A 45216-nucleotide genomic window follows, 5' to 3' on the forward strand; every position below is an offset into this window, starting at 1 on the left:
TCAATCACCCGCGAGATGCGCTCCACACTGGCAAGTGCGCGCGTGAGCAGCAAAAACACATTGGAGATCATCATGAGCGAGTTCATGATCAGCAGCACATAGCTCATAAAGCCCGTAAGCGAGCCCACGCCCAGCTCGCCGGCAAGGATCATGCGGCCACCGATCCACAGGATGGAAAGCGCGGCAACGTACATCGACAGTTGAAACACCGGTAGGTTGAGCACGGCGTTGCCAAAGGTCTTTGTGGCGGTGTGCGCAAGCTCGGTATTGACGGCGTCGAACTTGGCCTGCTCGTGCTCGGCTCGCACGTAGGCCTTGACGGCACGCACGGCGGTGAGGTCTTCCTGCACCACGCCGTTGAGGTGGTCCATCGAAGTCTGGAGCTGACGGTAGAGCGGACTCACGCGCCAGGTGATAACGCCGAGCACGATCGCCAGCACGGGCAGGATGACCGCAAAGACCGTGGCCAGCGGGCGCGACAGTATCAGCGCATAGATAAGGCCGACGATGAGGGTCATGGGGCCGCGCACCATGGGGCGAAAGCCGTTGCCGACGGCGTTTTGGATAACGGTGATATCGGTGGTCATGCGCGTGACGAGCGAGCTGGCGTCGTAGTTGTCCAAGTTGCCAAAAGCGAGCGCCTGGATCTTGTGATACTCGGCCTCGCGCAGGTTAGCACCCAGGCCCGAAGCCACACGGGCGGACGTGCGGGCGTACCCCAGCCCCAGTACCAGCGACAACGCGGCGCACACCAACATGTACGCACCCTGCAGCAGCATATAGCTCACATCGCCGGCGGGAACGCCAACGTCGATGATGTTGGCCATGATGACCGGGATAAACAGCTCGAGCGCGGTCTCGACCGAGACGAACATCACGCCGAGTATGGCATCGCGACGGTATGCCCCCAAGTAGGAAAACAGTATTTTGAGATTGCGCACGCAGGTTCATCCCCCATCAAACGTTGTTCGCAAACGCACGTATTATTGCGCGCCGAGCGATGGTGTCAAGTGCTCCGAAATCGATTTCTACAAGGCTGGCGCAGGCGCTAAGCCTACACGGCGCGCGACCGTATTCAAATGGAAATGATTGAAGGCGCGATTTTTCGCCCCACCGGCAACATAGACCTTGACTCTACAATCGTTGTAGGGTTTTCACTACACTGGTACGTAAACAAACCAAGCCAGAAAGTGCCCGCCCATGGAACACGACCTCACACGCGGCAATGTCCTCAAGACCATCGCGGTCTTCGCCCTGCCCTATATGCTCTCGTACTTTTTGCAGATGCTCTACGGCATGGCAGACCTGTATTTTATCGGACAGTTTAGCGGCGCCGCCGGCATCACCGCCGTGGGCAACGGCGCGCAGACGCTCTATATCATTACCGTGACGCTCGTGGGCCTGGCCATGGGAACGACCGTCATCGTCGGCCACGCCGTGGGTTCGCGCCGCTTCGATCGCGCCGAGGCCGCCATCGGCAACACCATCACGCTCTTTATGGGTGTCTCGGTAGTACTGGCCGCGTTCTTGCTCGCGCTGTGCCCGCAGATCGTGGCACTCATCGGCACGCCGGCCGAAGCCGTCGAGGGCACTGCCGCCTACCTGCTCATCTGCTTTATCGGCATTCCGTGCATCGCTGCGTACAACATCCTTTCGGCCATCTTTCGCGGCCTGGGCGATTCGCGCTCACCCATGTACGTGATCGGCGTGGCGTGCATCATCAACATCGCGCTCGACTTTCTGTTTATTGGCCATATGGGGCTCGGCCCCGTGGGCGCGGCGCTCGGCACGGTGATCGCACAGACGGCAAGCGTTGCCCTCGCACTCGTGTGGCTCAAGAGTCGCCGCACGCATATCCACCTCAAACGCAGCGACCTGCGCCCCCAGCCCGAGGTGCTCGGCAGCATCCTTAAAATCGGCGTACCCGTGGCCGTGCAGGACGGCTGCATTCAGATAGCGTTTATGTTCATCACCGTTATTGCCAACCACCGCGGCCTGGTCGACGCCGCCGCCGTGGGCCTGGTCGAGAAAATGATAAGCTTTTTGTTCATCGTGCCGAGTTCCATGGGCGCCACCGTCAGCGCGCTCACAGCGCAAAACGCCGGCGCGGGCAAGGGCGACCGCGCACGTCAGGTGCTCAAAGACGCCATGACCATCTCGGTGGTGTACGGCTGTCTGATCACGGCGCTCATGTGGCTGGTGGCACCGGCGTTTCTCGGCTTTTTTGCCAAGGACGCCGCAGTGGTCGCGGCCGGTACCGGTTATATCCACAGCTACATCTTCGACGCGATCTTTGCCGGTATCCACATTTGCTTTAGCGGCTTTTTCGCCGCGTACGGCAAGAGTTACATCGGCTTTGCGCATAACGTGCTGGCCGTGGCACTCATTCGCGTGCCGGGCGCGTGGCTGCTGTCGAACGCCTATTCCGACACGCTGTTTCCCATGGGTATCGCCTCGCCGTGCGGGTCAATTCTATCTGCAGTCATTTGCATGGTGGCGTTTACGGTGCTCAACCGCCGCGGCACTTTTGACAAGCTCGTGGCGTAGCGGGGCGACGCGATCCCTGGCGCCCCTCCCCTGCTTTTTTCCGAAAGGAGCGGTCCTGTGACCGACGCACACGCTGAACATACCGACGGCCTGCTCCGCATTGGCGAGGTGGCACGCCTGTTTAACCTGAGTGTGGGCACGCTGCGCCATTACGAGCAGATAGGGCTGCTGGAGCCGGCGCGCATCGATCCGGTGAGTGGGTACCGCTACTACGGATCACGGCAGCTCTCCACCCTCAACACCATCAGTCACCTGCGTGTTCTCGACTTGCCGTTGGCACAAATCCGTGAGTTTGTGACCACACGTGATGTGGACCTCATGCAGCGGCAACTGGCCCAGCAGCAGGAGCTCATCGCGCGCAAGCGCCGCGAGCTCGAACGCGTGTCGTGCAAGATCGATAGCCGACTTGCCCTGCTGCACGATGCGTTGAACACCGAGCTTGATGCTATTTGCGCAATCGATGCGCCCGAGCTTCGTTGCGCCGTATTGCGCGAACGCGTCAACCCTACCGATGCCTATGCGCTGGAGTGGCAGATTCGTCAGCTGCAGAAAGGCCAGCACGAGACGTTTGTTTTTCTGGGCAACCTGGGCGTCGGGATCGCACCCGAGCGCCTTGCCGCCGGCGACTTTGATGGCTACGACGAGGTCTTTTTGCTGTTGGATGACACGGACGACTACCTGGGGGACCTCGAAGTTCGGCCCGCCGCACGCTGCCTGACCGTAAGCTTCCGCGGCACGCATGGGCAAGCGGCTTCACGTTACGAGCAGTTGCTCGGCTATATGCGTGAGCACGACCTGACACCCACCGGTCCCTCGCGCGAGATCTCCCTCATTGACGACATCATCAGCGACGATCCGGCGACCTACGTGACGCAGATCACGGTGCCGGTTGCCCCTGCAAAGTAAGAACCGCCCGGAAAGCGTTATGCTCTCCGGGCGGTTCTTATTAATCGCTATCCAGCAACTCGAATCGATTTCTAGACATCACCAATGCGGCATAATCTTGGCTTTGGTGAAAAACATGGGCAATCACAACATCCTCGTTATCGTAGTAATAAAGCATTACATAAGAATTAACGAGGCAAGCATGGTAACCGAGCACTGCAAGCTCAGGTAATTTCGATAAGCCGTAGTCAACTACGCCACTTTGAAGAAGCTGAAGCTGACTACGGTATTTATCCAGAAAGCGCCGGGCAGTAAAAACACCATGCCCCAATAGATAATCAACGATATCGTCAACCTCTTGTTCCGCTGTAGGCAGAATCTTGACGTTATAGGCCATATTTTGCCTCAAGGTCATCGAGAGCCTCAAAGGCATCACGCGCCGTGCCGGCAGCACGCTCCCGCTCGGCAACAGCTATGCGAGCCATCAGGCGAGCCTTAGCTTGTTCCTGAACCATGAGGTCGTAGTCTTCAGATCGAAGTACAACAAATTTGCTATAGCCGTTTTTTGTAACAGTCACTGGACCCGTAGTAGTTTCAACGAGCTCCGAGAACTTTGCGGTGTCCCGCATATCTTTAATTGGAACGCAAACGGGCATGGCACACTCCTAACATAATTGTGTACACAATTATGTTACACCAAAACGACCCCGCTATAGCCCCAAAGCATCTTCACTGACAATCTGGATGTCATCGCCCTTGGACTGAAGCTCCAGGGCCTTCTTTACCTTACTTCCGTAGTTTTTTGTAGTCCAAGCATCGCTGCCTTCATCACCAACAACTACGTAGTCACATTTCTTTGATACGCCACTCAGTACCTGACCACCGTTCCGCAAAATAAACTGCTTAATACACTCTTTTGAACCGTGATAGAAAGTACCGGAAAGGCAGAATTTCTTTCCTTCAATTTGAACCTGTCGATGCGACACGCCGTCAGAGCAGGGATTAATTATCCCCTGTAACAAACCAACCAATTGATCGGATTCATGCTCATCTATGTCACCATCCGCCAAAGCGGCGGCTAGAAGCGAACAAACCTTGTCGAGCAAAGGGTCACCTTGCAACTTATCGTGCTCTTCGACATACGACAGTGCCGACATTGCCTCCAAGGCATCAACCCTGTCATTGGCGACAATCATTTCGCACAAATTTAGAAAATCGCAGTAATCGGCAGTCTTTTCCGACTTCGCTCTCTGCGCCGAACCGCGGGGAGCCCCTTCATTTGAGCGTCGTCCGCAACCGGTACAAAGGCTATACGGTGCAAACATGGGGACATGCCCCTCGTCTTCCATAATCAGTGAATGGAAAATGCGCCTGCAAGCATCCGCATCGTCCAAGGCTCGATGATGGCTCCCCATCTCAAGATTTAAGCATCGGCAAACCGTTGGAAGCTTATAGTCTGGGTATTCTGGATGCCACTGCTTGGCAAGCTCTTTAGTGCAGGCGTAATTCCACTTGGGTCTGTCAAGCTCATAGGCATCAAACAGCTTCCACAGAACCGCCAAGTCAAATGAAGCGTTGTGGGCAACCAGAGCGGCTCCGTCAAACAGGCTTTTCAATGAGCGTGACCATATTTGCGGAAATGTAGGAGCACCGACAACATCGGCATGGGAAATGCCCGTTAGCCTCATGTTAATTTCTGAAAACGGCTCCTCAGGATCAACCAAATAGGAGTCCTCTGCAAGGACGGTACCGTTGCAGTCACATCGAATCAACCCAATTGAGCTAATTCGATCATTGTGTCCATTTGGAGTTTCGACATCCAAAAACAGCACGTCTGCCGCCATGACAGCCTCCCTATATCGCAGGCACTTCGCCTGTTTCGATTATTTCCTCAAGTTGATCTTCGTCCAATACAGGCACACCAAGTGCTTGGGCTTTAGTGAGCTTTGAGCCCGCATTCGCCCCCGCAACTACATAGGAGGTTTTCTTCGAAACCGACCCCGTCACCTTGGCCCCCAAAAGTTTCAGCGCATCCCCAGCCTCGGAACGAGAACGCTTCTCAAGGGCCCCCGTTAGGACAAAGGTCATATCCTTCAACGGCTGCGAGGAGGCAAGTTCACTGGATATGCCCATTTGTCCCGACTTAGACTGCATTTCACTCATTAAATTTTCCTCAAGCGAAAAGCCGCATAAACGTAACCTCTCGAGCACATCAAGATTGTCCTTAACTGACAAGAATCCGCGGACGCTCCTTGCAATCTCCGGGCCAACGCCTTCAATATTTGCCATATCCTCATCAGTCGCGAGAATAAGCGCATCGATGGTCAAATACCGGCGCGCGAGCAACTCGGCGACACTTTTGCCAACAAGTCTGATTCCCAATGCAAATAGCACGCGAGACAGAGGCAACGTCTTCGATTTATTAAGCTCGCTAATTACCTTACTGGCAATCTTATTGCCGACCAAAATAGGGTCGCCAGCAGTGCAGGCAACCTGTTCAGTTTTATAGCGTTTATAGCTTCCGTCTTTCTCTAGCCTTGGAGAACCGTTTTTATCGTATTGAATGTCTCCTTTTTTATGACCTTTTTGAGTGATGGCGTACACGCGGCCCGTGTCCAGCCCGGCGATATCGTCGACCGTGAGCTGGTAGAAGTCCGCGACGTCGTGAATCAGCCCGGCGGCGATCATCTTGTCGACAATCTCGTCGCCCAGGCCGTCGACGTCCATGCAGCCGCGGCTCACCCAGTGGAGCAGGCGCTCCTTGAGCTGCGCGGGGCAGTCGATGGACACGCAGCGGTAAGCGACCTCGCCATCCTCGTGGACCACGGGGCTGCCGCACACGGGGCAGACCTCGGGCATGTGCCAGTCGACCGAATCGGCCGGGCGCTTGTCGAGCACCGGGCCCACGACCTCGGGAATTACGTCGCCTGCCTTGTGCACGATAATGGTGTCGCCCTCGCGCACGTTTTTGCGATGGATCTCGTCGATGTTGTGCAGCGTGGCGCGCGCGATGGTGGAGCCGGCAACCGTCACCGGGTCGAACTCGGCGACCGGCGTGAGCACACCGGTGCGGCCCACCTGGATGCGAATCTCGCGCAGGACAGTCTGCTTTTCCTCGGGCGGGAACTTAAAGGCAATGGCCCAGCGCGGCGCGCGGGCGGTAAAGCCCAGGTCGAGCTGCTGCTGAAAGCTGTCGACCTTTACGACCACGCCGTCGATGTCGTAGTCCAGGTCGCCGCGGTGCTCGAGCGCCTGGGCGCAGAACTCGTGAACCTCGGTGGGCGTGGCGCAACGGGCAACGTTGGGGTTGACGCTAAAGCCGGCGCTACGCAGCCAGTCGAGGAACTCGCGCTGGCTGTGGACGTGCAGAGGATCGGTATCGGCGATGGCATAGATAAAGGTGGCAAGGTCGCGGCGCGCCGTGACCTTGGGGTCCTTTTGGCGCAGGCTGCCGGCGGCGGCGTTGCGCGGGTTGGCGAAGGGGTCGCGCCCCTCGGCATCGGCCTCGTCGTTCAGGCGCACAAAGCTGCCCTTGGGCATATAGACCTCGCCGCGCACCTCAATGGTGCGCTCGCGGTCGGCGCCCATGTGGGCGAGCGCCGCCTCGGACAGGTGCATGGGCACATCCTTGATGGTGCGCACGTTGAGCGACACGTCCTCGCCCGTGGTGCCATCTCCGCGTGTGGCCGCACGCACGAAGGTGCCGTTTTGGTAGGTAAGGGCCACGCCCAGGCCGTCGATCTTGAGCTCGCAGGTATAGGTGACGCTACCGGCGCCGAGCGCATCCTCGGTGCGTTGGAGCCATGCGTCGAGCTCATCCAGATCCATGGCATCGTCCATGGAATACATGCGTGCCATGTGCGTGACCGGCGTAAACTGTTCGCTCACGTAGCCGCCCACGCGCTGGGTATAGCTGTCGGGCGTCACCAGATCGGGATAGGCCGCCTCGATCTCCTGCAGCTCAACGAGCATTTTGTCGAAGGCGGCATCCGTGATCTCGGGTGCATCGAGCATGTAATAGCGATAGGCGTGGTAATCGAGCTCGTGGCGCAGCTCGGCCGCGCGTGCCGCCGCCTTGGCGCGGGCATCGGTCGGTGCAGCGGCATCCGCGCTCGCGGGCGTTTCGGTATCGATGTCCACGCCGTCACCAAACAGGCTCGATTGCTCCATAGCGGCACTCCTTCGCTCGATTTCAAACGGGTACTAGAGTACCACCGGTCACCATGGCGCCGAATAACCCTTTCGAACCGCACCGAATCGGCAGCCGGCGGGCCGGGGTGGATCGCGCGATCAAACCATGACCTTGTCGTTTCTAAATGATCCGTTTTCCTCCGTCCCCAACGGATCAATAAGAAAAGAGGGGCTGTCCCGCGTTGATGGGACAGCCCCTCTGGCTTCGATATGTGCGATACGGCTCGTTAGTAACCCTGGCCGTAGCCCTGGCCCTGGCCCTGCTGGCCTAGCAGCTCCTCCAGGTACTGGCGCAGCTGCTCGTCGGTAATACCGCCGTTGCCGGTGTCGGTCGAACTGTCGTCCTGCTGCTGGTTCTGCAGCTCCTCATCGGAGCCCAGCTCGACGGTGACCTTCTTCTCTTCCTTGCCGCGCATGAGCGTGATCTCGACCTTCTCACCCACCTCGTGGCTGCGCAGTGCGATGATCAGGCCATCGGCGCTCGTAATCTCGTCGTCGCCCAGCTTGGTGATGACGTCGCCCTCCTGAATGCCGGCCTTGGCGGCAGGACCATCCTCAACGACGCTCGCCACATACGCGCCGCTATCGGTGCTCAGCTTGTTGGTGCGGGCGTTGAGCGCATTGACGCTCGAAAGCGTAGCGCCCATGTACGGATGCACCGGTGTCTTGCCGTCGATAATCTGGTCGGCGATGTTCTTGGCGTAGTTGACCGGAATGGCAAAGCCCACGCCCGAGCTGGAGCCCGAGTAGCTCTCGATGAGCGAGTTGATGCCCACGAGCTCGCCGTTGTCGTTGACGAGCGCGCCGCCGGAGTTGCCCGGGTTGATGGCGGCATCGGTCTGGATCATATTGGCGTAGATGGTGTTGCCGCTGGTGGAGCTCATGGCCGTGGAACGATAGAGCGCCGAGACGATGCCCGTGGAGACAGACTGCTCGTTGCCGAACGGCGAGCCGATCGCCATGACCCACTCGCCCACGTTGAGCTTGGAGGAATCACCGATCTCGATCGGCGTGAGCTTGGAGGCGTCGGCGTCCTTGAGCTTGATGACGGCAAGGTCGCTCGAGGCATCGTTGCCCACGAACTCGGCCTCGTAGGTGGTGCCGTCGTCCATGGTCACCACGTACTGGTCATAGCCATCGACCACATGGTTGTTGGTGAGGATGTGGCCCTCGGTATCGAGCACTACGCCCGAACCGACGCTGCCCGAGCCGTCCGACTCGTCGGCAGACTGCGAAAGCGAGCCATTCTGGCTGCCGCTCGAAGTGGCGGTGATGGAAACGACGGAGGGCAGGGCCTTGGCAGAGACGGCCTCGGCCAGCGTGGTGTCCTCGGAGTCGATCGTGATCTTTTGCGTCGATGAACCCGAAGCGCCCGCCGTCACGGCGTTCCTGCCGCCGCCGATATCGAGCGTGCCGCTCATAATGAGTGCGATGACCAGCAGGGCTCCGCAGGCGCAGCCGGCGAGCGCCGTAATAAAGATCGGCAGCTTTTTGGTTTTGGTCTTGACCACCGTGTGCTTGTTTACAACCTGCTGGCTGCCCAGCGGCTTGCCAGTCTGTGTGTCGTAGGCCTGCACATAGGGAATGTTGCTGCCGGCAGGCGTCGACTCCACCTGCACACGCGGCTGCTGCTGGGTCTCGCCAGCGTTGCCCGCATCCTGGGGACGCTGGGAATCGTTCTCGCTCATGGCTGCGATCCTTTCGTCTAATAACCAAAGGCCCGCCAAACATGTGGCGGGCCATCATTGTTCACGTTGAGTTGTACCCCAAGCTGGGCAGTCCCGAGCACTAGATGCCAAGATTTCAGCTTTGCTTAAGTAATGACATGCTTATAAGCCAATTCGTTTTATGCCGTCATGTCTATTCGATATAACAGTCGATAGCAAAACTATATGTTGAATCGTTAATAAAGTCCGTAATCGTCGCACCCATGCCTGATCCGCACGTCCACTTATCTTTCTCCGCGTCGTATGGCGTTGGCCCCCACCCCGTTTCATATGATGCTTCGCTTTCCGTGAAGTTATTCATCACGTATTTATCCTTCTGCATGAGCGCGTACCAAGCGTTTGCATACATCACAAGCGGATCGGTTTGGACTATCGAGTACTTTCCGGAACGAATCTCAATTTCTGTTTTATCGTTATAATAAGCGACTGTGAGCTCAATCTTGGCAAGCAGCGGCAACGTTTCATCTGATTCCCTCTGGATTGTTATGACATCACCGGCCATAGCGTCGGCAGACACAGTTTTGCTCTCTGGCGTGAAAATAGTCTCTCTGCTTCTTGTTCGCGTTTTTTCATTGCCATTTTAATCTCTGACCACCGTGTCGACCACGAGCGTCAATCGCTTCTGAGCGTCCGGCAACTCCACGGCTTCTGCCATCCCGGCTCGCATCAAAATAGGAGCCCCCGCCATCAGACCTAAGAACTGCTTTCTATCAATCATTCTTCATTCCCCTTGTCTACTTGATTTGACTTTCTCAGCTGAATGGGGATACAGAACAGTCCCGTCAAGTTCCTTATCTTCCACAAAAACTAGAATCCATTTATCACCTGCTTTCAACCCTGAGACATATCCGGAACTTGACTTACGGCGCATATCGATTCTCTTACGGCAACCACTTGGCATAAGCGCCTCAAATTGCCCGTTATGAACATCCGACAGCGTCTGTACTTCAACTGAAATATGTTCGTCATCTTTTCCACCAACGACCGAGGGGCTCGGTTGATAGGCCGCGACAACCAATATCCCAAGAAATGCGCAAAGAAGCCCCAGCGTTTTACGTATGCGCTTTCTATCATCTTCGCCGTCACTCTCCACAATACGTCCCCTCATGCGATATATAAATCGTTGTGTCATATGGAAGAAAACGCAGCTGATTAAACCAACCGTCCCAGACAACAAGCATATATTTCTTATCATTTGAATATGTATTATGCATAGCCACATATCCCGCAACAGCCATCGCATGAGCGTCATGGCTTGACCTGAGAGTCCCAGAAAAAATACTGAGATTTCCAGAATCTGCAGTTGCCCTGAAAGAATCCCAAGATGGATACCAAGCAAATGATGTCTCAAGCCTTTTCCCGCGCCTAGCACAGAACTCCTTAATAGCCGGGGCAGCATTTGGAGATGGAGTCCTTCCTTGGGTAAAGTAAAGGCCCGTAGCTTGATCGAATGACTTATTTGGATCGCCGGATGTTCCCGATAACTGCCAAAGCTCATGATATAAGTCTGGCAATTTGAGCCGGTTTAGCGTTACATAATGGCTGCTTACCGCAAACATTGCAGACACATCGCAAGCATAGGTCCCCGTTTCTTTAATAACCTCTGATTGTGTAGGCGTTATCATCCCTGAAATTGTTTTACTTGCGTCAATGACATATCCTTGCTTATACAGGTCTTTGGGCGATACGAAAACATCCTCGAACCTGCCTGGAGATCCGCTGCGGCTATTTCCCACAGAAGACACCGCTGTTGACCGGCATCCCTTCTCATCTAAAACAACGTTATTATCCAGATCTGCAATACCAAAAGACAGCTCGTCAAATTTCAAAGCAACGATGTCATCTTGGGATGCGAGAAGAGCTATTTCATCGCTTGTATTCTCAATGGGCATAGGGGCGTTCGGAGCCAAGCAGTATTCGCTGATCCACCAAGATCGCTCTGAATCAAATACGACGTAGCCATAGTTAACGTCATCCCGCTTCGCACGAACGATATACCCGATTGATTCCCCATCGGAATTCACCATTTTTACTGGGTCACAAGCGGTCACCGGCTCATCCGATACATCATCAAAGAAAGCCTGCGCTTGCTCCACAGCTATTTGCGGTGTGACACGGACCAAGTCGTCGTCTCCAAAAACCAACCTTGGAGACATCAGGGCGGCAAGCAACACTATGAATCCGACAATCACCTTTCTCGAATAACGCATTTCTTCCTCCATCCGTGTAGTAGGGAGATACGGTAACTAAATGATATTCGCTAGATAGTGTTATACGTTTGATATTGTTTTTACTGACACACTTTTAATCGGTGAAAGGTCTTCTTTTCGCCCTAAACGAGAAAAGGGTACTGGAGAAATCTCCGGTACCCTCACATTGCCCTCTATTTACTTGCTAGTCCTTAAACAGATAGCCCACGCCGCGGACGGTGGTAATGTGCGCCGCGATCTGCGGGCCCACCTTGGAGCGGATGCGTCGGATGTGCACGTCGACGGTGCGCGTGCCGCCGCAGTACTCAAAGCCCCACACGCGGTGCAGCAGCACCTCGCGGCTGTAGGCACGGTTGGGATGCGTCGCCAAAAAGCTCAGCAGCGAGTACTCCATCAGCGTCAGGTCGATGGGCTCGTTATCGAGCGTCACCTGGTAGGTGGCCAGGTTGATCTCGAGGTTATCGATGTTGAGCACATCGTCGGCGGTGACGGTCTCCTCCTCGCCCATCAGGCGCTGCGCACGAGCCTTGAGCTCGTTGGGCGTCGCCGTGGGGCATACAAAGTCGGCATGCGCGTGGTTCGGCAGACGCAGGGTGCCGAGCGCCTCGTCGTCGACAATCACCAACATGGGGACGCCGCCACGATCGTCAAGCCACTTGGCAATCTGATCGATGCGGTCGCTGCGGATGCCATCGGAATCGAGAATCAGCAGGTCAAAGTCGTGCGCCGCAGTCGGCGAATCGGGGGTGGCCAGGCTCACCTCGACACCCAGGGTGGTCGTCAAGCTGCGGGCAAACTCGTGGAAGCGCGTCGTGCGCGCCATGAACAGGGCACTCTTTTCGGACATATCGGCCTCCAAAGAAATGAGCTCAATCGTACTGGAACAAGCCAGCGCGATTAGGAGTTCGCCAGGTAGTGCTTGATCTCCCACTCGGTGATCGTAGACTCAAACTTATGCCACTCGTCGCGCTTCTTTTTGAGAAAGAAGCTGTGGATGTGCTCGCCGAGGGCATCCTTCATAAACTGCGAGTCCTCAAATACGTCGAGCGCCTCTTTGAGCGAACGCGGCAGCGGCGTGTAGCCGGCCTCGAGCATCTGACGGTCGGTGAGCTTGAGCGTCTCGGCCGTGGCCTCGGGCGGGAGCTCCAGCTTGCGCTCGATGCCGTCCAGACCAGCCGCCAGCGTGACGGCGTTGACCAGGTACGGGTTGGCCATGGGGTCGGGGCTGCGAAGCTCGATGCGCGTGGACAGCTGCTTGCCGGGCTTGTAGACCGGGATGCGGACCATGCTCGCGCGGTTGCGCAGGCCCCACGTGGCGTACTGCGGCACGGAGTCGCCGCCCGTGGTGATGCGCTTGTACGAGTTGACCGTGGGGTTGGTGATGGCGCTAATCTCGCGCGCGTGCGCCAGGATGCCGGCCATGTAGTGCTTGGCGACGTCGGAGAGATGGTACTTCTCGTCGTCCTCTCCCCAAAAGACGTTGTTGCCGTCGTGGTCGAACAGCGACTGGCACAGGAACATAGCGCTGCCATCCTCGCCCGCCAGCGGCTTGGGCATAAAGGAGGCGTGGCAACCGCTCTCGTAGGCCTGCTGCTTAATGATGAGCTTTGCCGTGGTGATGGCGTCGGACATGCTTAAGGCCTCGGCATGGCGCAGGCTCATGCCGTGCTGCGAGCGGCCGGCGGCGTGGAAGGTGTACTCCACGGGCACGGACATCTTCTCGAGCGTGAGGACCGTGTTGCGGCGCAGGTCGCGGGCGGCGTCGCTCACCGAAAGATCGAAGTAGCCCACGTTGTCGAGCGGCTCGGGCGTGTGCTCGTCGGGGAAGTAGTAATACTCCAACTCGGCACCAACGTTAAGCAGGTAGCCGGCCTTCTCGGCCTTGTGGAACATGCGGCGCAGGGCATCGCGCGGATCGCCGGCGAAGGGCTTGCGATCGGGGGTGCACACGTCACAGAACACGCGGGCGACGCCGTTGTGGCTCGGGCGCCACGGCAGAATCTGGAACGTCGAGGCGTCGGGGAACGCGAGCATGTCGGCTTCCTCGGGCGTGGCAAAGCCCTCGATGGCCGAGCCGTCAAAACCGATACCCTCCTCAAAGGCAACCTCAAGGTCCTCGGGGCTAATGGCAAAGTTTTTGAGGCGGCCGAGAATGTCGACAAACCACAGACGCACAAAGCGGATGTCGCGCTGCTCTACAGAGCGGAGTACGTAATCGATGTTCTGCTGGTTCATGTCGCTCCCCTTTCTTACGGGCGGGTTTCGACTGGTCTATATCGCAGATACTATCGCAGAAAAATGTTTCCGCAGGGTTAAAGCGTATCAAGCGCTCAAAAAACGTGCGCGAACAGGCAGATATGACAAGTAGCTATCGTTCGGATTCGGAGACAATTTGCCTACAGGCTCGTTCCAGCGCGGGGAACTCCATCGTCACTGCATCCCAGACAACCGAGCGGTCGACATTGCCGTAATCATGCGCAAGATAATTTCTCATGCCGATAATTCCACGCCACTCAATTTCGGGATGAAGACGCTGCGAGCGCTCCGACAGCTTGCCCGCTTCTTCCGTCACCCTAAGCGCACACATCAAAAGGGAGTCCGCCAACGCCCTCGTCCGCACATCATTCGCATGCAGAAACTGGTCCTCGGTGATATCAAAAGCCTTGATGCGCTCGTTCGTTTCGAAGATAGCCTCCAAGACCTCTTGCGCGCGAAGGCTGTCTGACTTACGCGCGATCATAAACGATCACTCCTTCGCGCTCGATTGCCGCGGCAAGATCGCCATCAAGATGGTCGCTCGAGACAAGGTCAACCTGCCTTCCAGTTTCTTTGCGCACCGCCTCACCAAAAGCCGACAACGCGAAAAGACCAAAACCATGCTCGCGATCGACCTCGAGACGCAAATCGATATCGCTATCGACACGCGCTTCGCCACGGGCATACGAGCCAAAAAGGACCACGGTTTTGATGGCGGGAATCGGGCCGGCCGCCTCGCGGACGGCGGACTCAATCTGAGCAATATCCAAAATGTCTGCGGCGACGTTTTCGCTTGCAGAGTCATTACCAAGTGAAGGAACAAACGGCAGCGAGCGCTCGCGCAGCATCTGCCTCATAAACATATTGACCGCAACAGACGAAGTCATGCCGAGTTCTTCGCATAGCTCGGCAAATGAATCTTTAATTGACGAGTCCACTCGTACACTCAGTACAGACGCAGCCATGGATACCTCCTGTATGACATTGTCTATATAGTATCACACAGACTAGCGCGAAGTGGAGGCTCGGGACTCGATGTGGCCGGGGATCTCGATGCGTTTGGGCGCGAGCCTTGCGGCCTCGCCTACCGTAGTGGTGACGACGTCGATGCGCTCGGATAGGCGCTCGACCACGCGCTCGGCAATGGCAGGGGTGTCCTGCGCGGCCGTGGTCACGCCGCCAAAGAGCACGTAGTTCCAGGGGTAATCGTCAAACGTCGCGATTTTGAGACCCGCCGGCAACGAGGGTCCCAGCTGCGCCAGCGCCTCGGTCAGACGCAGGAAGACCAGACCGTTGACAGCAATGAGGCCGAGCCTTTTGCCCGCGAAGTCGCGGATGGTCTCGTCCAAGCGGCCGACGCCCGTGGCACCGCCGTCGGCCAGGGTGACGACCTCGCCCGCAAGGCCGCGTCGCGAAAGCTCGTCGGCAAAGGCCTCGGCGCGCTCTCGACGCACGGGGCTGTCGTCGCTTGCCTCGGTGAGCAGGCACAGGCGCTCACTGCCAGCGGTGGCCAAGGCGTCTACCAGGCCGGCGACCAGCTCACGGTTGTTAGATGTCACCAGATCGACACCACCGTCGGCAACATCGCGGTCGAGCAGCACAACGGGCAGACGTCCCGCTGCCGCGACAATCGCCTCGTCATTGCCTCCGCAGGTGTTGACGACCAGGCCGTCCACGCCGGCATCGATAAGTCTGGTGAGCGACTCGGCCTCCTTGGCGGAATCGTTGCCGCTAATGGCCGTCATAAGTGAGCAGCCACGCGCGGCGGCACTGGCGGAAAGCCCTTCGAGCATGGCGCTCGAGAACGGGTTGGCGATGTCGGCCAGGATCACGCCAATGAGGTTGGTGCGCGAGCTGCGCAGATTGCGCGCGGCGGCACGCGGGCGATAGCCGGTGCGCTCGATAACCGCCGCGATGCGAGCACGGGTTTCCTCGGTCATTTGCCCGGGGCGGTTGTTGAGATAGCGCGAGACCGTGGCCGGGCTCACGCCCGCCTCGGCGGCAATGTCCTTGATTCTCATCTGCGCCATAACGCACCCCGTTTCCCAATTGTCGGCGGTCTGAGCCATTTTAGGCATTTTTTTAAAAATCTCGGTTGCAAAACGCTGTAGGTGAGTATACTACAACTCGAAACGAAACCGATTTCGTAAACCGATTTCGGCAAGCGTTGGCACGCAGGTGCAAAGACGCACCCTACCGTCTTGGCACCTGCGTGCCAACGCCATATCAAAGGTGTACGCACGAGCAAGAAGGAGCTACGCGACCATGGGTAAAACGGTTCTTACCTTCGGCGAGATCATGATGAGGCTATCGCCCAAAGACCACCTGCGCATTGAGCAGGCGACCGAGTTTGATGTCCGCTACGGCGGCGCCGAGGCAAACACCGCGCTTTCCCTGGCCTACCAGGGCGACAAGGCCGCTTACGTCTCCGTTGTCCCAGCCAACCGTCTGGGCGAGTGCGCCCTGCGTTCGCTGAAGGCCTACGGCGTCGACACCACGCGCGTCGTGCGTCAGGGCGACCGTCTTGGCTCCTACGTCTTTGAGGTCGGTGCCTCGCAGCGCGGCAACGGCTGCGTCTACGACCGCAAGTACTCTGCCATCAACATGGCCAAGCGCGATATTTTTGACTGGGACGAGATCCTCAAGGGCATCGATGTCTTCTATTTCTCCGGCGTGACCCCCGCCGTCTCCGATGAGATGGCTACCGCCTGCAAGGATGCCCTCACCGCCTGCCGCGCCAAGAGCATCACGACCGTGTGCGACGTGAATTATCGCGGCAAGATGTGGTCGCCCGAGAAGTCGCAGGCAACCATGAAGGAACTCCTGCCGCTCGTCGACATCTGCATCGCCAATGACGAGGACGCGCCTGCCGGCCTTGGCATGACCTGCGTCTCTGGCTCCCTTGCCCACGGCATCGAGGAGCGCGACACCTACGTCGAGATGGCCCGCCAAATCTGCGCCGAGTACGGCTGCAAGAAGGTCGCTTCGGTCGTCCGCAACATCTCCTGCGTCGAGCGCTCCATCTGGATGGGCATGCTCTATGACGCCGAGAGCGGCGAGCACTGGTTCTCCCCTGCTCACGACGTTCACGTGCTCGAGGGCGTTGCCGCCGGCGACGCTTTCAACGCCGGTTTGGTCCATGCCCTCATCAACGACTTTGGCCCGCAGGACGCCGTCAACTACGCGATTGCAGCGTCGATCCTCAAGCTCACCATCAAGGGCGATTCCAACTTGGTGACCGCAGACGAGATCGCAGCCGTGGCATCCGCCGCCGACGGTGGCACCCGCGTCGCGCGCTAGTCCGTCTCCATTCCGCGGGCCGCAGCTTTCCAATCCCATACCCCTGCGGCCCGCTCCCCGATTCCTCCGGCCGGGCAAAACCACCAGTCCCATTCCGGTTTTGCCTGGCATTCCCTACACGACTGGTCGAGCAGCCGGTTTTGGAATTGCTTGAACCCCAAGCAGTGCCTCCGATAACCAATCCAAAATCGGCTCCTGACCAGCACATTTGGCAATCACGCGCCCATGCGCGCCACACATCGAAAGGAACATCATGTTCGATCAGTTCTACACCACGCTTAAGTCCCTGGGCATCGTGCCGGTCGTTGTGCTCGACAAGGTCGAGGACGCCGCCCCGCTCGCCCACGCCCTTATGGCAGCTGGCATGAAGTCCGCCGAGGTCACCTTCCGCACCGCCTGCGCCGCCGAGTGCATCGCCGCTATGGCCGAGGCCGAGCCCGAGATGTGCGTTGGCGCCGGCACCGTCCTGACCGTCGAGCAGGTTGAGCAGGCCCGCGCCGCCGGTGCCAAGTTCATCGTCTCCCCGGGTTACAACGAGGACGTCGTGAAGCACTGCATCGATATCGACCTGCCTGTCCTTCCCGGCACTGTAACCCCCTCCGAGGTCACCGCCGCCGAGAACTTGGGCCTCAAGGTCACCAAGTTCTTCCCCGCGTCCCAGTATGGCGGCCTGAACACCATCAAGGCCCTCGCCGCTCCGTTTGTCGGCCACCGCTTTATGCCTACCGGCGGCGTGAGCACCGCCAACGTCGAGGAGTACCTGAGCTCCTCCGCCATCATCGCCTGCGGTGGCACCTGGATGGTCAAGCCGGCCCTCTTTGCCGACGGCGACTTCTCCAAGGTCGAGCAGATCGCCCGCGAGGCCATGGACGTCGTCAAGAAAGTCCGCGGCTAGGTTTAGCTCTCTATCGTGAGAGGGGGCGTGCCCTAGACCTCGCCCCCTTTCTTTTAAAGCGGCTCGGAAGCGCGCCGTTTCCGTCACGAACAAGAACCAAAACCGTCTTGTATGCTGATAGAACGTGACGGAAGCGACACGCCCCCGAGCCGCTTTGTATAATCGGCTGGCAGTCGCGCTCAACTGAGCCACTTCGGTAAAAGCCGAGCCATCAAAACAGCTGCGGCGCCGTCTGGAGGAATGGACCTTTGCTTCCGGTCTTTTCCTCCAAGCGGCGCCGCAGCTTTTTTGTGCCCCAATAGTGCCCCAGCAGTTGCGGTGAAATATGGACTGCTTACACCATCAGAGCCGCAAAACAATCCCTATTTCACCGCAACTAATGAAGGGGACGAGTTAGATGGCCGAGTCTTTGGACAGCTCAAAATAGTCGGGATGCAAGGCGATAACCGGACCTTGCTCTTCGGGCATCAGGTGCAGGTGTGTCTCTGCCAGATAGCTCGCCGCGTCGGTATCGCCCCTCTTAATGGCCTCGAGAATCCGGCGATGCTGCCGACGAATCGGCTCCCAATCCAAATCCTGCGACACCATACGCAACCAGTTGTATCGCTCAAAATGCGTGTTGATGCTCTTCATCCAATCCCACAACATGTGACGACCGGCAATCTCAAAACACGTCTCATGGAACAGGTTGTCCAGGTCAAAGAAACGACGCGTTTCGCTATGGTCGAGCGACTCGGACTCGGCAAGAATCTGCTCGAGCCGATGCTTTTGCTCGGGCGTGGCGGCAGAGCAGCATTTAATGAGCACGCTTCTCTCGAGTTTTTCGCGCAAGAAACAGGCATTCTCGGCGCGCTCCATGCTGATTTTTGATACATAGGTGCCGCTTTTGGGACGCGTTTCCACCAGCTCCTGCTCACGCAGGCGCACAAAGGATTCGCGAATGGGCGTGCGCCCGATTCCCGTCTCCTTTTCCAGACCAATCGCCGAAAGGCGCGTGCCGGGCTTGAGCTCGGCATAGATGATCTTGGACCGCAATGCGTTGTACGCCTGGTCTTGCAGGCTCTGATAATGCTGCTGTTCCATAAAGCCCTCGGATAAACCCTCGGTTAATCGAATACCACCATGCAATACTATCGCATCCCCCGCCCCCTCATAAGTTGCGGTGGAATAGTTCCTGCTCAAAGCCTTCAGCTGCAAAAACAGGAACTATTCCACCGCAACTTCCAACAGCCTTTTTGGGACGGGGCTTTTTTGGCTACCCTGAGCCGCAGGTCGGCCCCTTGCCACAAAAGGGGCCCATCTACTACGTTAACGCGGAGAGCCCAGACCATGCTGAAAAGTGCGAAAACAAAACCGCAGGTAGACAGCTTGTCGATTTTCGAAAAAGCCGACTATGGTTGACCCCTGCGGCTTAAACGTAGTAGATAGGCCCTTTTCGTGGCGCAGCACTACTGCACCCCAAATTGGCACCCCGAGCCCTCGTGAGTTGCCAACAAGCTGTTCGCCCAGCGCTTTATCCGCGCGGCATTTGGAAAATAGCACCACCGCAAAACCCGCGAGTAGCGCTTACTTTGCTATATCTCACTATACTTTGCTATATCTTGCTATATCTTGAGCAAAGGTGGCTCACATGCAAACAAACCCTTTTAAGCCCACAGCAGGTAAAACACCTCCCACGATTATCGGCCGCGAAGATGTGCTCGAAGAATTCAATGAGGGCCTCGTCAACGGGCCTGGTGCCCCGGGGCGCCTAATGCGCATAGCCGGCGTCCGTGGAACGGGCAAGACGGTCCTCCTTGACGAGTGCTCACGTTTGGCGCAAAGCCGTGGCTGGACGGTCATAAAAGAGGTCGCAACCGAGGGACTTTGCCAGCGCATTCTCGAACAGCTGCAGCCCAAATTCCAGGCCAAACACGCCAGATTTGAGCCCACCGTAGCTGGCATATCCATCGGCAGCATAGATATTGAGCGAATCGGCCCATCGCTACGCGACGCCATGAGACAGACAATATCCAAGAATGGAAACGGCCTGCTCATCACTCTCGACGAGGTTCAAGACGCAGAGCTCGATGAGGTCCGAACGCTCTCCATTGCGATTCAGCAGGTTATCGGCGAAGACCTTGATATCGCCTTTGTTTTTGCTGGGCTGCCTTCGATGATTGAAAGCATCATCAACGGAAAGACACTTGCGTTTTTGCGCCGTGCCCTCCCCTTTGATCTGAAGGCTGTGGCAGTAACCGAAGTGTCGTACTCCCTCGAGGAAACCTTTGAAGCGTCTGGCATGGAGTCGCAGCCAGGTATTGCCGGCCAACTTGCCGAGGCAACGCAAGGTTATCCTTTCATGATCCAACTCGTTGGATACTACGCATGGCAGTTGGCAAGACGCGCACATACAGCGATTATTGGAGAAGAAGAAGCCGAGCATGGCATTGCAACGGCACGCGAACGCTTCTGCGGCATGGTGATTGAGCCCGCGCTGCAGCGCATTCCGCCCACGTGCATCGCTTATCTGCTGAGCATGGCGTCTTTGGGGCAGACGAGCTCGACCAGCATGGTTGCCGATGCCCTAAACAAAACGCCTCAACAGGTGAGCTCCGTCCGCAGCCGCCTGTTAAGAGAATCGATTATCGAGGCTCCTTCGTACGGCAAGGTCTCATTTGCCATCCCCTACATGCGCGACTACCTCTGCGAACACAAAGCCGAACTGGAAGTTGAACTGTAGAAACGGCAACTGCCCTGCAAGACGAAAACCGTTTTCATACGGATTTAAAGCAGACGTAAACGGTTTTCGTCTTGATTTGCGTCCGAAATTAAGACGTAAATTGCGCTTTCGTACGCTTATTACCAGACGCAAATTGTTTACGTCCGGCTATGCGTCCCCAATCCAGACGAAAAAGGCCCCGAGCTCGTGTGAGCTCGGAGCTTTTTTGTACCACGCATCTATGAGAGGAGATATTTGATGCGCATGGGCGCTACTCCATGTAGCCACCCTGGATGGCGGAAACTGCATGCTCGGTAAAGAACTTGAGCGTGCCGGAGGTGTAACGATTAGCCTTGGGCTTCCAAGTGGCTCGACGCTCGGCCAGGACGGCGTCGACCTCGGCCGGCTCCATCTCCTTGCCGGCGATGCCCACGATGGACAGCGAACGCTCGGGGATGTTGATCTGGATCAGGTCGCCTTCCTCGATCAGGGCAATCGGGCCGCCCACTGCGGCCTCGGGCGAGACATGACCGATAGCCGGGCCCTTGGAGGCGCCGGAGAAGCGGCCGTCAGTGATCAGGGCAATACTGGCGCCCAGCTCGGGATCGCTGGCGATGGCCTCGGTGGTGTAGAACATCTCGGGCATGCCGGAGCCCTTGGGCCCCTCATAGCGAATGATGACGGCGTCACCGGGCTTGACCTCGTGCGTCAGGACGGCGTGAATGGCGTCCTCCTCGCAGTCGAACGGACGGGCCTTGAGCGTAGCCTGGAACATCTCGCGCGGAACAACCGTGTGCTTGACGACGGCGCCCTCGGGAGCAAGGTTGCCGTGGAGGATGGCGATGGAGCCGTCGGTACCAAAGGCCTGGTCAAACGGGCGAATGATGTCCTCGCGCTTGAGATTCCACTTCTCAAGGTAACGACCGCACTTCTCGTAATAGCCGTTGTTCTTGAGATCCTCGAGGTTCTCGCCGAGAGTCTTGCCGGTGACGGTCATAACGTCGAGGTGGAGCATCGACTTGATCTCCTCCATGATGCGCGGCACGCCGCCCGCATAGTAGAAGAACTGCGCCGGCCACTCGCCTGCGGGGCGAACGTTGAGCAGGTAGTGGGCGCCACGGTGCAGGCGATCGAAATCGTCGGCGGACATCTCGATGCCAAACTCGCGGGCGATCGCGGGAATGTGCAGCAGCGAGTTGGTGGAACCGGAGATGGCGCCGTGGACCATGATGAGGTTCTCGAAGGACTCCTTGGTCACGATATCGCGCGGGCACAGGTTGTGCTCGGAGAGCCACACGGACTGACGGCCAGCCTCGCGCGCAAACTCACGCAGATCGGAGCTGGTTGCGGGCAGCAGGGCGGTACCGGGAAGCATAAGGCCCAGGGCCTCGGCGGTAACCTGCATGGTCGACGCGGTGCCCATAAAGGAACAGGCGCCACAGCTGGGACATGCGTTGTGCTTGGCAAACTCAAGCTCCTCGCGAGAGATCTCGCCGCGCTCGTAGCGGGCAGAAATCGCGCCGAGCTGCTCCAGGGTCAGCAGGTCAGGGCCTGCATCCATGACGCCGCCGGTAACGACGATGGAGGGGATGTTGATGCGACCCATGGCCATGAGGTTCGCAGGCAGGCCCTTATCGCAGCTGGCGACAAAGACGCCGGCGTCGAACGGGGTGGCCTTGGCATGAATCTCAATCATGTTGGCGATCATGTCGCGACTGGGCAGCGAGTAGTTAATGCCGTCGTGGCCCTGGGCCTCGCCGTCGCAGATATCGGTGCAGAAGTAACGGGCACCGTGACCGCCAGCCTCGGCAACGCCGGCACGGACCTCCTCGACCAGCTCGAACAGGCCGGCAGAACCCGGGTGCGAATCGCCAAAGGTCGACTCGATGATGACCTGCGGCTTGTCCAGGTCCTCGATCGTCCAGCCGGAGCCCAGACGCAGCGGGTCCATCTCGGGGCTGATGGTGCGGAACTTGCCAGAACGCGGCTGCAGCTTGGCAACCAGGTCGGCTGCCTCCTGCCGAATCTGTGCCTTGGTCTTCTCGTCCATAATGCTCTCCTCTTTTGGTTTGAACGGTTGTATCAATCGTTGGTTAATGAATCAGGTGAAAATGGGTACCGAGCGATGCACTCGGTGAAAGATGCTTAGCTACGCGAACTAGGCGAAGAACGAAATCACCAGGGCGCAGGCAAGACCCGAAAGGCCGATGAGCGTCTCCATAACGGTCCAGGACTTGAGGGTTGTCTTCTCGTCAATCTCCAGGAACGAGGAGCACATCCAAAAACCGGCATCGTTGACGTGCGAGAGGGCCGTGGCACCACCGCAGATAGCAAGACAGATAGCGGCACGCATGAGCACCGAGGCTCCGGCAACCGCGGGCATGGCAGCCATAATGCCCGATGCCATGGTCATAGCGACGATGGAGCTGCCGACAGAGGCACGCACCATGACGGCAATCAAAAAGGCAACGACCACCAAAGGCAGCGGTGAGGCCTCGAGCATAGGGCCGATAACCTGGCCCAAGCCGCAGTCCTGCAGCATCCAGCGAATGACGCCGCCACAGGCGATAACCAGCAAGATCATGCCGACGGGCTTAAGAGAGCGGTCGAGCAGGGCCTTGAGGTCGGCGCCGGAGTAGCCTCGGCGCGCGCCCAGCAGATACATCGCGACGAGCGTGGCGAGCGTCAAAGCGACGAACGGCTTGCCCAGGAAGGCGAGAATCGAGGCGAGCTCAGCGGGCATGGGGATATAAGAGGACAACGTGCCCAGCAAAATCAGACAAAGCGGCGTGAGCACGATGGCAAGCACCATGCCAAAGGAGGGAAGCTCCTTTTCGTCGCTCGCACCCTCGGCAGAGGTAAAGTGCTCCGGAACATCGGTAAAAATGCGACCGCCCACGTTGCGGCCCCAGATGACGCCGGCAATCGCCATGGCGATGAAGGCGGTGGGGATACCGACGAGGATCATGGTGCCCAGGTCGACACTGAGCGTGCCGGCGACCAGAACCGACCCGGCAGATGGCGGCACAAACGCATAGCCAGCGGCAAGTCCCGCGAGCAGCGCGATGCCGTAGTAGAGGGTCGACTTCTTGGTCTGCGACGCCACACTAAAGGCAAGCGGGATCAAAACGACCACGCCGGCCTCAAAGAACACCGTGGTGCCGATGACCAAACCGGTGATGCCCAGCGCCCAGCTGGAGTGGCCCTGGCCAAAGGTGTCAATGAAGGTCTGGGCGATCTTCTTGGCGCCGCCGCTCTCCTCCAAAATCTGGCCGAACATCGAACCTAAGCCAATGAGCAGGGCGATGTTTTGCAGCGTGGTGCCCACGCCCTTGGTGACGGTGTCTGCCACCATATCGAGCGGCATGCCGGCTCCGATACCGATCACGAGCGCCGAGACCATCATCGACAGCACGGGGTGCAGCTTGAACTTGATGATGAGCGCAAGCAGCAGCGCGATGCCCACGATGGCGGCGATGACCAGCCTGGTGGGATCAGCCATAAACGTTGGGTCTGACATCTTTCCTCCAATTCATCAGACCTTTTGAATTCGTCTGATGACTATAGCGTGTTTTAGAAAGGTCTGATGTTTCATTTTGGAATTTGTTCGAAATACATCTGATGTATTTGGTAAACGGTCGTATTTACGCTGCGAACGGTATATCTAAGCCGCCCGACTCAAATCCAGCGGCCAATATCGCATCCATGGTGCGCTAAAATAGCTCAGATGAATTTTGTAATGAAAGGTATAGCTATGGCCCGCGCCGAATCGGGACTCCCCGAGCAAATATCGGAGAAAATCATTCAATTGATTCTGGATGAACACCTTGAGCAAGGCGATCGCCTGCCCAAGGAAACCGTGCTGGTCGAGCGCTTGGGCGCCGGCAGGAGCACCGTGCGCGAGGCCATGAAGTTGCTGCAGTCGCGCAATATCGTGCGCATTAAGCAAGGTTCGGGCACCTATGTGGCGTCAAACCCCGGCGTTGCCGACGACCCGCTGGGCTTTACCTTTATCGACGACAAGCAGCGTCTGGCGCGCGACCTACTCGAGGTGCGCTTTATGATCGAGCCGCAGATGGCACGCATGGCGGCCGAGCACGCAACCAACGACCAGGTCGTCTGTATCAAAGAGCTCTGCGACGAATCCGAGCGCCTGGCCGAGGCCGGTGAGGATTACTCCGCCGCCGACACCGCGTTCCACAATGCCATTGCCGAGAGCTCCGGAAACCTCGTCGTTCCCCGCCTGATGGGCGTGCTCAAGGCATCCGTCCCCCTCTTTATCGACGTGACCGGCAAAAAGCTCGTCGAGGAAACTATCCGCACGCACCGCGATGTGGCCGACGCCATCGCCTCGCGCAATCCCACCGCCGCGCACGACGCGATGTATCTGCACCTGGTGTATAACCGCAACATGATCGCAGAGGGCACGCAGGAACAGAGCGAATAAACGTCCGCGCGGCAAGGGCGAAATCACCGTTTACCTTTTAAAAGTGAACGTTCACCTGATTTTAGGAGAATCTGATTTTTAAATCCTCCTCTTCTCCTATACTGAGCTTGTATTAGAAGCAAGACTTATATAGATGAACGTTTCTTTTGAAAGGATCGCTATGCCTGATCTTATGGACAGCTTCCGCCTGGATGGCAAAGTTGCGCTCGTAACCGGCGCCACCTATGGCATTGGCATGGCCATTGCCGAGGCGCTCGGCGAGGCCGGCGCCAAGATCGCCTTTAACGCACGTCACGCCGACAAGGTCGCCGAAGCCGAGAAGCACTACCGCGAGCTGGGCTTTGAGGCTCACGGCTACGTGGCCGATGTCACTGACGAGGCCGTCGTCGCCGAGCTCATCGGTAAGATCGAGGCCGATTTTGGCACCACGCCCGATATCCTGGTCAATAACGCCGGCGTCATCCAGCGCACCCCCATGCTCGACATGAGCGCCGAGGACTTCCGCCGCGTCGTCGACATCGACCTTAACGCCCCGTTCATCGTGTCCAAGGCCTGCCTGCCCGGCATGATCGCCAAGGGTCACGGCAAGATCATCAACATCTGCTCGATGATGAGCGAGCTTGGCCGCGAGACCATCGCCGGCTACGCCGCCGCCAAGGGCGGTCTGAAGATGCTCACCAAGAACATCTGCTCCGAGTTTGGCGAGGCCAACATCCAGTGCAACGGCATTGGGCCTGGTTATATCGCCACGCCGCAGACCGCACCGCTGCGCGGGACGCAGCCCGATGGCAGCCGTCACCCGTTTGACCAGTTCATCATCGCCAAGACCCCGGCCGCCCGTTGGGGCACGCCCGAGGACCTGAAGGGCCCCGCTGTGTTCCTGGCCTCCGATGCCTCGAACTTCGTCAACGGCCACATCCTCTACGTCGACGGCGGAATCTTGGCCTACATCGGCAAGCAACCGCAGTAAGACGTCTGGGCGAGGCGGTGGACGATAAGGTCTGCTGCTCGAACAGTCCTGACTCGCACGAAGAGCACATTAAGTGCTCTTCGGCTCGTGCGGAACTCGCGACAGACCTTATCGTCCACCGCCCGCAGAGCGGCCTCTCTGTTGGAGATGCCAAGCAACATAACTAACAAGTAATTTAGAAAATAGTGGAAGGTTATCTATCATGAAAATCGCTCTGATCAATGAGAACTCTCAGAACTCCAAGAACCCCATGATCGAGGCTGCGCTTAAGAAGGTTGTCGAGCCCATGGGGCACACCGTCTTTAACTATGGTATGTATGCCGACGCCGACTCCAAGCCCCTCACCTACGTGCAGAACGGCATCCTTGCCGCCGTGCTGCTGAACTCCGGTGCTGCCGACTACGTCGTGACCGGCTGCGGCACCGGCGAGGGCGCCATGCTCGCCTGTAACTCCTTCCCCGGCGTGCTGTGCGGCCACGTTGCCGACCCGCTCGACGCCTACACCTTTGCCCAGGTCAACGATGGCAACGCCGTCGCCATGCCCTTCGCCCTCAAGAATGGCTGGGGCCAGGAGCTCAATCTTGAGTACACCTTCGAGAAGCTCTTTGGCTTTGGTTCGGGCAACGGCTATCCTGCCGAGCGCGTTGAGCCCGAGCAGCGTAACAAGAAGATCCTCGACGGTGTGCGCGCTGTGACCATGCGCCCGCTCGTCGACGTCCTGGGCGAGATCGATCAGGACCTGGTCCGCGGCGCCCTGGCTGGCGAGCACTTCCAGGAGTACTTCTTTGCCAACGCCACCGATGAGACCATCATCGCCAAGGTCAAGGAGATCCTGGGGCTCTAATCGCACGACTCATTGCAGCTAACGCAAGCGGCGGTCGTCCCACGTACGGGACGGCCGTCGCTTTTTGCTATTTACCGACTGACGCCGCGGAGACAGGTCCCCCATGCATCAAGGAGTTGACTAGAGCTCGCAGGCAACCTTATAGCCATCGCCGATGGCGTCGCGAATGTTGCCGCACTTGTTGGCGTCGCCCAGCACGTGGGTGGCAACACCGGCAGCAACAAGGTCGTCGGCCAGCTTGGTATTGGGACGATAGCCCATGGCAAGCACCAGCGTATCGGCACCGGTGATGGTGTGGACCTCGCCGTCCTTTTCGTAACTGATGGTGTCCTCTGTGATCTCGGTCACCTTGGCCTCGGTCAGCACGTGGACGCCCTTGGAGAGCATGCGCGTGATGAGCACCGCGCGACCGGCACCGCCCTCGTTGGCAGCGAGCGTCTTGGTCATCTCGATAACGGTGACATCGCGATTGGCCGGCGACAGGTCGTTGACCAGCGGGGCCAGGTAGTCGGCCGTCTCGCAACCGACGGTGCCGCCGCCGACGATGACAATCTTCTTGCCCGGGAAAGCCTTGCCACCCAGCAGGTCGTCAGCCGTCATAACCCGCTTAAAGCCCTGCATGAAGGCCGGGGCAATGGGCTCGGCGCCATAAGCCAGGACGACCTCGTAGCCCGCGTAGTCACGCTGAATGTCCTCGGCAGTAAGCTCGGCGCCAAATACGCACTTCACGCCGGCCTCGGCCAGACGACGATACTGATACTTGATCACGCGGGTGAGTTCCTGCTTTGCCGGCGGAACGGCTGCGATGCGCATCTCGCCGCCCGGCTCGTCCTGCTTATCCACGAGCACCACGTTGTGGCCGCGCTTGGCGGCAATGTAGGCTGCCTCCATGCCCGCGGGACCGGCGCCCACAACCAGTACGTTCTTGGCCTCGGCGGCAGGCTCGTAGCCGGCCTCGTCGCGCTCCACATCGGGATTGACGGTGCAGGAGATGCGCTTGCCAAACATAATGCCGTTCAGGCAGCGCAGGCAGCCGATGCAGGGGCGGATGTCGTCGGCGTTGCCGGCGGCCGCCTTATTGCAGAACTCGGCATCGCACAGATTGGCGCGGCCCATCATGCAGATGTCGGCGGCACCGTCCTCGATCAGCTCCTCGGCGATCCAAGCCTCGTTAATGCGTCCGACGGTGGCGACGGGAATGTTGACGTGCTTTTTAATCTCGCGCGAGCAGGCAGCGTGCGAGGCCTGCTGGGTACCGGCGGCAGGAATCGCGGAACCGCGCTTGATGGTGGTGCCGCCCGACACATGAATCATGTCGACGCCGGCCTTCTCCAGGCGACGCGAGACGTAGATCATGTCGTTGAGGGTCAGGCCGCCATCGGTGTACTCATCGCCCGAGATGCGGACGTCGATGATAAAGTCCTTGCCGCAGCGCTCGCGAATCTCGGCGATGACCTCGAGCAAAAAGCGCATGCGGGCGTCGAGCGAGCCGCCGTACTCATCGGTACGCTTGTTATAGAGCGGGGTCAAGAAACCGCCAAGCATGCCGTGGGCATGCGCCGCATGGACCTCGACGCCATCGACACCGGCCTTCTGCATGCGCACGGCCGCGTCGCCAAACTGATGCGTGAGCTCGTGGATCTCATCGACCGTGATGGGGCGCGGTGCCTCGCGGGCATAGGACGGGCCCACAAAGGACGGAGCGATCAGGCGCGGCGTGCCCGGAATGTTAAAGGCCATGTAGGCGGGGTGGAAGAGCTGCGGCATGATCTTGCAGCCATACTCGTGGACGGCCGCGGCGAGTTTTTCCCAGCCAGGGATAAACGTGTCGTCGTAGCAGCACATGTCACCCGGCAGATAGGTATAGGTAGGCTCGACCGTCACGACCTCGGTAATGATGAGGCCAACGCCGCCCTTGGCACGGGCACGGTAATGATCGACCAAGTCGTCGGTCACATAGCCATGATCGGCCAGGTTCGTGGATACCGGCGGCATAAAGACGCGGTTCTTGACCTCGGTCGTACCGACCTTGATCGGGCTAAAGAGCATCGGGTAGGCGGATGACTCCATACAGGCTTCCTTTCGTTTGAGCCGCTCAGCGGCAGTTGCTAACACACCTATCGTATCAGCATCCGCCGCATTCGCACTCGCTCGCACTCCCTACTTTCAATCCCGATCCTCACAAAAAAGTTGCGGTGGAATACGGAGTAGATGAGGCTTTTGACAGCCAAAACAGTCCGTATTTCACCGCAACCGATGGGTGGGATGGAGTTAGAGGCCCAGGTAGGTAGTCATGCCTTCGACGGCGAGCTCGGCGCCTGCCACGGCATGAACCACGGTGAGCGGGCCGTTGACCACGTCGCCGGCGGCAAAGACGCCAGGCACGGTGGTCATGCCGCGCTCGTCGACCGAAAGAAGGCCGCGATGGTCGGTCTCCAGACCACCCGTCGTAAGCACAAGCTTGTCTTTGGGCACCTGCGAAGCCGCAATCACAACCGTATCGGCAGACACATGGTCAAGCTCTTCCTCGTAGCCCACCACGTTATTCTCCTCGTCGAAGATAGCCGTCTCGAAGACCGGACCGTTATCGTCGATGGCACAGATCGCCTTGCCGCACACAATCTCGGCACCATCGAGCTCGGTCAGCTCCACTTCGTCATCGATGGCAGAGATATGGCGCGATCGGGCATACACGGTGACCTTGCGAGCGCCCGAGCGCAGGGCCGTGCGGGCAACGTCCATGGCCACATTGCCAGCACCGATGACCGCCACGTTCTGCCCGATCGCCACGCTCGAGGGATCGACCAGGTAATCGATACCAAACAGCACGTTGCCGCGCGACTCGCCGGGAATACCCAACTTGCGAGCTCGCCAGGTACCGGTACCAACAAAGACCGCATCGTAGCCGTCGCGCAGCAGGTCGTCGATATGCAGCGCGCCACCGATGGTGGTCGAGGGGCGCACGCGCACGCCAAGCGAGCACATCACGTGGCGATACTTTTGCACGAGCGCACGGGGCAGGCGGAACTCGGGGATACCGTACTCCAGCACACCACCAATCTCGGGGCGCTGCTCAAATACCGTGACGGCACAGCCCAGCTGGGCCATCTTGATAGCCACGGTAATACCAGCGGGACCGGAACCGACCACGGCAATCTGTTTACCGCACGACGGTGCGGGCTTCCACTCCTTACGATCCAAATATGCCGTGGAGATATAGTTCTCGATGCTCGAGAAATGCACCGGCGCGCCCTTGCGGCCCTGGATGCAAGCGCCCTCGCACTGGCCCGAATGATTGCACACCATGGAGCAGACCGCGCTCATGGGATTGTTCTGGAACAGTAGCTCGCCCGCCTCTTCTAGACGACGCTGTTTGAACAGGTCAATGACCTGCGGAATAGACGTCTGAACTGGGCAGCCCTTAATCTGACAGAACGCCCTTTTACAACCTAGGCAACGATTCGCCTCTTCGACAATGTGGATAGCCACGCAACTCCCCTTTTTAATGCAATCCAATGGGGCGACGATAAAGACCCTTCACCGCCGCCCCCATACAGGTAATCTCAATCTGCCGACACGGCAAAAGCCAATGCTATAACTCGCAATGCGGAGCCCCGCAGCGAGCGGACATGTGCTCGAGTGTCGCCAGGCAGTCAGCCGCCGTCGCCGGCACACTGTTCTCGACCACGCAGGGAATCCCAGGGCAGGCGGCAGCCGCCCAGGCCACCACGGGCTCAAAGTCATAGCGGCCCGTCTCGCCCACGCCGTGGCACACTAGGCGTGAACCCGTACCGTCGCACCAACCGGCTTCGTCCTCGTTATCAACGACCTCAAAATCCTTGGCGTGCAGCACGCGAATCTTACTGCCGCATAAGTAGAGCATGCGCGCCGTGATTTCCCGCGCCTCGTCAACGACGCTGGGGTGCAGCAACGACACCGGGTCATAGATCACGCCGAGCGACGGGCTCGAGACGCGCTCCAGCACCTCGCGGCAGCGATCCGGCGTGTTGACCGTCTCGTTCCAGCCAGGCTCGATCAGTATTTGCCCGCCCACGGCCTCGGCGCGCTCGCAGACGCGTGCGAGTCCGTCCATAAAAGCCTCAAGCGCCTCATCGGTCATGCGGTCATCAGCAACGCGGTTCTGCGCATTGGGGCGACCGGTCTCGGTGCCAACCGGGCATCCGCCGAGCATCTGGGCAAAGTTCAAGCATGCCTCGTACTCGGCAAAGTTATCCATGAGCTGTTGGCGATCGGGCGTCGCCAAATTCTTATAGCAGCCGAGCACGGCGACCGAAACGCCCGCCTCGTCGAGTACCGCACGCAAATGGTCGGCAAGCTCGCGGGTCAGGCCGCCTCGATCGATCCCCATCGATGCGTAGAGCACCTTGCTCGGCAGCTGAATGCACGAAAAGTCCAGCTCTCCCGCCATGCGAATGCGTTCCTCGACGGTCCCCTGCGGAAGGTCGTGCAAACGTACACCCGGAGTAATAGCCCCCACGTTATTCACATCCCTTATGAGCGTTGATGCCCGGGGTGTATCCGCCAAACGGGTCCTCGATGGAGCACACGCCCGAGGGGGCGAGCGGATCGCGCTTACCGGCCAGCTTGTCGTGATGCATGGTCTCGATATAGGCAAGCACCAGCGGCGCCACACCCTTTGCATCATTTTTGACCACGGGCTCGCTCATGTAGTAACCAAACGTGCCCTCGCGGTGCGCGGTGTTTCCCAAGCCCGCAACCAGGCAGATGTTGTCGAGCGCCAGCTGGCCATCGTGCTCGGAAAGGCAGGTCTCGCAGATGCCGTCGAAGGCGCGACGGCCGTACTGGTAGTAGCGCTCACCCAACACGCCCAGACGCACGCCCTTCATGATGGCGTTGGCAAAGATCGCGCTGCCCGACTCCTCCAGGTAGTTGGGGGCGATATTGGGCAGGTTGATGACCTGATGCCACATGCCGGTCTTCTCGTCCTGATACGGCAGCATGGCGTCAATCAGGTCGTGGAACATCTTGCGGATCTCGTCCTTCTCGGCCGACATCGAAGGCGGCATAAGCTCCCACGTGTCGATGAGCGCCATGGCAAACCAGCCCTCGGCGCGCAGCCAGAAGTTAGCCGAAAGGCCGGTGACCGGGTCGCACCAGAACTGCTTGCGGCTCGCGTCGTAAGCGTGATAGTACAGACCATTGAGGGGGTTGCGCATCAGGTCGTGCACGACCTGGAACATATGGAAGCTATCTGAGCAGGCACGACGGTTGTGGAAACTCAGCTCGTACTGCATGTAGAACGGCTGTGCCATATACATGCCGTCGAGCCAGATCTGGTTGGGGTAGACGGCCTTGTGCCAAAACACGCCCTCTTTGGTGCGCGGCTGGGTTTCGAGCTGACGATAGATGGTATCCATGGCCGCACGATACTTGGGCTTGCCCACCAGGTCATAGAGCTTGTAGAGGGTCTTGCCCGCATTAACGTTATCGAGGTTGTACTCCTCGGGGTTGTAATGTTTGATGGTACCGTCGTCCTGGACAAAGAAATCGATGTAGTCGTCGGCGAACGTCAGGTAGCGCTGCTCACCCGTGATCTCGTACAGCTCGATGAGCGCCTTGATCATGCAGCCGTCGATATAGTTCCAGGTGTTCTCCTTACCGGCACGGAGCTTTTCGATGTTCCAGGCCGGCGCCTGCGGCGTAGAGGTTTCGATCAACTGCTCGATATAACGGTCCAGGATTTGATTGCAACCCATTGCTGTCCCCTCTGACATAAACGATAGGTGAACGTTACCCCTAGTGTAACGCGAACGGGGAATATAGGGTGAACGTTAACCCTATATTCCCCGCGAACGGCAGACTTTTAACGGCAAACGGCGGCTAAGCCCGCGGCGATGCGATGCGCCAGGCGCTCATAGCCAGCCGGGCTGTAATGCAGGCCGTCCGGCATATAGAGTTCGCGGTGCTCCGGCAAAAACGGGCTGATGCCGCTTTGCGCATACAGGTCAATCACCGGAACGGAGTAGCGGTCGCAGACTTCGAGCATCGCCCGCACGTAGGCGACCTGTGTCAACCCCAGGTGATTGAGCTCATCGCTTGCCGGGATATCCTTCTCGTGCTTACCGCTCGTCTTGCACGGCGTCATAATCACGAGCTTTGCCCGAGGCGAGCGTGCCGTGATGGTGCGGATCAGGTAATCGAGTGCACCATAGAACTCGTGCACATCGGTACTGCCCAACTCGCCAAGCGGCACGTTGCGGCTAAAGTCGTTGACGCCGCCAAAGACGATGTAGATATCGGCCGCATCGTCGATGCCGTCCAGGCGCTCGACAAACGAATCGCTGCGGTCGGCCTTGACGGCGATACGCGAACCCTTGATGCCAAAGTTCTCGACGACTGCACCTCCCAGCAACGCGCCCAGATGCGAAGTCCAAGAGATGTCGTTGCCGCCTGCGCCGCATCCGTTATCCCCCCATGTGGTCGAATCGCCAAAGCAGCAAATGGTCGATTCACTCAAGTTCTTCGTTTCCATAATCTTCTCCTCATCCGCCCATTGGCGGCCATACAGGTACGTACCGTTTATTTGCAGCATGCCGAGGGGCTATGCACGGTCGCATTTCGCAACGTGCGAATCGAGCCATTCGATATCCTCGGCAAGATGTGCCACGCCCAGATGGTGTTCACCCGGACACACCTCGTGCCGCAGGCCATCTCTGCGGCCCAGCAACTTGTAGGCATCGCGCACGATCTTGAGCTGTTCATCGACATTTTTCAGCCCGCGCGAACCGTTCAGATGATCTTCTTCGCAGCTCTGCACTAACAACGGGCGCGGCGCAATAAGCGAGGCAATATCGCCCATGTCGAGCAAGCGCCAAAGTCCGGGTGTGTAGTTGCAGCTGCAATTGCCATTGAGATGCAGCAGCGAATCGTCGACACCGTACAGATAGCCCGAGACAAACGCCTTGCGCACACGCGGGTCGAGTGCGGCCAGATACAGTGTCATGTATCCGCCGCCCGAAAAGCCAAAACAGCCCAGGTCGTCCATGGCAATGTCGCCGCGCGCCTCTAGGTAATCGATCAGACGCATGTTATCCCAGGCGTTGAGGCCCGCAACGGTAAGTCCCAGCGGCTCGGCCATGCGCGCCTGGTTTAGGCACGTGCCGCGCAGAAAGCTGTTCTCGTCATCGCCCTGACCCTTCCAGTCACGACGGTATCCCCAACCGCGTGCGTCGGGGCAGACGGTCACGTAACCCATACGCGCCAAACGTAGACCGTAGTCGTAATTGAACTTACGCACAGCATCATCGACCGCCGGCACGCCCGTCACGCCCGCAACACTTGCGGCGCCTGCTCCCTGATGGCCATGCGGGCAGATATAGCAGCGTTTGAGTCCCCGCTCATCAAGCTTAGGATGAGACGGCTCCAACAGGTAGAACGGCATCCAAACGTCGCGCTCCACCTGCAGCATCGCATGGGTGCGCACGATACCGCCGGCAACCCGCACGCGGCTGAGCTCACGAATCTCAATCGGGACGCGGTCCATAAGCGAAAGGCCCAAAACATCGTACAGGCGAGTCCTGGTCGCAATCCTCCACGCCTCAAAGTCTGCAGGGGTCTTGCCCGCAAATGCCGCCGAGCGCCCTTCGCGCTTCAGTCGGGCGCGCAGCGCAGGCTCGTCTTCGCAGTACGTCTCGATGTGCACGGTGCGGCCATTGGCAGATAGCCCAGTCGTCTCAACCGCATCACCGGTGCCTCCCTCGGGATCCCAGCCATCCGCACCGGCAAGCACCTGCTCGCGAGCGTACCCGGCGGCAGCCATCACATCGAGTTCATTCGCCCACGGCACCCAGCCGGTAGTATCACCCGCCGGCCCATGCAGAATCGCGCCAGCATACTGCACGCAGTTGTGCGCCGCCGGCTTATTCCAATCCCACCAACCTTCGCGCTTGATATGCTGTCCCAGCCAGCAATCGATCAGCACGGTCTGGGCCCACTCACGCCAAGGACGACCCAAATAGACCGAATCCGGTGCCACGTCTTGCGCGGCTGTAAACGAGCAGCCGTGGAACACGAAGCCATATGGCTCTCCCTCGGGCGTCGATGCCGCCGTCACGTAACCGTTCACGTCCATATTGCGGTTGAGCGAGCGGATCTCGCACCCCTCAAAATAGGCACACGCGCCACCAAAGATAAAGTCGACGTCGCCCTCAATCCGGCAGCGTCGAAAATACTTACGGCCCACCCGACGCGGCGCAAACTGCTTGGGCCCAATGAATCCGCCCGGTTTGACTTCGCGCGGGGGCAACGGGCCCAAAAACAGCGTGTCCTGGCGCCCCGTAATGCAACAGGCGTCGACCACCAAACGGTCGCCGTCGGCGTACAGGGCAATCGCCTGCCCCACCTCGCGACCGTCGCCGGCATCGTTGATGATCGTGAGGTTCTCGAGCCGCACGTCGTCGGCATCGACCAAAACGGTATAGGTCCTAAAGGTGCCGAGCTTTCCGTCAATGCCCGATCCGTCCCCCGAGGGCATCTTGGCGCCCAGACTGCCCACGATACGCACGCTGTCAGCCGTCTCGCCCACCAGCGTCACATACGGTCGATGAATCTCGACCCGTTCGCGGTACTCACCCGGCTCGATATGGATTGTCACTGGTTGCTCGGCATCCGGATAGAGTTGATCGGCTGCCGCCAAGGCATCGGAAATCGTTGGATATGCTCCTGCCGCAGCCCTCGAAACGCGCAGTGTATAGATGCTTTCGCTCATCGTCCATCACGCTCCCAGGCCGCGAACTGCTCAGGCCAGCCCTGAACCTGTGGCTGAATATGCTCGGCGCAGCCCTTAAATGCCGTTAGGGCCGTAGCGAGCGATGCCCCATGTTTTCCATGCGGAAAGACATGTAGGCTAAAGCCAATCCCGTGGTCGGCAAGAGCCTGCGCAAGAAGGAGGCTATTTTGAACTGACACCGATGCATCCTCGGCGGTATGCCACAAGAACGTACGAGGGAAGCCCTCGCCCACCATATTCTCGATTGACAACTTTTGAGCCAAAGCGTCATCGGCACTCGTTAGGTGTTCAAACGAACCACGATGAGCATAGGTCCCCGAGCTTACGACCGGGTAGCCCAAGCAAAGTGCGTCAGGCCGAATCGACTCAGGCGATGCCGCGATCGACTCTGCAAGCCAGGATTGGTCCCAAAGCGCCCCGAGCAAGCCAACCAGATGCCCACCGGCCGAAAAACCCATGACCGTAATCCGATCAGGATCGACACAGTACTCTGCCGCATGGCCTCGGACGGTATCGACCGCCCGCGCGAGTTCTTGCAATGCCAGCGGATAGACAGCCGGAGCAACCGAGTAGTTCAGCACAAACGCTTGGTAGCCCATCGCCAACAAACGGAGCGCTACCGGCTCGCCTTCGCGCGGTGAAACGTGATCGTAGCCGCCTCCTGGCACGACCACAACCGCAGGCAGCGGTTTTAAAGCATAAGCATCTTCGGTCGGGGCAAAAACATAAGACGCAATCGTGGCAGACGAGCCATCGACCCCGACAGGAATCGTTTTATTGAGCATGTATTCCCTTTCACCATGATGCGTAGCGCAGCGCACACGGCCGTATCGCATAAGGGCTGCATTGCCGATCTATCCGACAATGCAGCCCTGGTCATCACCCCGAGTTAGGAACGGACGACCTTGTCGACGTTCTGGAGCTGCAGCTCCTCGCCGTCCTGGCCCTCAATAACCACATTTTGCAGGTCGAGTACCTTGACGTTTTGCGCGATGATGCCCTGGCGCACCATCGGCTCCACACCACAGGCCATGGCCGGCACAAAGGGCTCGGCATCGTCGGCAAAGGTAACGTGAACGTCTTGGAACGTCAGACGTGTCACCTTGCTCTCGGGCAGACCCGTGATATAGGCCACGGCAGCATGGCAGTTGGTGGCCTCGATATCGCAAAACGTCGTGGCACCAAAGCCGGGCGTGCGGTCGTCGACAGGCAAAGCCTCGCGAGACTGCACGTAATCGGTCTTGCCGTCCTTGTCACAGAAGTAGAAGGAGTTGACCACGAAGGGCGTGAGCACCTCGTCCATGCGAATGTGCTCAAAGGTGATGCCCTCGTTAACGGCGTCCTTGCCGCGCCCGCGGCGGGTCTTGACGCGCAGGCCGCGGTCGGTGCGCTCAAAGAGGCACTTGCTCACGGTAAGGTCCTTGATGCCGCCGGCAGCCTCGGATCCCAGCACCACGGCACCATGGCCGTCGTGCATGTAGCAGTGCGAGATCAACACGTCGTGCGTGGCGGGACGAAGCTCGGGCTCAATGCCCAGCTTGCCGCTCTTGATGGCGATGCAGTCGTCACCCACCGAGAACTGACAGCCAAGGATGCGGACAAAGCCGCAGCTCTCGGGATCGAAACCGTCGGTGTTGTGGGAGTTCTTGGGACCCTCGATCGACAGGCAGAGCGCGTCGACATGCTCGCACAGGACGGGATGGATATTCCACGCCGGGCTGTTGCGCACGGTGAAGCCGGCCAAGCTCACGTTCTCACACTCGGACAGGAAGATCATGCGCGGGCGGGCGACCTCGCGGCCCTCCTCGGGGCGAAAGATGTTCTTAAAGTCCTTGTTCCACCAGTTGTCCTCGGCAAAATCGGTCTGACCGTCGATGGCACCACGACCATAGATGCACACGTCGTGCACGCCCAGACCCGTAAAGGTAGAACAGTAGGTCGAGAAACTCTCGCCCTCCCAGCGGCCCAGGGGCAGCATATCGGTGCCGGCATACCCAGCGCCCTCGTCGCCTGTGACCGTGCCCGGAATGTAGGCAAGCGCCGCGCGGTCGTGACGGGCCAACAGCACCGCTCCCTCGGCGAGCTCAATGTTGATATTGCTCTTAAGGAAGAGGGACTTGATGCGATAACTACCGGCGGGGATCAGCACGCGCCCGCCCTTGGGGCAGGCCATGATGGCAGCCTGGATGTTGGTGGTGTCGTCGTGCTCGGCATCGCCCTTGGCGCCACAGTCGCGAACGTTGATAGTAAAGGGCTCAGCCGGCGTGGTGACACCTACGCTCAGCTCACGCTCGCCACAAACAAAACGAACCAGGTTACGCTTGCCGGGGGTCAGGCCGTCGACATAGGTCTCGACCGTATTCGTGGTACCAGCGGGCTCGTCGTTGACAAAGATCTCCCACGTATCGGCGCAGGTAAAGTAACCGCCGTCGTCAAGCTCGATCACGGCCGCGCGCGCGTTGCGCCAGATAACGTTCGTCTCCATGGGTTTCTCCCTCAAAAAGATGCTCTAAAGGCAAATTGTACGCTGTTGAAAAAGGGCCGTGCCTGCCGGCGGAGTTCCGGTGGCACGGCCCTGTGATTTGGACGATATGTCGGCCTTACTCGGCGGGAGTTACGCTACCGTCCTGGAAGCCAACGTTGTTGTGGGCAAAGCAGTCCTCGTACTTAAAGCCGGAGAGCTCCTCGCAAAGCGCCTTGACTTCGGGCTTGACGTCGGCCATCTTGCCACCCTCCTTGACGCGGTGAATCTCGTCGCAAAGGATGTCGCACTGTTCCTTATCGATCTTGATGCCGCGGGCAAGGACGGCCGCAAGCAGGAAGAAGCCGGCGCAGCCGATGATCATGTAGCCGCAGATATACAGAGGAACGGTAGCGGGCTGGGTCACGGCGTCGCTATTGCCGGCGGTCTGAATGAAGCCGGAGGCAGCAAGGACGATAGCCCATACGTTGACGGCGATAGCCTGGGCGATCTGCTGGCAGAGCTGCTGCGCGGAGCTGTAGATGCCCTCGCGACGACGCAGGGTGATGAGCTCATCGACATCGGGGATGTAGTTGAGCAGGACATCGGGCAGATACTGGAAGCCGACGTAGAAGAACTTCCAGATGGCGAAGATGACGGGGTAGGCGATCATGGCGATGGCGACCGTGGAGGTGCCGTTGATCTGACCAAAGGCGAAGTAGTTGTAGGCGATGATGCACGCAGCGCAACCGACATTTGCGAGGTACCAAGACTTGTGGAAGCCCTTCTTGGCCATGAGGGCGACCCAGATGGCGGTGCAGACGATAGCGACGACCTTGCCAGGCATCTCCATCACGGACTCGTAGGACTTAGGAATCTGCAGGCAGTAGACGATGAAGAAGGACAGGCAGGCAGACCAGCAGGCAGCAGCGAGCTTCGTGGAGACCTGTGCATACAGGACCTTGCGGAAGGACTTGTTGCGGAAGGTGGAGATAACGTCGATAAAGAACTTCTTGATGCCCTCGCCGACACTCTCGATCTTCTCCTGAGCGACCTCCTCGGGGGTGTGCTCCCACGTGGACAGGTACACGCAGAGCAGCGAGATTGCCATAACCGAAGCGTTGACCGTAGCGATGATGAAGTAGCTGAACGGGTTGGTCTCGCCGAAGGTGCCAAAGCCAAAGCCGACGAGTGCAGCCATCAGGAAGCCGGCGGCGTTACCAAAGAGATGCTTGTAGCCGGTAAGGTACGTACGCTCCTTAAAGTCGTCGGTCATCTCAATGGTAAGCGGCGACAGGTTGGCGGTGCAGAACGTGTACGCGACGTTGTAGATCAGGTACAGCACAAAGTAGTACGGGAAGCCAAACGGCGTAGCCACGAAGATGAGCGGCTCGGCGATCATCATCGGGATGGCCAGCAAGATCCAGAAACGACGACGACCAAAGATACGGCCAATCTTAGTGGCATAGAAGTTATCGGCCACAAAGCTCATCAGCGGGCAAAGAATGGCGTTGACATAGATGGCAAACGAGCTGATCAGTGCAGCCTCGCCTGCGGACAGGCCGCACTCCGTGGACAGAAACAGCACCATGTAGCTGTGCGTAAAGGTCAGGGCACCGGAATTGAGCATGCCGCCCATACCAAAGCCCAAGCGCGTCCAGAATGTGATCTTACGCTTTTTACCAATCTTATTAGTCATCGAGCTCCCTCTCTTTTCTCGATTGTCTTGCAACAAGACACTGGAGTCCACGCCGACATCTGTCTGCATGCCGTTCAGGGTGAACGTTTAGCTAGATTATGCGCGATTGCTTATAATAGGTGAACGTTCACTTGTATATTATCCTTGAACGGTCGTTTTTTGCCGTTGAACGGGCCTGAAAATGAAAAAATCCCTGCATTTTTGATTATCAAGTCGATTCAGCACCACGCAACAACTAGGTGAACGTTCATTGTTCTCTGGAGATGAGGGAGGTGCCGGGCACCCTTCCCCAAAAAAGCCGTGCACGACAACGCAACGAGAAACGAAAAACGACCCCGCCGAGATTGTCCTCGGCGGGGTCGCCCAGTCTTTGCAGCAGCTTATTCAATCACGCGCTCAACGTGTCATCGCTACAGGCAGACGCCGTCCTTCCAGATGCTGATCTCGTGACAGCCGCGACGCTCGGCGCTGGTAAGCTTGCCGCTCGCCGTGTCCAGCACCAGCTGATACAGATCGCCGGCAGCCTCATCGAGCGTACGCTCGCCCGTAGCCACCACACCGGCGTTAAAGTCCATCCAGTTGGCCTTGTGGTCGCACAGGCGCTGGTTGGTGAACACCTTGAGCGTAGGCGCCGGCGCACCAAACGGCGTGCCGCGGCCGGTCGAGAACAGGATCACGTGGCAGCCGGCAGCCGTCAGGGCCGTGGTGGATACCATGTCGTTGCCCGGACCGCACAGCATGTTCAGACCATGCTTGGTAGCCTGACCGGCGTACGGCAGCACGTCGACGATGGGGGCAGATCCGCCCTTTTGCACGCAGCCGCAGCTCTTGTCCTCGAGCGTGGTGATGCCGCCATCCTTGTTGCCGGGGCTCGGGTTCTCATAGACGACCTCGCCGTGGCTAATGAAGTAGTCCTTGAAGCCGTTGAGCATGTCGGAGGCGGCGTCAAAGACGTCCTGGCTCTCGCAACGATCGAGCAGAATGCTCTCCGCGCCAAACATCTCGGGCACCTCGGTGAGCACCGACGTGCCACCGCGGGCTACGACCATATCGCTCACGCGACCGATCGTGGGGTTGGCGGTAATGCCCGAAAGACCGTCAGAGCCACCGCACTTAAGGCCAATGACCAGTTCGGAGGCGGGAATGGGCTCACGCTTGGCCCGCTTGGCCAGGTCGGCCAGCTCGGACAGGATCTTGTGGCCCTCGACCTGCTCGTCGGCTACATCCTGGCAGGTGAGGAAGCGAACGCGCTCGTGATCGAAGTCACCGAGCTCGTCGAGCACCTGCTGGTGCGTGCAGTTTTCGCAACCGAGCGATAGGAACAGCACACCCGCAGCGTTTGCGTGACGCGAAAGCGCCACCAGCAGACGGCGTGTCTGGGCGTGGTCGGCGCCGGTCTGGGAACAGCCAAAGGGATGCGGGAAGTAGTAAACGCCCTCCAGCGAACCCTCGACCAGATCCTGAGCCTGCTCGCACATGGCGCGCGCGACCTCGTTGACGCAGCCGACCGTGGGGATAATCCACAGCTCGTTGCGCGTGGCGGCGCGACCGTCGGCGCGACGGAAGCCCATAAAGGTCTCGGGCTCAACCGGCTCAACAACCGGATGTGTCGGGTTGTAAGCGTACTCGACCTCGCCCGAAAGGTTGGTCTTGACGTTATGCGTATGAAGCCACTGACCGGGCTGGATGTCGCCCGTCACGTGGCCGATAGGAAGACCGTACTTGACGACGTCCTCCCCCGCCGCAATGGCACGCACGGCCATCTTGTGGCCCTGCGGAATATCCTCCGCGGCAACGACCTCGCCCACCCCGGGAACCGCGACGGCGGCGCCCTTGGCAAGCGGCGACAGCGCGACGATCACGTTATCGGCCGGATTGATCTGGATAGTGTTCATTACAAATGGTCCTAACCCTACAGGTTGAGCAGAAGTCCAGGCGCGGGCAAGCCGTCTGGCGCCTGCACCGGGAATTTACGCCTGAGCGTTGGCGAAGGCCTGCTTGGCGCCCTCGACACGCACGACGGCGAGCGCGCTGACGACAAACTCCTCAAGACCTGCGATCTGCGTGAGGTCCTCGCCCCACATCTGCTCGTTGGTGAGCACGTCGTGCACCAGCTGGGCATCGTCGGCGCCGGCATGGGCGGCGTAGAAGTCGAGCACGAAGGCGTCGTCCTGAGCGGTGTACTCGGTGCCGTCGGAGCGACGCAGGTGCAGGCCGTCGCCCTCGCGGGACACGAGCTCCTGCGTGTAAAAGGAGATGAGCGTAGCGAGGCTCGTCGCCAGGCACTTGGGCAGGTTGCCGGTCTCGGCAACGTAGTCCTTGAGCGTGGGCAGGTCGCGAGCGCGCCACTTAGCCGTGGAGTTGAGGCAGATGGAGAGCAGCGCATGATCAATAAACGGGTTGTCGAAGCGGTTTTCGACGGCGGCGGCAAAGGCCTTGCAGTCCTCGACATCCAAGTCGGCGGCAAGCGTCGGAATGACCTCGTCGTAGAGCATGGTGTTCATGAAGCCGCGAATGGTCTCGTCATGCATGCAGTCGCGCACGATATCAAAGCCGGCAACCCAGGAACCCGGAACGAAGGCGGTGTGGGCACCGTTGAGGATGCGGACCTTGCGCTTTTTGTACGGGGTGACGTCGGGAGTCACAAAGACACCCGGCAGACCGGCCTTCACGAAGGGCAGACGCTCCTTGAGCGATTCGTCACCCTGGATGCCCCACATCTGGAAGGGCTCACGCACGGCCAAGAATGGATCCTCATAGCCCAAGCGCTCGGCCACGGCAGCGGCCTCCTTGGGATCGCGGATGCGACCCGGAACGATGGTGTCGACGAGCGTGGTGCAGACGGTGCAGTCGTTGGCCATCCACTGCGAAAACTCGTCCTCCCAGCCCCAGTCGCTCACGTACTGGTTCATGATGCGCAGCAGCTCCTCGCCGTTATGGTCGATGAGCTCGCAGGCGAGCACGATGACGCCCTGCTTGCCGGCAGCCCAGCGGGCATGGAGCACCTGGGCAAGCTTGGCAGGGAAGCTCGCGGGGGGCATGTCGTCGGCCTTGCAGGACGGATCGTAGGCGATACCGGCCTCGGTGGTGTTGGAGACGACAATCTCCAGGTCGTCGGAAACGGCGACCTCCATCATGGCGCGATAGTCGTCCTCGCGATACGGGTTGAGGCAGCGGCTGCAGGCGCTGATCACGCGGGACTCGTCAACCGTGTTGCCGTTCTCCTTGCCGCGCACCAGCACGGTGTACAGGTCGTCCTGGGCATTGATACCGTCGGCAAAGCCAAAGGCACCGCTGATGGGCTGCACCATGACGACCTTGCCGTTCCAGCCGGTGGCCTCGTTGCCCATGTCAAAGAAGCGGTCGACGAAGGCGCGCAGGAAATTGCCCTCGCCAAACTGCAGAACCTTCTCGGGAGCATCCTTGGGCAGCAAATAGCCCTTGTAGCCGATCTTCTCGAGCGCATCGTAGCTGATGTTCTCCATCTATGTGTCTCCTTAGATGTCTGTTAGCGTGCAAGCAAAACGGGGCGCCGCGTGTGGCAACGGCGCCCAGGGTTCGATGTGATTCGATGCGGGCTTAGGCCTCGACGGTGTCCAGGTCAAAGCCAAAGTAGCGGACCGCATTGTTGTAGCTGATGTCGCGCACGATACTGCCCAGCAGCTCCATGTCGGCCGGGTACTTGCCCTGCTCGACCCACTCGCCGATCACGCTGCACAGCACGCGACGGAAGTACTCGTGACGCGGGTAGGACAGGAAGGAGCGGGAGTCGGTAAGCATGCCCACAAAGTTGCCCAGCACGCCCTCGTTAGCCAAAGCCGTGAGCTGCTCGCGCATGCCGACCTCGTTGTCGTTGAACCACCAGGCGGAGCCGTTCTGGATCTTACCGGCAGTCGGAGCCTCCTGGAAGCAGCCCATGACGGTATCGATCATGGTGTTATCGATGGGGTTCAGGCTGTACAGGATGGTCTTGGGCAGGCCGCAGGTCTCCTGGATGGAGTTGAGGAAATCGGCGAGCTGGTCGGACGGCGTGTAGTTGGAGATGCAGTCGTAGCCGGTGTCGGGACCGAGCTTGGCGAACATGGCGCGGTTGTTGTCGCGCTTGCACCCAAAGTGCAGCTGCATGGCCCAGCCCAGACCGACATACTCACCGGCAACGAACTGCATAAAGGCAGTCTTGTACTTGAGGACCTCCTCCTCGGTTAGCGGCTCAGCAGCCAGGCCCTTGGCAAAGATGGCCTCGATCTCGTCGGCGGTAGCCGGGACGTACATAACGTAGTCAAGTGCGTGGTCGGATGCGCGGCAGCCCAGCTCGTGAGCAACGTCGTAGCGCTTGGAGATGGCAGCCTTCATGCCCTCGAAGTCGCTGACCTCAACGCCGGCAACCTCGGAGAGGCGCTTGCAGTAGTCGGCAAACTCCTGGCCGCGCTCGATGCGCAGGGCGGCGTCGGGGCGCATGGCGGGAACGACCTGAACGTCAAAGCTGTCGTCGGCTGCAATCTTCTTGTGCCACTCAAAGCTGTCGGCGGGGTCGTCAGTAGTGCAGATCATGCGGACGTTGGACTGCTTGATCAGGTTGCGGCAGGTGAAACTGGCCTCGGCGAGCTTGGCGTTGGCAAGGTCCCAAACCTCCTGGGCAGTCTTGCCGTTGAGGACGCCCTCGTAGCCAAAGTAGCGCTTAAGCTCCAGGTGGCTCCACTCAAAGACGGGGTTGCCGACGCAGCGACCCAGGGTCTCGGCCCACTTTTGGAACTTCTCGCGAGCAGGAGCGTCGCCAGTGATAAAACGCTCGTCGACGCCGTTGGCGCGCATCAGGCGCCACTTGTAGTGGTCGCCGCCCAGCCAAACCTCGGTGATGTTCTCGAAACGCTTGTCCTCCCAGATCTCCTTGGGGGAAATGTGGCAGTGGTAGTCGACGATGGGCATGCCCTTGGCAAAGTTGTGGAACAGCTCCTCGCCGGTCTTGGTGCTCAGCAGGAAATCCTGATCGTCCATAAAGTTTTTCATCAAACAGCCCCTTTGCTGGCAAGGCGGGCGCACGGCGCGCTCGTTATCCTTTAGGTGAACGTTCACTATACTAATCCATTGCTTCTCAAAAGGTGAACGTTCACCTAACCACCACGGGGTGAACGGTCGATTTTGTCCGTTCAACGGTTGCTGGAGATGTAACTTGCATGTATTGCGGACTGGTTGGCGTCCCCGAACACCGAACTTGAGCGCTTTTGCTCAGGTGGGTGGTAGCGCGCAGAGATGTGGTGTAAGAGGCGGGGCATGCCCCGCCTCTTCTCTTTCTTGAAAGGGAGGGGACACCGC

Annotated in this window: 38 protein-coding genes (1 of these 38 running past the window's edge); 8 read left to right on the forward strand and 30 right to left on the reverse strand. The window is 59.0% G+C overall.

Annotated elements, in window-relative coordinates:
* Positions 1-941, reverse strand: the 5' portion of a protein-coding gene (locus I1M21_RS04525) for an ABC transporter ATP-binding protein (RefSeq protein WP_271762811.1). 904 nt of this gene lie to the left of the window's left edge; 941 of the gene's 1845 nt are visible here — the first part of the coding sequence; it begins with the start codon at positions 939-941; the stop codon falls past the left edge of the window.
* 259 nt (positions 942-1200) lie between these two features.
* On the opposite strand from I1M21_RS04525, the gene I1M21_RS04530 reads away from it, so the two are divergent.
* The gene (locus I1M21_RS04530) at positions 1201-2547 is read left to right on the forward strand and encodes an MATE family efflux transporter (protein WP_195192597.1); all 1347 of its coding nucleotides are present in this window, start codon (positions 1201-1203) and stop codon (positions 2545-2547) included.
* A gap of 57 nt (positions 2548-2604) precedes the next feature.
* Positions 2605-3453, forward strand: a complete 849-nt coding sequence (locus I1M21_RS04535; RefSeq protein ID WP_195192598.1) for a MerR family transcriptional regulator — start codon at positions 2605-2607, stop codon at positions 3451-3453.
* A gap of 40 nt (positions 3454-3493) precedes the next feature.
* Here I1M21_RS04535 and I1M21_RS04540 read toward each other — a convergent pair whose 3' ends face one another.
* From I1M21_RS04540 to I1M21_RS04600, 14 genes are all read right to left on the reverse strand, one after another.
* Positions 3494-3829 (reverse strand): type II toxin-antitoxin system RelE/ParE family toxin, encoded by a 336-nt coding sequence (locus I1M21_RS04540; RefSeq protein WP_195192599.1) that lies wholly within the window; start codon positions 3827-3829, stop codon positions 3494-3496.
* Positions 3819-4088 carry a type II toxin-antitoxin system prevent-host-death family antitoxin gene (locus I1M21_RS04545; protein ID WP_117635874.1) on the reverse strand — a complete coding sequence of 90 codons (270 nt, stop codon included), beginning with the start codon at positions 4086-4088 and terminating at the stop codon, positions 3819-3821. Before I1M21_RS04545 ends, I1M21_RS04540 begins: the two co-directional genes overlap by 11 nt.
* 54 nt (positions 4089-4142) lie before the next feature.
* Positions 4143-5276 (reverse strand): exonuclease domain-containing protein, encoded by a 1134-nt coding sequence (locus I1M21_RS04550; RefSeq protein WP_195192600.1) that lies wholly within the window; start codon positions 5274-5276, stop codon positions 4143-4145.
* A 10-nt stretch (positions 5277-5286) separates the two neighbouring features.
* A complete protein-coding gene (gene ligA, locus I1M21_RS04555) occupies positions 5287-7602 on the reverse strand; it encodes an NAD-dependent DNA ligase LigA (protein WP_195192601.1) in 2316 nt (771 codons plus the stop codon).
* A 248-nt stretch (positions 7603-7850) separates the two neighbouring features.
* Positions 7851-9311: a S1C family serine protease gene (locus tag I1M21_RS04560; RefSeq protein ID WP_195192602.1), complete on the reverse strand. Its 1461-nt coding sequence runs from the start codon at positions 9309-9311 to the stop codon at positions 7851-7853.
* 172 nt (positions 9312-9483) lie between these two features.
* Positions 9484-9867 carry a hypothetical protein gene (locus I1M21_RS04565; protein ID WP_195192603.1) on the reverse strand — a complete coding sequence of 128 codons (384 nt, stop codon included), beginning with the start codon at positions 9865-9867 and terminating at the stop codon, positions 9484-9486.
* A gap of 63 nt (positions 9868-9930) precedes the next feature.
* A complete protein-coding gene (locus I1M21_RS09805; protein ID WP_229025595.1) occupies positions 9931-10068 on the reverse strand; it encodes a hypothetical protein in 138 nt (45 codons plus the stop codon).
* A gap of 3 nt (positions 10069-10071) precedes the next feature.
* Complete coding sequence (locus tag I1M21_RS04570; RefSeq protein ID WP_195192604.1) at positions 10072-10443, reverse strand: hypothetical protein; 372 nt, start codon at positions 10441-10443, stop codon at positions 10072-10074.
* A complete protein-coding gene (locus tag I1M21_RS04575) occupies positions 10433-11560 on the reverse strand; it encodes a hypothetical protein (RefSeq protein ID WP_195192605.1) in 1128 nt (375 codons plus the stop codon). Before I1M21_RS04575 ends, I1M21_RS04570 begins: the two co-directional genes overlap by 11 nt.
* Positions 11561-11744: 184 nt before the next feature.
* On the reverse strand, positions 11745-12407 hold the full coding sequence (locus I1M21_RS04580; protein ID WP_006234733.1) for a response regulator transcription factor: 663 nt from the start codon (positions 12405-12407) through the stop codon (positions 11745-11747).
* Positions 12408-12457: 50 nt separating this feature from the next.
* Entirely contained in the window at positions 12458-13795 is a 1338-nt protein-coding gene (locus tag I1M21_RS04585) for a glutamine synthetase family protein (RefSeq protein ID WP_195192606.1), read from the reverse strand.
* Positions 13796-13928: 133 nt separating this feature from the next.
* Positions 13929-14300: a HepT-like ribonuclease domain-containing protein gene (locus I1M21_RS04590; RefSeq protein WP_195192607.1), complete on the reverse strand. Its 372-nt coding sequence runs from the start codon at positions 14298-14300 to the stop codon at positions 13929-13931.
* Positions 14287-14781, reverse strand: a complete 495-nt coding sequence (locus tag I1M21_RS04595; protein ID WP_195192608.1) for a type II toxin-antitoxin system RelB/DinJ family antitoxin — start codon at positions 14779-14781, stop codon at positions 14287-14289. Before I1M21_RS04595 ends, I1M21_RS04590 begins: the two co-directional genes overlap by 14 nt.
* A gap of 42 nt (positions 14782-14823) precedes the next feature.
* Positions 14824-15846, reverse strand: a complete 1023-nt coding sequence (locus tag I1M21_RS04600) for a LacI family DNA-binding transcriptional regulator (RefSeq protein WP_195192609.1) — start codon at positions 15844-15846, stop codon at positions 14824-14826.
* Positions 15847-16081: 235 nt separating this feature from the next.
* On the opposite strand from I1M21_RS04600, the gene I1M21_RS04605 reads away from it, so the two are divergent.
* Together I1M21_RS04605 and eda are read left to right on the forward strand one after the other, a co-directional pair.
* Positions 16082-17116: a sugar kinase gene (locus tag I1M21_RS04605; protein WP_195192610.1), complete on the forward strand. Its 1035-nt coding sequence runs from the start codon at positions 16082-16084 to the stop codon at positions 17114-17116.
* 253 nt (positions 17117-17369) lie between these two features.
* The gene (gene eda, locus I1M21_RS04610) at positions 17370-18011 is read left to right on the forward strand and encodes a bifunctional 4-hydroxy-2-oxoglutarate aldolase/2-dehydro-3-deoxy-phosphogluconate aldolase (RefSeq protein WP_138114104.1); all 642 of its coding nucleotides are present in this window, start codon (positions 17370-17372) and stop codon (positions 18009-18011) included.
* 393 nt (positions 18012-18404) lie between these two features.
* Here eda and I1M21_RS04615 read toward each other — a convergent pair whose 3' ends face one another.
* Positions 18405-19094 carry a GntR family transcriptional regulator gene (locus I1M21_RS04615; protein WP_195192611.1) on the reverse strand — a complete coding sequence of 230 codons (690 nt, stop codon included), beginning with the start codon at positions 19092-19094 and terminating at the stop codon, positions 18405-18407.
* Positions 19095-19641: 547 nt separating this feature from the next.
* Here I1M21_RS04615 and I1M21_RS04620 point away from each other — a divergent pair.
* Positions 19642-20733 (forward strand): ATP-binding protein, encoded by a 1092-nt coding sequence (locus I1M21_RS04620; protein WP_195192612.1) that lies wholly within the window; start codon positions 19642-19644, stop codon positions 20731-20733.
* A gap of 250 nt (positions 20734-20983) precedes the next feature.
* Here I1M21_RS04620 and ilvD read toward each other — a convergent pair whose 3' ends face one another.
* Both ilvD and I1M21_RS04630 read right to left on the reverse strand, forming a co-directional pair.
* On the reverse strand, positions 20984-22762 hold the full coding sequence (gene ilvD / locus I1M21_RS04625; RefSeq protein ID WP_229025596.1) for a dihydroxy-acid dehydratase: 1779 nt from the start codon (positions 22760-22762) through the stop codon (positions 20984-20986).
* 108 nt (positions 22763-22870) lie between these two features.
* On the reverse strand, positions 22871-24232 hold the full coding sequence (locus I1M21_RS04630; protein WP_195192613.1) for a GntP family permease: 1362 nt from the start codon (positions 24230-24232) through the stop codon (positions 22871-22873).
* Positions 24233-24466: 234 nt separating this feature from the next.
* On the opposite strand from I1M21_RS04630, the gene I1M21_RS04635 reads away from it, so the two are divergent.
* The 3 genes from I1M21_RS04635 to I1M21_RS04645 all read left to right on the forward strand — a co-directional run bounded on the left by I1M21_RS04635 (position 24467) and on the right by I1M21_RS04645 (position 26973).
* Positions 24467-25159 carry a FadR/GntR family transcriptional regulator gene (locus I1M21_RS04635; RefSeq protein ID WP_229025597.1) on the forward strand — a complete coding sequence of 231 codons (693 nt, stop codon included), beginning with the start codon at positions 24467-24469 and terminating at the stop codon, positions 25157-25159.
* Positions 25160-25319: 160 nt separating this feature from the next.
* On the forward strand, positions 25320-26129 hold the full coding sequence (locus I1M21_RS04640) for a gluconate 5-dehydrogenase (protein WP_195192615.1): 810 nt from the start codon (positions 25320-25322) through the stop codon (positions 26127-26129).
* 202 nt (positions 26130-26331) lie between these two features.
* Complete coding sequence (locus I1M21_RS04645) at positions 26332-26973, forward strand: RpiB/LacA/LacB family sugar-phosphate isomerase (RefSeq protein ID WP_161115487.1); 642 nt, start codon at positions 26332-26334, stop codon at positions 26971-26973.
* A 120-nt stretch (positions 26974-27093) separates the two neighbouring features.
* Here the strand turns inward: I1M21_RS04645 and I1M21_RS04650 are convergent, their stop codons facing one another.
* The 12 genes from I1M21_RS04650 to uxaC form a co-directional block, all read right to left on the reverse strand.
* On the reverse strand, positions 27094-29043 hold the full coding sequence (locus I1M21_RS04650; RefSeq protein WP_195192616.1) for an NAD(P)/FAD-dependent oxidoreductase: 1950 nt from the start codon (positions 29041-29043) through the stop codon (positions 27094-27096).
* A 201-nt stretch (positions 29044-29244) separates the two neighbouring features.
* On the reverse strand, positions 29245-30462 hold the full coding sequence (locus I1M21_RS04655; protein WP_195192617.1) for an FAD-dependent oxidoreductase: 1218 nt from the start codon (positions 30460-30462) through the stop codon (positions 29245-29247).
* 103 nt (positions 30463-30565) lie between these two features.
* Positions 30566-31471, reverse strand: coding sequence for a sugar phosphate isomerase/epimerase family protein (locus I1M21_RS04660; protein WP_195192618.1), 906 nt, complete (start codon positions 31469-31471; stop codon positions 30566-30568).
* A 1-nt stretch (position 31472) separates the two neighbouring features.
* Entirely contained in the window at positions 31473-32711 is a 1239-nt protein-coding gene (locus I1M21_RS04665; protein ID WP_229025599.1) for a glycoside hydrolase family 88/105 protein, read from the reverse strand.
* Between the two features lie 107 nt (positions 32712-32818).
* Positions 32819-33487: an SGNH/GDSL hydrolase family protein gene (locus I1M21_RS04670; RefSeq protein WP_229025600.1), complete on the reverse strand. Its 669-nt coding sequence runs from the start codon at positions 33485-33487 to the stop codon at positions 32819-32821.
* A 69-nt stretch (positions 33488-33556) separates the two neighbouring features.
* Positions 33557-35722 carry a pectinesterase family protein gene (locus I1M21_RS04675; RefSeq protein WP_195192621.1) on the reverse strand — a complete coding sequence of 722 codons (2166 nt, stop codon included), beginning with the start codon at positions 35720-35722 and terminating at the stop codon, positions 33557-33559.
* Complete coding sequence (locus I1M21_RS04680; protein WP_195192622.1) at positions 35719-36528, reverse strand: alpha/beta hydrolase; 810 nt, start codon at positions 36526-36528, stop codon at positions 35719-35721. Before I1M21_RS04680 ends, I1M21_RS04675 begins: the two co-directional genes overlap by 4 nt.
* A 104-nt stretch (positions 36529-36632) precedes the next feature.
* Entirely contained in the window at positions 36633-38228 is a 1596-nt protein-coding gene (locus tag I1M21_RS04685) for a glycoside hydrolase family 28 protein (RefSeq protein WP_195192623.1), read from the reverse strand.
* Positions 38229-38343: 115 nt separating this feature from the next.
* Positions 38344-39903: an MFS transporter gene (locus tag I1M21_RS04690; RefSeq protein ID WP_195192624.1), complete on the reverse strand. Its 1560-nt coding sequence runs from the start codon at positions 39901-39903 to the stop codon at positions 38344-38346.
* A 410-nt stretch (positions 39904-40313) separates the two neighbouring features.
* Positions 40314-41798: a UxaA family hydrolase gene (locus I1M21_RS04695; RefSeq protein ID WP_117743190.1), complete on the reverse strand. Its 1485-nt coding sequence runs from the start codon at positions 41796-41798 to the stop codon at positions 40314-40316.
* A 75-nt stretch (positions 41799-41873) separates the two neighbouring features.
* Entirely contained in the window at positions 41874-43388 is a 1515-nt protein-coding gene (locus I1M21_RS04700; protein WP_195192625.1) for a tagaturonate reductase, read from the reverse strand.
* 94 nt (positions 43389-43482) lie between these two features.
* Complete coding sequence (gene uxaC, locus I1M21_RS04705; protein WP_195192626.1) at positions 43483-44910, reverse strand: glucuronate isomerase; 1428 nt, start codon at positions 44908-44910, stop codon at positions 43483-43485.
* Positions 44911-45216 lie beyond the last annotated feature (306 nt).

The organism is Collinsella aerofaciens, from assembly GCF_015546965.1.
In the GTDB taxonomy this organism is placed as follows: domain Bacteria; phylum Actinomycetota; class Coriobacteriia; order Coriobacteriales; family Coriobacteriaceae; genus Collinsella; species Collinsella aerofaciens_X.

Bases quoted from the DNA above. Each gene is read 5' to 3' on its own strand.
- I1M21_RS04530 (WP_195192597.1), top strand. From the start codon at position 1,201: ATGGAACACGACCTCACACGCGGCAATGTCCTCAAGACCATCGCGGTC.
- I1M21_RS04540 (WP_195192599.1), bottom strand. From the start codon at position 3,829: ATGGCCTATAACGTCAAGATTCTGCCTACAGCGGAACAAGAGGTTGAC.
- I1M21_RS04545 (WP_117635874.1), bottom strand. From the start codon at position 4,088: ATGCCCGTTTGCGTTCCAATTAAAGATATGCGGGACACCGCAAAGTTC.
- I1M21_RS04550 (WP_195192600.1), bottom strand. From the start codon at position 5,276: ATGGCGGCAGACGTGCTGTTTTTGGATGTCGAAACTCCAAATGGACAC.
- ligA (WP_195192601.1), bottom strand. From the start codon at position 7,602: ATGGAGCAATCGAGCCTGTTTGGTGACGGCGTGGACATCGATACCGAA.
- I1M21_RS04560 (WP_195192602.1), bottom strand. From the start codon at position 9,311: ATGAGCGAGAACGATTCCCAGCGTCCCCAGGATGCGGGCAACGCTGGC.
- I1M21_RS09805 (WP_229025595.1), bottom strand. From the start codon at position 10,068: ATGATTGATAGAAAGCAGTTCTTAGGTCTGATGGCGGGGGCTCCTATT.
- I1M21_RS04575 (WP_195192605.1), bottom strand. From the start codon at position 11,560: ATGCGTTATTCGAGAAAGGTGATTGTCGGATTCATAGTGTTGCTTGCC.
- I1M21_RS04580 (WP_006234733.1), bottom strand. From the start codon at position 12,407: ATGTCCGAAAAGAGTGCCCTGTTCATGGCGCGCACGACGCGCTTCCAC.
- I1M21_RS04585 (WP_195192606.1), bottom strand. From the start codon at position 13,795: ATGAACCAGCAGAACATCGATTACGTACTCCGCTCTGTAGAGCAGCGC.
- I1M21_RS04590 (WP_195192607.1), bottom strand. From the start codon at position 14,300: ATGATCGCGCGTAAGTCAGACAGCCTTCGCGCGCAAGAGGTCTTGGAG.
- I1M21_RS04595 (WP_195192608.1), bottom strand. From the start codon at position 14,781: ATGGCTGCGTCTGTACTGAGTGTACGAGTGGACTCGTCAATTAAAGAT.
- I1M21_RS04600 (WP_195192609.1), bottom strand. From the start codon at position 15,846: ATGGCGCAGATGAGAATCAAGGACATTGCCGCCGAGGCGGGCGTGAGC.
- I1M21_RS04605 (WP_195192610.1), top strand. From the start codon at position 16,082: ATGGGTAAAACGGTTCTTACCTTCGGCGAGATCATGATGAGGCTATCG.
- eda (WP_138114104.1), top strand. From the start codon at position 17,370: ATGTTCGATCAGTTCTACACCACGCTTAAGTCCCTGGGCATCGTGCCG.
- I1M21_RS04615 (WP_195192611.1), bottom strand. From the start codon at position 19,094: ATGGAACAGCAGCATTATCAGAGCCTGCAAGACCAGGCGTACAACGCA.
- I1M21_RS04620 (WP_195192612.1), top strand. From the start codon at position 19,642: ATGCAAACAAACCCTTTTAAGCCCACAGCAGGTAAAACACCTCCCACG.
- ilvD (WP_229025596.1), bottom strand. From the start codon at position 22,762: ATGGACGAGAAGACCAAGGCACAGATTCGGCAGGAGGCAGCCGACCTG.
- I1M21_RS04630 (WP_195192613.1), bottom strand. From the start codon at position 24,232: ATGTCAGACCCAACGTTTATGGCTGATCCCACCAGGCTGGTCATCGCC.
- I1M21_RS04635 (WP_229025597.1), top strand. From the start codon at position 24,467: ATGGCCCGCGCCGAATCGGGACTCCCCGAGCAAATATCGGAGAAAATC.
- I1M21_RS04640 (WP_195192615.1), top strand. From the start codon at position 25,320: ATGCCTGATCTTATGGACAGCTTCCGCCTGGATGGCAAAGTTGCGCTC.
- I1M21_RS04645 (WP_161115487.1), top strand. From the start codon at position 26,332: ATGAAAATCGCTCTGATCAATGAGAACTCTCAGAACTCCAAGAACCCC.
- I1M21_RS04650 (WP_195192616.1), bottom strand. From the start codon at position 29,043: ATGGAGTCATCCGCCTACCCGATGCTCTTTAGCCCGATCAAGGTCGGT.
- I1M21_RS04665 (WP_229025599.1), bottom strand. From the start codon at position 32,711: ATGGGTTGCAATCAAATCCTGGACCGTTATATCGAGCAGTTGATCGAA.
- I1M21_RS04670 (WP_229025600.1), bottom strand. From the start codon at position 33,487: ATGGAAACGAAGAACTTGAGTGAATCGACCATTTGCTGCTTTGGCGAT.
- I1M21_RS04675 (WP_195192621.1), bottom strand. From the start codon at position 35,722: ATGAGCGAAAGCATCTATACACTGCGCGTTTCGAGGGCTGCGGCAGGA.
- I1M21_RS04680 (WP_195192622.1), bottom strand. From the start codon at position 36,528: ATGCTCAATAAAACGATTCCTGTCGGGGTCGATGGCTCGTCTGCCACG.
- I1M21_RS04685 (WP_195192623.1), bottom strand. From the start codon at position 38,228: ATGGAGACGAACGTTATCTGGCGCAACGCGCGCGCGGCCGTGATCGAG.
- I1M21_RS04690 (WP_195192624.1), bottom strand. From the start codon at position 39,903: ATGACTAATAAGATTGGTAAAAAGCGTAAGATCACATTCTGGACGCGC.
- I1M21_RS04695 (WP_117743190.1), bottom strand. From the start codon at position 41,798: ATGAACACTATCCAGATCAATCCGGCCGATAACGTGATCGTCGCGCTG.
- I1M21_RS04700 (WP_195192625.1), bottom strand. From the start codon at position 43,388: ATGGAGAACATCAGCTACGATGCGCTCGAGAAGATCGGCTACAAGGGC.
- uxaC (WP_195192626.1), bottom strand. From the start codon at position 44,910: ATGAAAAACTTTATGGACGATCAGGATTTCCTGCTGAGCACCAAGACC.